Below are 55815 nucleotides of genomic sequence, written 5' to 3' on the forward strand. Positions count from 1 at the left end.
GGTCTCCTCGTCCTCCGCGGCCTCGTCGGGCCCGACGGCGTCGGTCGGCTCCTCCTCGGTTTCGGCGGGAGCGGCGGCCTTGGTCGTGGCGCGCGAGCGGGTGGTCTTGGCCGCGGTGGTCTTGGCCGCCGTGGTCTTGGCCGCGGGCTTGCGCGTCGCGGGCTTCTTCGTAGTCGTCGTCACGTCGTCGTCGACGGCGTCGAGCGTTGCGGTCTTGGTAGCTCTGGTGGCCATGGCGGCACCTCTCCATCCGTTGCGTCCCGGAGGCGGGCGGCGCCGGGAGGGCGTCGTCCGTCGGTGGGCATTACGAGGACCCATGTCAAGTCGAGGACGTCGCACGCGCGAGGCGGGCCTGGTGCTCCTCGACCCGAACGGGTCCTATTGACAATTATTGCACGTCTGAGTAGTGCAGCCGTGCGGTGCGGTGCGAGTGGGGCTCGATCCGACGGGATCCGGGCCGTTCCACGGGACATCGCGTCTGCAGAAGGGCGGATCGACGGGGGCGACCGTCAGCGCCCCGCGCGGCCGCGGCGCATCCGATCACTCAGTGCAACCCAGAGAGGGGCCACCGTTATTCCCTCGTCCTCGGCCAGGCGACGGCGGGTCCGGCGGCGCGCGACGACGAGTCCGACGACTCCGGCGCCGACCACCACGTACTGCACGCACCACGCCAGGCGGAAGTGCTCGAGCGAGTAGGTCTGCTCCGAGGAGGCGCCGGGACCGGCCAGCGCGTCGAGGATCAGGCCGATCGCGAACATCATCGTGAAGCTGGCCAGGAACCCGCCGACGTTGACCACTCCGTTGGCCGCGCCGAGGCTCCTCGAGGGGTTGAACGTGCGGGCGAAGTCGAATCCGATCATGGAGCCGGGGCCGCCCGCTCCGACGACGATCAGGAGCAGCACGACGAGCCAGTACGGCGGAACGCCGGGCCAGAGCAGCACGACGGTCCAGGCGACCGCCATCGCCGACACGATCCCGAGCACGAGGTTGCTGCGGCGCATGGGGTGGCGGGCGGTCAGGACGCCGAGCACCGGCCCGACGACGATTCCCGCGATCACGACGATCGTGAGGGTCGGCGCGGCGACGGTCGGCGGCAGGCCGATCGCGTAGACGAGGAAGGGGTAGCCCCAGAGCAGCGTGAAGACCGTGCCGGAGGACTGCGTGACGAAGTGCGACCAGAAGCCGAGCTGCGTCCCCGGCCGGCGCAGGCTCACTCCGAGCTGCGCGATCGTCGCCCGGAGCGTCGGCGGCACCACGGTGATCGGCTCGGTCCGCGGCGGGACGTCGGCGACCAGGAGGAGCACGCCGAGGAAGGACACCGCCCCGAGTCCGGCGGCGCTGAGGAACGCGGGCTCCCAGCCGAACGTGTGGAGGATCGCCGCGAACGGGAGCGCGGAGAGGATCTGGCCCACCTGGCCGATGTTGCCGATCCACTGCGAGAGCTGCGGAACGATCGGTCCGTTGAACCAGGTGACCGTGAGGCGGATCACGGAGGTGAAGATCGCGGCGTCCCCCGCTCCGAGCAGGATCCGTCCGACGATCGCGACGCCGATGCTCGGCGCGATCGCGACCACGATCTGGCCCGCCATCATCAGGGCCGTGCCCGAGAGGATCAGAGTCCGCGGGCCGAACCGGTCGATGAGGATCCCGACCGGGATCTGCATCCCGGCGTAGACGATCAGCTGGACGACGGCGAGCGAGGAGAGGACGGCGGCCGCCACTCCGAACCGCTCCGCGGCGTCCACTCCCGCGACGCCCAGCGTCGTGCGGTCCAGGACCGCCACGAGGTAGGCGAAAGCTCCGGCACCGAAGACGAACCAGGCTCGACGATCACGCACTCGTCCGATCCTACGGCCGGTCAGGAGGCGGTGGGCTCCTCGCCCGGGCGGCGGATCGCGAGGAACTTCTCGAGCTCGGCGGCGATCGCGTCGGCGCTGGGGACGAAGCCGTCCTCGTCGGTGAGCGGCGAGCGGAGGCTCGTCCCCTCCATGTAGGTGTCGTGACGGGCCTCGAGGGCCGCGACCAGCTTCTGCAGCTCGTCGTTGCCGCCGACCTGCTCGTCGACCTTGCCGAGGAACTCCCGCCCGCTCTCGCGCAGGCGGTCCGTGGGGAAGATGAGCCCGGTCGACGCGGAGATGCTCTCGAGTGCCGCGACAGCCGCCTGCGGGTACTCGGTGTCCGACAGGTAGTGGGGGATGAGCAGGGCGAAGCCGACCACGGTCAGGCCGCGCTCGTAGAGGCGCAGCTCGAGCAGGTGGAGGACGTTCGAGGGCACCTGCGTGTGCGGCTTCCAGACCGACATCGCCTCGATCAGGTCCTCGCGGTTGCCGCTCACGGTGACGCCGACCGGCCGGGTGTGCGGGACGGGCATCGGGATCGCCTGGACCCATGTGGTCGAGGCGACGTCGAGCCGCTCGAGGAGGGAGACCACCGCGCGGGTGAACCGCTCCCACTGGAAGTCGGGCTCGAAGCCGGTGAGCAGGAGGAACGGCTGGTGCAGCTCGTCGTGCGCGAGCGAGAGCCGGAGCATCGCCGGGCGGTAGTCCGTCAGGTGGTCCTGGTCGAACGTGATGACGGGGCGGCGGGCCCGGTAGTCGAGCAGCTGGTCCTGGTCGAAGACCGCGACCTCGCGGTGCTCGAGGGTCTCGAAGAGGTACTCGCCCAGCTGCCCGACGGCTCCCCCGGCGTCCGCCGAGCCGGTCAGGCCCGCGACGAGGTGCAGCCCCCGCGGGATCTCGGAGAGGTCGCCCTCGATCTCGAACAGGTCTTCCGGATCCAGCATGCTTCCAGTGTAAACGGGGGTCCCGGCGCCCCGGCCGGGTCCGCTGAGCCCTCAGCGAACAGCGCCTAGCATTGCCGCCATGCCCCTCTCCTCTCTCGAGTACTCGACCGTTCCCGCCTCCGACATCGACACCGACGCCCTCGTCCTCGGCGTCGCCCCGGGACCCGACGGTCCCCGGCTCGTCGGCGCGGAGGGCTTCGAGGAGCTGGCCCCCTCGCTGAGCGCGCTCGGCGCGACCGGTGCGGCCGAGACGCTGGTGCGCGTGCCGTCCTCGGTCCGAGCCGGAGTGATCGTCCTCGTCGGCCTCGGCTCCGCGGAGCCCGACGACGCCGCGCTGCGGAACGCGGCGGGCGCCGCCGTCCGCCTGCTCGCCGGGTCCGCCTCCGTCGCCCTCTCCCTCCCCGCCGGCTCCGACGGCACGCTCGCCGCGGTCGCCGAGGGCGCCGCGCTCGGCTCCTACTCCTTCACCGCCTTCCGCGGGAGCACCGCCGCCTCCGCGAAGGCGCCCGTCGAGCACGTCGTCCTGCTGGGCGGCGGAGAGTCGGCCGACCCCGCCGTCCTGGACCGCGCCCTCGTGCTCGGCCGCGCGGTCGGCGCGGTGAAGGACCTCGTCAACACTCCCCCGTCGCACCTCTACCCGCAGACGCTGGCCGAGGCCGTGCAGACCGGCGCCGAGGGACTGCCCCTCGAGGTCACCGTCTGGGACGAGAAGGCCCTCGCGGAGGAGGGGTTCGGCGGCATCCTCGGAGTCGGCAGCGGCTCCTCGCGCCCGCCCCGCCTCGTGAAGGTCGCCTACGCGCCCGAGGGCGCGAGCACCCACCTCGCACTGGTCGGCAAGGGCATCACCTTCGACAGCGGCGGACTCTCGCTCAAGCCGCCGGCCTCGATGATCGGGATGAAGACCGACATGGCGGGCGCGGCGACCGTCTACGCGGTGGTGCGCGCCATCGCCGAGCTGGGTCTCCCGCTCCGCGCGACCGCCTGGCTCTGCATCGCCGAGAACCTCCCCTCCGGGACCGCGATCCGCCCCGACGACGTGCTGACCGTGCGCGGCGGGACCACGGTGGAGGTGCTGAACACCGACGCCGAGGGCCGGCTGGTGCTCGCCGACGGCCTCGTCGCCGCCAGCGAGGAGCAGCCCGACGCGATCATCGACGTCGCGACGCTGACCGGCGCCTCCGTGGTCGCCCTGGGCAACCGGACCGTCGGCGCCCTGGGCGACGACCAGCTGGTCTCGCGCGTCCTCGACGCCGCCCGCACGGCGGGAGAGCCCTTCTGGCAGATGCCCCTCCCCGCGGAGCTGCGGCCGCTGCTCAACTCGGACATCGCCGACATCGCGAACGTCAAGCCGGGCAACACCGCCGGCGGCATGCTCCTCGCCGCCCACTTCCTGCGCGAGTTCGTCGGGAAGCGCGGCGAGGGCGAGGACGCGACCACGATCCCGTGGGCGCACCTCGACATCGCCGGTCCCTCGAGCAACGGCGGCAGCGGCTACGGCTTCACCGGAGCGGGCGCCACGGGCGTCTCGGTGCGCGCACTGATCGCCCTGGCCGAGGGCTTCGCGAGCGCGTAGTAGGGTCGACGGGGCGGGAGATCCCGCCTCGTCCCCCCTCCCGATCCGCTCGGCGCTCAGCGCCGGAGCCGGTCGGCCGGGAAGCGGGACCGCACGTCGCGAGGGAGTCACTGGGTGTCGGAAGAGCGCTACGACCTGGTCGTGCTCGGAGGTGGCAGCGGCGGGTACGCGGCGGCCCTCCGGGCGACGCAGCTCGGGATGAGCGTCGCGCTCGTGGAGCGCGACAAGCTCGGCGGCACCTGCCTGCACCGCGGATGCGTGCCCACCAAGGCCCTCCTGCACGCCGCCGAGCTGGCGGACGGCGCCCGCGAGGGCGAGAAGTACGGTGTGCTCTCGAGCTTCACCGGGATCGACATGGCCGGCGTCACGCGCTACCGCGAAGGCGTCGTCGCGGGCAAGTACAAGGGGCTCCAGAGCCTCGTGTCCTCGCGCGGCATCACGGTCGTCACGGGCGAGGGCCGCCTCACCGCGCCCGGCACCGTGACGGTCGGCGAGCACGTGCTCCACGGCGCATCGGTCGTCGTCGCCACCGGGTCCGCCTCGCGCACTCTTCCCGGGATCGAGATCGGCGGCCGCATCCTGACGAGCGACCAGGCGCTCGAGCTCGACCACGTGCCCGCCAGCGTCGTCGTCCTCGGCGGCGGAGTGATCGGCGTCGAGTTCGCGAGCGTCTGGCGCTCGTTCGGCGCCGAGGTCACGATCGTCGAGGCCCTCCCCCACCTCGTCCCCAACGAGGACGAGAGCGTCAGCAAGCAGCTGGAGCGCGCCTTCCGCAAGCGGGGCATCGCCTTCCAGCTGGGATCCCGCGTCGCATCGGTCTCGCAGAGCGAGGGCGGCGTGTCCGTGTCGCTGGAGAGCGGCGCCACGGTGGAGGGCGAGCTCCTGCTGGTCGCCGTCGGCCGCGGCCCGGTGACCGCGGGCATCGGCCTCGAGGAGGCCGGGGTCCGACTCGACCGCGGCTTCGTGCTGACCGACGAGCGCCTGCAGACCTCCGTCCCCGGCGTGTACGCCGTGGGTGACATCGTGCCGGGGCTCCAGCTCGCGCACCGGAGCTTCCAGCAGGGGATCTTCGTCGCGGAGGAGATCGCCGGCCTGGGGCCGCAGGCCGTCTCGGACGTCAACGTCCCGAAGGTGACCTACAGCGACCCGGAAGTGGCCTCCGTCGGCCTCGGCGAGGCCCGCGCGATCGCCGAGTACGGCGCCGAGCGCGTCGCCGTGTACGACTACGGTCTCGGCGGCAACGCCCGGAGCACGATCATCGGGACCACCGGCTCCGTGAAGGTCGTGCGCCTGGTCGACGGTCCCGTCGTCGGCGTGCACATGATCGGAGCCCGCGTCGGCGAGCTGATCGGCGAGGCTCAGCTCATCGTGAACTGGGAGGCGCACCCCGAGGACGTCGCGCCCTTCGTGCACGCGCACCCCACTCAGAACGAGGCGCTCGGCGAGGCGCACCTCGCTCTGGCCGGGAAGCCGCTGCACGCCCTGTAGAACCACTGCGGTGCGGCGACCCGCCGCTTCCGCATCAGTAAGCTGGACATCGAAACACAAGCGTCTTAAGGAGACAGGCTCATGAGCGAATCCGTCAGCCTCCCGGCACTCGGAGAGAGTGTCACGGAAGGAACGGTCACCCGCTGGCTGAAGAACGTCGGGGACCGCGTCGAGGTGGACGAGCCCCTGCTCGAGGTCTCGACCGACAAGGTCGACACCGAGATCCCGTCCCCCGTCGCGGGCGTGATCGAGGAGATCCTCGTCCAGGAGGACGAGACCGTCGAGGTCGGCGCCGAGCTGGTGCGCATCGGCGACGGCTCCGGAGCCGCGTCGGCGTCCGAGCCCGAGGCTCCCGCCGAGGAGGCCCCCGAGGTCCAGGCCGCCGAGACCGAGGCCACCGACGAGGCGACCCCGTCGGTCGACGCCGAGAGCGACGCCGAGGCTCCCGCCCCGGCCGAGCCCGAGCCCGCCCCGGCTGCCGAGAAGCCCGCCGCCCCCGAGGCCGCGGCCCCCGCTCCGTCGGCTCCCGCCCCGGCCGCCGCCGCCCCGGCCCCCGCTGCCGCCGCGCCCGCCGCCTCCCCGGAGCCCACCGACTCCAACCCCGGCTACGTCACCCCGCTCGTGCGCAAGCTCGCTGGCGAGAACGGCATCGACCTCTCCACCCTCACGGGCACCGGAGTCGGCGGCCGCATCCGCAAGCAGGACGTCCTCGACGCGGTCGAGGCCGCCAAGTCGGCTCCGGCCGCCCCTGTCTCGGCGCCCGCCGCCGCAGCCGCCAAGGCCGCGCGGACCCCGCTCGAGACCTCGCCCCTCCGCGGCACCACGCAGCCGATGTCGCGCCTGCGCAAGGTCCTCGCGCAGCGCGCTGTCGAGTCGATGCAGACGAGCGCCCAGCTCACCTCGGTCATCGAGGTCGACGTCACGGCGGTCGCCCGCTTCCGCGACTCGGTCAAGAAGAGCTTCCAGGAGAAGACCGGCGCCAAGCTGTCCTTCCTCCCGTTCTTCGCCCTCGCGGCGGCCGAGGCGCTCAAGGCCTACCCGGTGATCAACTCGACCCTCGACGGCGAGTCGATCGTCTACCCGGACCACGAGAACATCAGCATCGCCGTCGACACCGAGCGCGGCCTGCTGACCCCGGTCCTCAAGAACGCGTCCGAGCTGAACCTCGCGCAGATCGCCTCCACCATCGGCGACCTGGCCGAGCGCACCCGCAACAACAAGCTGAAGCCCGACGAGCTCGCCGGCGGCACCTTCACGCTGACCAACACCGGTTCGCGCGGAGCCCTCTTCGACACGCCCGTCGTGTTCCTGCCGCAGACCGCGATCCTCGGCACCGGCATCGTCACCAAGAAGCCGGCTGTTGTGCAGGTGGACGGCGCGGACGCCATCGCGATCCGCTCGACCGTCTTCCTCGCGCTGTCGTACGACCACCGCACGGTCGACGGAGCCGACGCGGCGCGCTTCCTGGTCGCGATCAAGGAGCGCCTCGAGGAGGGCTCGTTCGAGAACGACCTCGGCATCTGACACGCTCCCCCTGAGCGCGCCTCTCACGAGGCCGCTCCGGCGTAGACGTCGCGGATGAGCCAGCCGGCCTCCGTCCTGATGATCAGGACGGAGGCCGCTGTCGTTCCCGGGGCCGTCCGGAGGTGCACGACGGCCGACGCGCCGTTCACGTCGACGAGGACCGCCGACACCTCCCCCGTCGCCGGGACGGCGGACGCGGGGCCGTCCGCCGTGACTCCGAGCGGCGAGTCCGCCGTGACCAGTTCGCGGGCGCATTCCCCGTCCCCGCATCCGCGCGCCGCGTCGATCAGAACCTTCGCCGCCTGCTCGGCGTCGAGCGAGGGCGCCGCGACGAGAGCCGTCGGTGCTGCGGTCGTCGCCACCGCCGACGGAGTCGACCGCGTCGGGACGGGTCGGGCTCCGGTGGACGCCTCCGCATCCTGCCCCTGCCGACCGGGCCCGCCCGCGAGCGAACCGGCGAGCACCGCTCCCAGCACGATCGCCGTCCCGACGGACAGCGGTCCCCGACGCCGGACGACGAACGCCCGGAGGTGGTGCTGCCAGCCGTCGAGCGGATGGACCCGCCGGTGCCGGGCAGCCGGGACCGGCGCCGCCTCCCGTCCCCGTCCATCCGCCGCGGACGTCGGCAGGGCCCGCACTGCTCCTCCGATCCCCTGCGGATCCGCGAGTCCGTAGAGGCCGCCCTCCAGCGCCAGCAGGTCGCGGTGCCGCGCGAGTGCGGCGACCGGCAGCTCCGGACAGAGCATCCCGAGGCGCTCCAGGACCCGCTGCAGCGCGTCGCGCGCCGCACGCGGGGTGTCGACGGCGGGCGTCGTCAGCAGCAGCAGGGGCCGGCCCTCCTCCGTCAGGCCGATGTCGTCCGTCGTCGGACCCAGCCAGGCTCCCTCGAGTGCGGCCGAGCGGACGGCTCCGACCACGGGGGCTAGCAGGGTGACCGCCGCGCCGAGTCCGATCCCCCGCTCGACCCGCAGGAACCTCTCGAGCGTGGCGACGACGACAGGAGCGGTCGAGACGACGCACCTCCTCGGAGACGACTCCACCCGGACGATGCGCTCACGGTGGCGGTGCTCGGCGAGCCGAGCCACCGGCGAGGCCTGCAGCGCCACGGCGTCCCGGGGCCGCATCGTCCTCTCGACCGGCGGTGCGGCGTCCGGCGCAGGCGTCCGCCGCCTCCCCGCCCGCACTCCGCCGATCCTCCGGCCCTGGACCGTCCCGCTGCTCGTCATGAGGGGAGCCTGGCCGCAGACAGCGGCGGAGGAGGCCCGCCGATCCCGATCGGTGGAGGGATCGGCGCACGCGTCCTCTGTGGAGGGGCCGGATCCGCCTCCGGGGTCCGCCGCCGCGCTCCCGCTCGGTATCCTTGACGTCATGGCACGCAGCACGGAACCGTCGACGAAGGCGGTCAAGGAACCCGGACGTCTCAAGCAGATGTGGCAGGTGTTCCAGATGACCCGCCGCTACGACAGCAGCGCCGTCTGGATCATCCTCCTCGCGCTCCTGCTCCCGATCCTGCTCGGCGTGCTCCTCGGCATCCTGCTCGGCAACGGCAACGGCTTCGTGATCGCGCTGTGGATCATCGTGGGCGTGATGGCCGGCCTCGTCGCCGGACTCGCCGTGCTCTCGCGTCGCGCCGAGCGCGCCGCCTACGGTCAGATCGCCGGGCAGCCCGGGGCGGTCGGCGCCGTCCTGCGCAGCGGCCTGCGCGGCACCTGGACCGGCGGTGAGATGCCCGTCGCCGTCAACGGCAAGACCCAGGACGCCGTCTACCGCGCGGTCGGGCGTGGCGGCGTCGTGCTGATCGCGGAGGGCCCCGCCTCCCGCACCAAGCGCATGCTCGAGGACGAGCGGCGCAAGGTGTCGCGGATCCTGCCGAACGTCCCCGTCACCTTCGTGCACGTCGGCTCCGACGCCGACGCGACTCCGCTGCACAAGGTGCCGAGCCGCCTCTCGAAGACGAAGAAGGTCCTCACCAAGGCCGAGGTGCTCGCGGTGAAGAACCGCCTCTCCTCGCTCAACACGTCGCTGCCCATCCCGAAGGGCGTCGACCCCTTCAAGGTGCGCCCGCAGCGCTCGCGCTGACGCACGACACGGCAGGCCGGTCGGGATCCCTCCCGGCCGGCTTGCTCCGTCTGCGGCACCCGTCAGTAGCGGACGAGCACCGTCCCGGCCACCTTGTCGTGGAAGCCGCGCTGATCCGAGTCCCAGACGAGCGCCGGCACCAGCACGGCCAGCAGCACCGAGCGCACGATCGGGCGCCACACGCCGACCCAGCCCCCGCCGAGCCGGATGACGCGCATCCCGAGCATGCGGTGACCGATGCTGCCGCCGATGGTGGGGATGAAGACGACCTGCAGCAGGACGAACAGCAGCAGGCTCGCCCACCGGTCGTAGTCGAAGAATGCGAGCGACAGCAGCGCGGCGACGGCGAAGTCGACGGCCAGGGCGGCGATGCGGCGGCCGGAGCGTCCGATCGAGAGACGGCCCTCTCGGGGGAGGCCGAGGCGCTCCCCCGGGTACGAGCTCGGGGCGGCGTCGGCGAAGGTCCTGCGGTCGGCGGCTGGCATCCTCCGATCCTATCCGCGGCGTCTCGGCGCGGCCCGAGGGCGGGTGGTCCGGCCCGCGACGTGGAGCCCGACCCCGGACGGGCCCCGTAACATGTCGGAAACAACAGGGACACGGTGGGGAAACCCCCTGTCACTACCCTGGAACGGCTGCGCTCTGCAGCACCCCGTTACGCCATTGGAGACCTTTGCATGTTTAAAGATTCTTCCGAGGTGCTCACGTTCATCAAGGACACGGACGTCAAGTTCCTCGACATCCGGTTCACCGATCTCCCCGGTGTCCAGCAGCACTTCAACATCCCCGCCTCGACGGTCGACGAGGAGTTCTTCTCCGTCGGCCAGCTCTTCGACGGGTCCTCGATCCGCGGATTCGCGAACATCCACGAATCGGACATGCAGCTGATCCCTGACGTGACCACCGCCTACGTGGACCCGTTCCGCGTCGAGCGCACGCTGATCCTCGTCTTCGACATCTACAACCCGCGCAACGGCGAGATCTACTCCAAGGACCCGCGCCAGGTCGCGAAGAAGGCCGAGAAGTACCTCGCGTCGACCGGCATCGCCGACACCGCGTTCTTCGCCCCCGAGGCGGAGTTCTACATCTTCGACGACGTCCGCTACGAGGTCACGCAGAACGCCGCGTTCCACTCCGTCGACTCGGTCGAGGGCGCCTGGAACTCGGGACGCGTCGAGGAGGGCGGCAACCTCGGCAACAAGACGCCCTACAAGGGCGGCTACTTCCCCGTCAGCCCGGTCGACAAGCAGGCCGACCTCCGCGACGACATCTGCCTCAAGCTGATCGACGCCGGCCTCATCCTCGAGCGCTCGCACCACGAGGTGGGCACCGGCGGCCAGGCCGAGATCAACTACCGCTTCGACACGATGGTCCACGCGGCGGACGACATCCTGAAGTTCAAGTACATCGTCAAGAACACGGCCGAGCAGTGGGGCAAGACCGCCACGTTCATGCCGAAGCCGCTCTTCGGCGACAACGGCTCGGGCATGCACACCCACCAGTCGCTGTGGAACGACGGCACGCCGCTGTTCTACGACGAGAACGGCTACGGCGGTCTCTCGGACGTCGCGCGCTGGTACATCGGCGGCCTGCTCAAGCACGCCCCCGCCGTCCTCGCGTTCACGAACCCGACGGTCAACTCGTACCACCGCCTGATCCCGGGCTTCGAGGCGCCGGTCAACCTGGTCTACTCGGCCGGCAACCGCTCCGCGTCCATCCGCATCCCGATCACGGGCACCAACCCGAAGGCCAAGCGCATCGAGTTCCGCGCGCCCGACGCCTCCGGCAACCCGTACCTCGCGTTCGCCGCCCAGCTGATGGCGGGCCTCGACGGCATCAAGAACCGCATCGAGCCGCACGAGCCGGTCGACAAGGACCTCTACGAGCTGCCCCCCGAGGAGGCGAAGCTCATCCCGCAGGTCCCCGCGACCCTCGGCGAGGCGCTCGACGCCCTCGAGGCCGACCACGACTTCCTCCTCCAGGGCGGCGTGTTCACTCAGGAGCTCATCGACACCTGGATCGAGTACAAGCGCGAGAAGGAGATCAAGCCGCTCGCGCAGCGTCCTCACCCGTTCGAGTTCGAGCTGTACTACGGGGTCTGATCCCGCAGCACTGCCGAAGGGCCGTTCCTCCTCGGAGGGGCGGCCCTTCGCCGTTCCCGGCTCCCGGCGTCAGCGGTAGGAGGGGGCGTCCTCCGGGGCCGGCCCGTAGAACAGCCGCTCGAAGACCGCACGGGAGCGGCGGGTCACGCCGAGGTAGTCGTCCTCGAGCGCCGTCGCGGATCCTGCCGGGTACTCCAGCAGGCGCGCGACGCCCTCGAGCTGACGGCGGTCGGTCGGGAGGACGTCGCTGGTGCGGTTGCCCCAGAGCGTGGTGCCCGAGCGGACGCGCGACGCGAGGATCCACGCGGCGCGCAGCCGCTCCGCGTCCTGCGAGCCGACCATGCCCTCCTCCTCCGCGACCGCGAGGGCCGTGAGGGTCGAGGTCGTCCGGAGCGCCGGGGTCCGCCGTGCGTGCTGCAGCTGGAGGAGCTGCACCAGCCACTCGACGTCGCTGAGCGATCCGCGGCCGAGCTTCAGGTGACGGCGGGGGTCGGCGCCCTGCGGCAGGCGCTCGCTCTCGACCCGTGCCTTGATCCGCTTCACCTCGCGGATGTCGCGGTCGGAGACCGCTCCCGGGTAGCGGACCCCGTCGGCCAGCTCCTCGAAGTCCTCGATGAGCGCCGGGTCCCCCGCCACTCCCCGCGCCCGGAGCAGCGCCTGCGCCTCCCAGGTCAGGGACCAGCGGGCGTAGTAGGCGCGGTACGAGTCGAGGGATCGCACGAGGGGCCCGTTCTTGCCCTCGGGCCGCAGGTCGGCGTCGAGATCGAGCGGCAAGCGGGAGTCCTCGGTGAGCCGGACCAGCTCGGCGACGACGAACTGCGAGTAGAGCTGGGCCTGATGCGGCTCGGCCGTGCCGGGGCGCTGGACGTACATCACGTCGGCGTCGGAGCCGAAGCCCAGCTCTGCTCCCCCGTACCGGCCCATGCCGATGATCGCGAACTCCGCGTCGGCGCCGGGCCGGGTCGCGCTGCCGCGCCGGATCGCGGCGAGCACTCCGCCCAGCAGCGCGCTGATGATGTCGGTGAGGCTGGTCGCGATCTCCTCGATCGAGCTGAGGCCGAGCACGCCCCCCATGGCGGTCCGCAGCACCTCGCGCCGGCGCATCGAGCGGAGGACCGAGGCGACCGCGTCGGGCGTCTCGTGCCGGGCGAGCACGGCGCGCACCTCCTCGGCGAGCTGGGCGGCGCTGCGGGGCCGGAGGGCGCCGTCGTCCTCGAGCCAGGCCGCCGACTCCGGGATGCGGTCGAGCAGCTCGCCCACGAAGCGCGACCCGGAGAGCACCGTGGTCAGACGCTTCGCCGCTCCCGACGAGTCGCGCAGCATCCGGAGGAACCAGGGCGTCCCGCCCAGCGCGTCGCTGAGCCGCCGGAACGCGAGCAGGCCGTAGTCGGGGTCAGGGCCGTCGGCGAACCACTGCAGCATCACCGGCACGAGGTGGCGCTGGATGCTCGCGCGGCGCGAGACGCCGGAGGTCATCGCGGCGATGTGGCCGAGCGCCCCGCGGGCGTCCGCGAAGCCGATGGCGGCGAGGCGCGCCTCCGCCTGACCGGTGGACAGCTCGGCGCCGCCGTCGGAGAGCGCGGCGACCGCGGAGAGCAGCGGACGGTAGAACAGGCGCTCGTGCAGGCCCCGGACGCGGTGCTTGATGCCGTTCCAGACGGTCAGCAGCTCCTCCGCGGTGCGGGCGAGGCCGCTGGAGCGGGCGAGGGTCCGCAGCTCGTGCTCGTCCCGCGGCATGAGGTGCGTGCGTCGCAGACGCCGCAGCTGGAGGCGGTGCTCGAGCAGCCGGAGGGCTCGGTAGTCCTGTGCGAACTCCTCGGCGGCGGAGCGGCCGATGTACCCGCGGTCGGCGAGGGCGCCGAGGGCGAGGAGGGTCCCGGGCATGCGGATCTCGTCGTCGGTCTGCCCGTGGACGAGCTGGAGCAGCTGCACCGTGAACTCGATGTCGCGCAGGCCGCCGGGCCCCAGCTTGATCTGGTAATGGACGTCGTTCTGCGGGATGTTCTCGGTGACCCGCTCCCGCATCCGCTGCACCGACTCGACGAAGTTCTCGCGGGAGGCGCTCGACCAGACCTTGGGCGCGACCGCGTCGACGTACGCCCGCCCCAGCTCCTGGTCGCCGGCGAGCGGGCGCGCCTTCAGCAGCGCCTGGAACTCCCAGCTCTTCGCCCACCTGTCGTAGTAGGTGATGTGCGATTCGAGGGTTCGCACGAGCGCGCCCTGCTTGCCCTCCGGGCGGAGGTTCGGGTCGACCTCCCAGAGCTCCGGCTCCATCGCCAGCGCGGACGTCCCGCGCATGAGGAGCACGGCGAGCCGGGTGGCGACGTCGATCGCGCGGGCGTTCGACAGCTCCTTCTCCGGGTCGCCCTCGGCGACGAAGATCACGTCGACGTCGCTGACGTAGTTCAGCTCGGACGCCCCCGCCTTGCCCATGCCGATGACGGCGAAACGGGTGGCGGCGACCTCGTCCCGGCCGAAGCGGCCAGGGCCCGTGCCCTCGACCAGCTCGGTCCGCGCCACGGCGAGGGACGCCTCCAGCGCAGCTCCGGCGAGGTCGGCCAGCGCCCTCGTCACCCGGTCGATCGCCGCGACGGGGTCGGCCTGGCTCAGGTCGTGGACGACGATCCTGGTGAGGAGGCGGCGGTACCGCACGCGCAGGGCCGTCCAGCCCGCCTCCTCCCGGAGCGACGAGAAGCCGTCGACGGCGCCGACCGACTCGAGCAGCTCGGCCTTCATCTCGGCGCGCCCCGGGAGGGTGCGCACGGGCTCGAGGACGCTGGCCAGCTCGTCGGGCCGGCGCTGGAGGAAGTCGGCGAGGCCGGAGGAGGCCCCGACCACCAGCAGCAGCCGCGTCAGAGCCTCGTCGTCGGCGAGGACCGCGTCCATCCGGTCGCGGTGCCGCCGCAGCAGGTCGATCAGAGCGAGCAGTGCCTCGTCCGGATCCGCCACCCGGGCGAAGGAGGGCAGCACCGATTCGAGCTGCCGCCCGGCCAGCGCCTCCGCCTCGGCCAGCCGCTCCCCGGTCTCGCCGAGCGCGGCGAAGCCGAGGCGTGCGACATCGCGGAGGGAGCGTTCGCGGGGCATGGCCGAGGGGTCAGAGCATCTCGAGGTTGCTGCGCAGCTCGTACGGCGTGACCTGGGCGCGGTACTCGGCCCAGTCCTTCCGCTTGTTGAGCAGCACGAAGTTGAACACCTGCTCGCCCAGCGTCTCGGCGACGAGCTCCGACTCCTCCATCAGCGAGATGGCGCGGTCGAGGCTGGCGGGCAGCGCGCCGTAGCCGAGTGCCCGGCGCTCCGCGTCCGACAGGGCCCACACGTTGTCCTCGGCCTCGGCGGGGAGCTCGTAGCCCTCCTCGATGCCCTTGAGCCCGGCCGCCAGGAGCAGCGAGTACGCCAGGTAGGGGTTCGCCGCGGAGTCCAGCGCCCGGTACTCGATGCGCGAGGACTGCCCCTTGTTCGGCTTGTAGAGCGGAACGCGCACGAGCGCGGAGCGGTTGTTGTGGCCCCACGAGACGTAGCTGGGCGCTTCGTCGCCGCCCCAGAGGCGCTTGTACGAGTTGACGAACTGGTTCGTCACCGCGGTGATCTCGGGGGCGTGCTTCAGCAGGCCTGCGATGAACTGGCGGCCGAGCTTCGAGAGCTGGTACTGGGCGCCCTGCTCGTAGAACACGTTGACGTCGCCCTCGAAGAGCGAGAGGTGCGTGTGCATGCCCGAGCCGGGGTGCCCGGAGAGCGGCTTCGGCATGAAGGTCGCGTAGACGCCCTGCTCGATCGCCACCTCCTTGATCACCGTGCGGAAGGTCATGATGTTGTCGGCGGTGGTGAGCGCGTCCGCGTAGCGGAGGTCGATCTCGTTCTGGCCGGGGCCCGCCTCGTGATGGCTGAACTCCACCGAGATGCCCAGGTCCTCCAGCATGCGCACGGAGCGGCGGCGGAAGTCGTGCGCCGTGCCTCCGGGGACGTTGTCGAAGTACCCCGCGGAGTCGACCGGCTCCGGGCCCTCGGCGCCGAAGGACGACGACTTGAGGAGGTAGAACTCGATCTCGGGGTGCGTGTAGAAGGTGAACCCGCGCTCGGCCGCCTTCGCCAGCGTGCGCTTGAGCACGTTGCGCGGGTCGGCGACGGCGGGCTGGCCGTCCGGCGTGGTGATGTCGCAGAACATCCGTGCCGTCGGGTCGATCTCTCCGCGCCACGGGAGGATCTGGAAGGTCGACGGATCCGGATGCGCGAGGACGTCGGCCTCGAAGGATCGGGTGAGGCCCTCGATGGCGGAGCCGTCGAAGCCGAGCCCCTCCGCGAACGCGCCCTCCACCTCGGCAGGCGCGATGGCGACGGACTTCAGCGTGCCGACGACGTCGGTGAACCAGAGGCGAACGAATTTGATCCCTCGCTCTTCAATGGTGCGAAGAACGAAGTCCCGTTGCTTGTCCATCCAGACCCTCCTGTTTCGACCCTCAGGCTACTGCCTCCGACCGGGGCCCGCAGGGCGCCCGAGGCGCGCCGTAGACTGGCGCCCATGTCAGCGCAGCCCGTGAAACGCGTTCGAACCCGCCACTTCCAGAACGCGAAGGACTCCGGTGTCCGCATCACCGGGCTGACCAGCTACGACCAGCTGACGGCGAAGATCTTCGACGACGCCGGGATCGACTTCCTCCTCGTGGGCGACTCGGCCGGCAACACGGTGCTCGGCTACGACACCACTCTGCCCGTCACCGTCGACGAGCTCATCCCGCTGGCGCGCGCCGTCGCCGGAGCCGTCGAGCGGGCCTTCGTCGTCGCCGACATGCCCTTCGGCTCCTACGAGTCGGGCCCCGACGACGCGCTGCACACGGCGTTCCGCTTCATGAAGGAGACGCACGCGCACGCGGTGAAGCTCGAGGGCGGGGTCCGCTCCTCCGAGCAGATCCGGCGCATCGTCGAGGCGGGCATCCCCGTGATGGCGCACATCGGCTTCACGCCGCAGAGCGAGCACGGGCTCGGCGGCCACATGGTCCAGGGGCGCGGCGAGGGCATCGAGCAGCTGCTCGCCGACGCGCACGCCGTCCAGGAGGCCGGCGCGTTCGCCGTCGTCCTCGAGATGGTGCCCGCCGACGCGGCGCGTCAGGTGACGGAGGAGCTGCGCATCCCCACGATCGGAGTCGGAGCGGGACCGCACGTCGACGGACAGCTGCTCGTGTGGACGGACTTCGCCGGGTTCACCACCGGCCGCATCCCCCGCTTCGTGAAGCAGTACGCCGATCTGCGCGGCGTGCTCACCGGAGCGGTCACCGCGTACCGGGACGACGTGGAGTCCGGCGCCTACCCCGGCGCCGAGCACAGCTACGAGTAGCCGCGGTCAGCGGTCCTCGGCGGCGTCCTCCTCGGCCCACTTGCGGCTGTTCTCGTGCAGCCGCTCGAGGGCGTGCTCCGCCTCCTCGCGCGAGGAGAAGGGCCCCACCCGGTCGACGGAGGGGGACACGAAGCCCTGCTCCACCGTGCCGGCCTTGAGGTTGTACCACCAGGAGTTCGCGTCGCCGTCAGCCATGCCGCGATCCTACGCCGCAGCCCGCGTCGGTCCGCACCCCCCGCCCTTCGCTAGCATGGCCGCTATGACTGCTGCGGCGACCGCCATCGGGATCGACATCGGGGGAACGGGCATCAAGGGGGCCTCGGTGGACCTCGCCGCGGGCACTCTGCTCAGCGACCGGATGAAGCTCGCCACTCCCCCGGGCGGCACGCCGAAGGACATCGTCGCCACCGTCCAGCAGATCCTCGAGAAGATCCCGGACCTGCCCTCGGACACCCCGGTCGGCATCTGCTTCCCCGCCGTCGTCGTCCACGGACGCACGATGTCGGCGGCGAACGTATCGGACGAGTGGATCGGCCTCGAGGCCGAGAAGCTGTTCGAGGACGCGATCGGCCGGAACATCTTCTTCGTCAACGACGCCGACGCGGCGGGCTACGCCGAGTCGCGCTTCGGAGCGGCGAAGGACAAGAAGGGCCTGGTCATCATGACCACGCTCGGCACCGGCATCGGGACGGCGCAGATCCACGACGGGATCCTCATCCCCAACGCCGAGCTCGGCCACCTCGAGATCCACGGCGGCGACTACGAGAAGAAGGCCTCGTTCGCCGCCAAGGAGCGCGACGACCTCGACTACAAGCACTGGGCGAAGCGCCTGCAGCGCTACTACTCCCACCTCGAGGCGCTGCTCTGGCCCGACCTCTTCATCGTCGGCGGCGGCATCTCCAAGCACCACGACGAGTTCCTCCCGCTGCTCGACCTGCGCACCCCGATCGTCCCGGCCGCGCTCCGCAACAACGCCGGCATCCTCGGCGCGGCCGCGCTCGCAGGACGGGGCTGAACCCTTTCCCGCGGCGGTCACCGCCCGCCACGGCGCGGTCGGCTGAGGCGGGCGGCGGGTTCCGGGGAGCGGGGTGCGGACGGCTACGGCGAAACGCTGGGACGCGTTTCACCGGTTCGCCTTGCGAGCGGCGCGGCGGTGGACGGACGTGGGCGGCCTGTACAGGCTCAGCGGTCGTGTCTCAGTGATGAGCGACGACGGAGTGCGGCGCGGCACGTCCGGGCGGTGCTGGTCGACTGGCCGGACAGCGGACCGGGGGACCCCTCCGCCGGATCGGCGCCTGCCGGACGCCGGTGGAGGAGTCGCTGCGTCCGCCCGTGCAGGGCGGGACGTGGGCCGCGTCGTGCTGGTCGAGGAGCCGCGGAGCGGCGTGTCGAGACCCCGGAGCCGCCGCGCCCGGCCGTCGTGCTGCCAGCGCGGACGGTCGCGCGAGGACTGCGGCAGGCGGAGACGCGAGATGCCCCGCCGGGGCGGGGCATCTCGTGGCGAAGGGGTCGGCTGATACGCCGGGTTCTGTTCACGCCGCGCCTCTCGGCGGGCGCTGGACGGCCATCTCTCTCGGAGCCACGTCGCCGTGACCCTCCAGCGGTCTACCCGAGGACCCGACGAGCAGCCGCATCGTCCTCTGTCTGACCTTGCTCCGGGCGAGGTTTACCGAGCGGACCGGATCACTCCGGCCCCTGGTGGTCTCTTACACCACCGTTTCACCCTTACCGCCGGCCGGAGCCGACGGCGGTCTGTTCTCTGTGGCACTGTCTCGCGGGTCGCCCCGGGTGGGTGTTGCCCACCGCCCTGCTCTGCGGAGCCCGGACGTTCCTCGGCACCACGGCTCTCGCCGTGGTGACGCGACCGTCTTGCCGGCCCGTTCGCCCGTCCAGTGTACGGCTCAGGCGAGCGTCGACTCCTCGCCGCGGACCAGGATGCAGCCGCTGTCGGGGCAGAGGACGACCTCGTCGGGAGCGGAGGCGCGGATCCAGGAGAGGTCCGACTCGGTGAGGGCCACGCCGCTCCCCTCCGACACCTTCCCGCGGAGGAGGGCCGCGCCGACCCCGTAGCGGGCGCGCTGCTTCTCGTACAGCTCGACCAGGTCCTCCGGAAGCGTCGTGACCAGGTCCGCGCGGTCCCGGGCGAGAGCCTCCTGCTTGTCGCGGAGCTTCTCGGCCTGCGCGTCGCGCTCCTCGGCGAGGGTCCCGAGCGACGCGACGACCTCGTCGCGCTCGGCCTGTGCCGCAGCGACCTCGGAATCGATGCCCTCGATCCGCTCCATCAGGGTCAGCTCGATGTCCTCGAGGTCTCCCCGGCGCTTCACGAGGGAGGTGATCTCGCTCTCGAGCGCAGCGATGTCCTTGGCCGCGGACGCGGTCTGCAGACGGTCGCGATCGCGGGTGAGGCGCTTCTCGACCACGCTGACGTCGGACTCGATGCGGCCGAGCTCGGTGCGCACGTCCTCGAGGCGCCCGGTGCGCTCGGCGAGGGAGCGGCGGGTCTCGTTGTCGCGGGCCTGCATCGCCTGGATCCGCGCGATCTGCGGAAGCGTCGCGAGGGCGTGGCGCAGCTGCGCGCCCCTCGTGTCCAGACTCGCCAGAGTCAGGAGTTCGCGCTGGTGTGCGGGGCTGGCTTTCACGTGGCGGTCCTCGTTCCCGGCGCGCAGTACAGGCGCGCCGCGTCCATTCTCCCGTGCCCGCGGCGGGTCAGTGCACGATCGCGAAATCCCACGGGTCGGTGCGGGTCTCGCTCACCTCGACGGTGACCCTGGGCAGGGCTTCCCGCAGTGCGGTCGCGGCGACGTCGAGCCACAGCCACTCGCTCGCCCAGTGCGAGACGTCGATGAGGGCGGGCCCGGTGCCGTGCAGGGCCTTCTCACGCGCCTCGGACGCCGGATGGTGCCGGAGGTCGGCGGTGATGAAGACGTCGCTCGTGCGGACGGCGGGCGCGTCCAGGAGCGAGTCCCCCGCTCCCCCGCAGAGCGACACGCGGCGCACGGGCGTCTCGTAGCCGCCCGCGGCCCGCACTCCCCCTGCGGTGGCCGGCAGGAGCTCGGCCACGGCCCCGGCCAGGCGTCCGAGCGTCACCTCCTCGGGCAGGTCGCCCACCCGGCCGAGCCCGACCGAGGGGTCGGCGCCCGGGACGAGCGGAGTCGTGCCGGTCAGGCCGAGGCGGGCGGCGATCACGTCCGAGACCCCGTCGGCCACGATGTCGGCGTTCGTGTGGGCCGAGATCAGTGCGCAACCGCTCCGGATCAGGTCCGCGAGCAGGCGGCCCTTGTAGCCGTCCTCGGCGATCGAGGTGACGCCGCGCAGCAGCAGCGGGTGGTGCGCGACCAGAAGCTGGTATCCGCCCTCGACGGCCTCCGCCACGGTGTCGGAGACCACGTCGACCGTGAGCAGGATCCGCTCCACAGCGGAGTCGGGGTCGCCAGTGACCAGGCCGGGCGCGTCCCAGCTCTCGGCGGCCGCCTCGGGCCAGAGGCGGTCGATGACGGCGTGGACGTCGCGCAGTGTGGGCATGCGTCCAGGGTAGGGCCGCTCACCGCGGATGGTCGGTCTCCACGGCGCGGATCGCGGCGTCGGCGTCGGCCGCAACGTCCAGGTCTGCTCGCAGGAAGTCGTCCGAATCGGGCAGGCGGACGGCGATGACGTCGTCGGGCGCGAGGACGGCCACGGTGCCGTCCCCTCGCAGGAGCCGGTGCACGCCGTCGAGGGTCACGAGCTCGCCGTCCCTGTGGTCGCCGCGGCCGAGGCCGGGATCGCCGTGCGCGTCCACCTCGCGGCGGGTCAGGACTCCGTCGAAGAGTCCCGCGAGCAGCGCGTCGACGATCGAGAACGGGGTGATGAGACCGCGCGGGGCGGAGGGAGTCGGCACGCGGCCGACCTGCCGGACCGGCGCGATCGGGAGCCGTCGCGGCGCACGGTCGGTGGTCCGTGCTTGCCTGGGGACCATGAACGAGTACCTGCCCTGGGCCGTCGCGGCCGTCCTGCTCCTGGCCCTCCTGATCACGGTCCTCACCGGCCGCCGGCTGCGCAGTGCAGCGAGAGCGGCGGCGGAGCAGGCCGCGGACGAGGCCGCGGAAGAGCACGAGCGGTCGATCGCCCAGCGCGACCGGAGCCATGAGGAGGCGCTGGGGGCCCTGACGCGCACGCACGACGCCGAGCTCGTCGTCGGCCGGACCGAGCTCGAGACGGCGCAGGAGGAGGCCGAGCAGACCCGTTCCGCGCTCGCCAGGACCTGGAGGAGCGAGGCCGTTTCGCACACTCTGATCCGGGAGGCGTGCGCCTCGGCGGGACTGTCCGGCCTCCTCGCCACGAACGTCGTGTTCGTGCCGGTCGAGGCGCGCACGACGCGCCGCTTCCTCGCTCAGATCGACCATCTGCTGCTCACCCGGCACGGAGCGCTGATCATCGAGGCCAAGTACTGGCAGGGGGTCGTCTTCGACGGCGTCCGGCCCGGCACCGTCCACCCCTCCTACGGCGTCCTCGTCGACGAGGACGCCCTGCCCGAGGCCTTCGCGGTTCAGATCGCACCGGAGACGGCGTCGCGGTGGACGGTCCGCACTCACACCGAGCAGCGCGTCCCCGCCCTGCAGGTCCGGATCCAGGCGGCCAGGCTCAAGGAGCACCTCGCCCTGCAGGGGCTGCCGACGCCGTGGTTCGAGACGGCCGTGCTCTACAGCCACCCCGACGTCCGGACGTACGCGCCGGGATGGCAGGGGACGGGACCGGCCCGCACGAGGATCGTGACGGGAGCGGAGGAGCTGACGGACGCCCTGGCCGAACTCGCACGGCGCCCGAGCACCACGATCGGGGAGGACGCGTGGGATGAGCTCGCCGGCTTCCTCGCCGGGTGCGGGGGCCACGTGGAGCCGGTCGGGCCGAACCACCGCTGACGGCGGCGTGCGGCGACCTGACCGGTCCGGTCATGGCTGAGCCGGCCGGACAGGGCTTCTCCGGTCAACGCCTCTCCGGACAGCGCTCGACCGGAAACGACGAAGGTCCGCACTCCCGGAGGAGTGCGGACCTGTTCGGTGGATCCGAGGGGATTCGAACCCCTGACCCCCTGCATGCCATGCAGGTGCGCTACCAGCTGCGCCACGGACCCTTGCGTTGTTCTGTCGTGCTTCGTGCTGTCTTGCGCTGTCTCCGCCCGGCGGAAGCAACTCGAATAAACTACAACACGAACCGCGTGAAGTGAAATCGAGCGCCGACGCCGGGCGTGTTCGTCAGTTCGAGGACGTCGACGAGTCGACGGCGACGGGCTGGTCGAGGGTGAACGGCACCGTCGGGCAGTCCTTCCAGAGGCGCTCGAGCGAGTAGTACATGCGGTCCTCCTCGTGGAAGACGTGCACGACGAGGTCGCCGAAGTCGAGGAGGATCCAGCGGCCCTCCGCGCGGCCCTCGCGGCGCAGCAGCTTGGCGCCGGAGTCGTTCAGACGGTCCTCCACCTCGTTCGCGATCGCGACCACGTTGCGCTCGGAGCGGCCGGTGGCGAGGAGGAAGATGTCGACCAGCGGCAGCGGCCCCGAGACGTCGAGGGCCACGAGGTCCTCACCGCCTTTGGAGTCGGCGGCGGTGGCCGCGAGCTGGAGCAGGGCGCGGGCGGAATCGGTCGCAGTCATGAAGCCTTCAGTGTCGGTGGTGGAGATCAGAAGATGTTGAGCACGAAGCCGCCGATGAACAGCGCGATCGCGCCGACCAGCAGGACGGCCGCGGTGATCGCGAGGACCACCGGGACGCTGACGCCGGCGCGCTTCTGCGGCGCGATCATCGAGGTGCCCGCGGCATGGGTGGAGACCGCGCTGGACGCCCGGACCGGCTCGGACTCGCCGGCGGGCTGCTCGCGGTCGATGCGGTCGACGTAGCGGTCCACATCGGGCGAGTCGTAGAGGTTCGGGTGCTGGCCTGTGGAGCCGAGGCTGCGCGGGAGGTCGAACGAGCCGGTGACGAGGATCTCCCCCGTCTCGGTGCCGACGGTCGCACCGGGGCCCGTGGTCGGCAGGATCAGCGCGTTGGTGGTGGTGGCGGCTCCGGTCGCGGCGACTCCGCTCGCGATGAGGGAGTCGAACGAGGCGTCCACCTCCTCCTTCGACTTGCTGTCGAGCTCCTCGGTGATGGCGAGGTGCTCGATCGGCGGCTCGAAGCTCCCGGTGATCTCGGTGGCCTTCTCGTCGACGATGTCGAGGGATCCGCCCACCGACGCGAAGAGAGCGGTGTTCAAGTGCGGCTGCTCGGGCTGCTCGTCGGCTGCCGGCTGCTCGTCGTCCGCGTTCCGCTCGTCCTCCGCGGTCCGCTCGTCCGAGGCGTCCGTGTGCGGCGCCTCGTCGTCGGAGGAAGAACTCTCGATCTCGGCCTCGTGCACCTCGGACTCGTCGACGTCCGTGGTCGCGCCGGATGCGGACTCGTCCGCGTCCTGCGCAGACGCCTCAGGAGCGTCCCCGGTGGCGACGTCCTCGTCCGCCTCCGGCTCCTGCTCCACTGCGCCCTCGGGCACCGGCTCCGCATCGCGCGACTCATCGGCCGCCTCGATCACGGGGACCGCCCCGGTCGGCGGGAGCGCCGATGCGCGCTCGAGAGCGCCCTCGACGTCGGAGCGCTCGTCGTCGGACCGCTCCTCGTCCGCAGGCGGCTCAGCCTCCGGGGCGGCGGCGACCTTCTCCGCCTGCTGCTGCGCCAGCAGCGCGCGCAGCTCCCGACGGGTCAGCTGGCGGCCCGTGGCGTTCTCGGTGGCGACGATCTCCATCGAGGAGGTGCGCAGGTCGGGCTCGCTCGCCGGGCTGGGCTCGACGGGGGTGATCCGCAGGGCCTGGGTGGGGGTCAGCACGGGCATGTCGCCGGCGGTGGTGACGGTCGCGGTGGCAGCTCGGCGGGACGTCGTCGGAACGGCGGCGGTCGGGGCCGCACCGGCCTCGCGCCTCTCGCGCTCGCGGATCTCGCGCCGGGTGAGCGGCTTCTCCTCGGGCTGAACTGTCATGACGTGCTCCGATACAGGTGGTGCTTCGAGATGTACTGGACGACACCGTCGGGAACCAGGTACCAGACCGGATGACCCCGGTTGACGCGGCTCCGACAGTCGGTCGAGGAGATCGCCAGTGCCGGAATCTCCAACAAGGATACGTCCTGGGCCGGCAATCCCGAAACGTTGAGGACGTGCCCCGGCCGGCTGACGGCGACGAAGTGGGCCAGCTCCCACAGCTCGTCGTAGTCCTTCCAGCTCAGGATCTGGGCGACGGCGTCCGCGCCGGTGATGAAGAACAGCTCGGCGTCGGGGTGCGCGGCGTGGATGTCGCGCAGGGTGTCGATCGTGTAGGTCGTCCCGATGCGGTCGACGTCGACGCGGCTGACGGTGAAGCGCGGGTTCGACGCCGTCGCGATCACCGTCATCAGGTACCGGTGCTCGGCGGAGGTCACCGTCTTCTTGTGCCAGGGCTGGCCGGTGGGCACGAAGACGACCTCGTCCAGGTCGAACGACTGGGCCACCTCGGAGGCGGCGACCAGGTGACCGTGGTGGATCGGGTCGAAGGTGCCGCCCATCACGCCGATGCGGGGACGCCGCGGGCCTCCGCTCGCGGCGGACGTCACGATCGCTGGGCTCCCCGCCTAGTGGCCGTGACCGTGCTGGTCGTGGGAGCCGGCGCCGGTCTTGTGGGAGTGGCGGTTCGCCACGTCGCGGTAGCTCCAGGTGACGAAGCCGAGGGCCGTGAAGGCGACGGCGGCGATCAGGCCGAAGACGATCGGGGGGAACGGCAGCTCCGTGTGGGCCGCTGCTTCGGCGAGGACGGTCGTCGCGAGGGACATGCAGTGCTCCTTGGAGGTCGTGGTCGCCCCGGCGGGGCTCCGACGAGTCTACCCGGACGCCGCTCGACGCCGGATCGCCGGTCCGGGCGCTAGGCGCGGACCTGTCCCGCACCGCGCAGCAGCCACTTCGTGCTGGTCAGCTCGGGCAGGCCCATGGGTCCCCGGGCGTGCAGCTTCTGCGTCGAGATGCCGACCTCGGCGCCGAACCCGAACTCCCCGCCGTCGGTGAAGCGCGTAGAGGCGTTGACCATCACGACCGCCGAGTCGACCTCGGCGAGGAAGCGCTCGGCGCTCCGGAGGTCGTTCGTCACGATCGACTCGGTGTGGTGGGTGGAGTACCGGTCGATGTGGGCCATCGCGGCGTCGAGGTCGTCGACGATCGCGACGGCGACGTCGAGCGAGTAGTACTCGGCGGACCAGTCCTCGTCGGTGGCGGGCACCGCGTCGGGCCAGAGCGCCGCGACGCGCTCGTCGCCGTGCACGGTCACTCCCGCTTCCGCGAGCCGGCCGAGGACGGGCGGGAGGAGGCGCTCGGCGGCGTCGCGGTGCACCAAGAGGGTCTCGAGGGCGTTGCAGGTGCTCGGGCGCTGCACCTTGGCGTTGTGGACGATGTCCACGGCCCACTGCTCGTCGGCACTGGCGTCGAGGAAGACGTGGACGACACCGGCGCCCGTCTCGATGACGGGGACCGTCGACTCCGTCACGACCGACTCGATGAGGCCCGCGCTCCCCCGCGGCACCAGGACGTCGACGTAGCCGCGCGCGCGCATCAGGGCCTTCGCGCCCTCGCGGCCGTGGTCGTCGACCGTCTGCACCAGCTCGGCGGGCAGGCCGACGGACGCTACGGCCTCCTGCAGCAGCTCCACCAGGACCCGGTTCGTGTTCTCCGCGGCCGTGCCTCCGCGCAGGATCACGGCGTTCCCGCTCTTGAGGGCGAGCGCGGCGATGTCGATGGTCACGTTCGGGCGCGCCTCGTAGATCGCTCCGACCACGCCGAACGGGACCCGCACCTGGGTGAGCGAGGCGCCGTTGGGCAGGTTCGAGCCCCGCACCGTCTGCCCGACCGGATCGGTGAGCCCGACGACCGCGACGACGGCGTCGGCGAGGGAGCCCAGGCGCGCCGCGTCGAGGCGGAGGCGGTCCTGCAGGCCCGCGCTCATCCCGCTCCCGCGACCCCGCTGGAGGTCGAGCTCGTTCGCCGGGACGACGCGCTCGGCGCTCGAGCGCACCGCGTCGGCGATGGCGAGCAGAGCCCGGTTCTTGAGGTCGGTCGTCGCACTGCGGAGGGAGCGCGACGCGGTGCGGGAGGCGGCGAACCGCTCGGTCAGCGCACTGCTGTCGGGGGTCGTCTGCGGCATCCGGCCAGTGTAGAGGCAGACGACCCCGGCGGCGGGAGTCAGCTCTCCCCGCCGGCCTCCGTGCCGTCGCCCTCGTCGGCGACGCGCCAGACGCCGCCCTGGCGCTCGCGCTCGAGCTCTGCGCGGGCCTCGGCCTTGGCGTCCATCCGCTCGAAGTAGTCCTCGCGACGCTCGTTGCGGGTCTTGCGCCGGTTGTCCTCGAGGCGGAGGTCCGTTCCGCGGGGCGCGGTGATGAGCTCGGCCGTCGAGGTGAGGGTCGGCTCCCAGTCGAAGACGACGCCGTCGCCGGGGCCGATGACCACGGTGGAGCCGGCGACCGCTCCGGCCGAGAACAGGCCGTTCTCGACGCCGAGCTTCGCCAGGCGGTCGGCGAGGAAGCCGACGGCCTCGTCGTTCGTGAAGTCGGTCTGCGCGACCCAGCGCACGGGCTTGGTGCCCAGGACCCGGTAGACGTTGCCGTACGAGCCGCCCTCGACCCGGATCTCGAAGTCCTTCTCGTCCACGGCGCGCGGGCGGATGGTGATGCGCTCCACCCGCGGCACGGCGGCGAGCTCGAGGCGGTGCTTCTCGACGATCTCGGCGAGGGCGAAGGTCAGCTGGCGGAGTCCGGAGTGGCTGACCGTCGAGATCTCGAAGACGCGGTAGCCGCGGCCCTCGAGGTCGGCCCGGACGAAGTCGGCCAGCTCCTGGGCCTCGGGCACGTCGACCTTGTTGAGGGCGATCAGCTGCGGCCGCTCGATCAGCGGCACCTGCCCGTCGCCGACGGGGTACGCCGCCAGCTCCCCGAGGATGATGTCGAGGTCGGTCAGCGGGTCGCGGCCGGGCTCGAGCGTGGCGCAGTCGAGCACGTGGACGAGCGCGGTGCAGCGCTCGACGTGGCGGAGGAACTCCAGGCCCAGCCCCTTGCCCTCGCTCGCACCCTCGATGAGACCGGGGACGTCGGCGACGGTGAACCGCGACTCCCCCGCCTGCACGACGCCGAGGTTGGGCGCGAGGGTCGTGAACGGGTAGTCCGCGATCTTCGGCTTGGCCGCCGAGATCGCGGCGACGAGGCTCGACTTGCCCGCCGAGGGGAACCCGACGAGCGCGACGTCGGCGACGGTCTTCAGCTCGAGGACGACGTCGCCCTCCCAGCCCGGCGTGCCGAGCAGCGCGAAGCCGGGCGCCTTGCGCTTCGTGGTGGCCAGCGACGCGTTGCCGAGCCCGCCCTGTCCGCCCGGAGCGATGACGAACCGCAGGCCCGGCTCGTCCATGTCGATCAGCTGGTCGCCGTCGGGCGACTTGACGACCGTGCCGACCGGAACGGGCAGCTCCATCAGCTCGCCGTTGCCGCCCGCACGGTGGTCGCCCATGCCGGGGCCGCCGTTGTCGGAGCTCCGGTGCGGGTGGCGGTGGTAGGCGAGCAGGGTCGTCGTCTGCGGGTCGGCGACGAGGACGATGTCGCCTCCGTGCCCTCCGTTGCCCCCGTCGGGGCCGGCGAGCGGCTTGAACTTCTCGCGACGGACGGAGACGCAGCCGTTGCCGCCGTGGCCGGCACGCAGATGCAGCGTGACGTTGTCGACGAAGGTGACCATGGTGTGAATCCGTCCGTGAGTGCGTGCGGCGCCGGGATGCCGGCGCCGGGGGGCTGTGCCCCGGTAAACGCGCAAGGGGCGAGCCGAAGCCCGCCCCTTGCGTCCTGTGCCTGTGCGGCCGAGGAGGTCGACCCTACTGGGCGGCCGCCACGATGTTGACGACCTTGCGGCCGCCCTTGCTGCCGAACTCGACAGCGCCCGCCGAGAGGGCGAACAGGGTGTCGTCGCCACCGCGACCGACGTTCGCGCCGGGGTGGAAGTGCGTGCCGCGCTGGCGGACGATGATCTCGCCCGCGTTCACGACCTGGCCGCCGAAGCGCTTGACGCCGAGACGCTGCGCGTTCGAGTCGCGACCGTTGCGAGTGGAGCTCGCGCCCTTCTTGTGTGCCATTTCTCATCTCCTCGAGACCGGGGGGCCGCAGCCCCGTGCTGTTGCCCTGCAGGGCGATGGCTCGCTCCGCAGGTCAGCTCAATTCCTTTGCAGGACTACTTGATGCCAGTGACCTTGACGCGCGTGAGGTCCTGACGGTGCCCCTGGCGCTTCTTGTAACCGGTCTTGTTCTTGAACTTCTGGATGATGATCTTCGGACCGCGGAGGTCCTCGAGCACCTCGGCGGTGACGGTGACGCCCGCGAGGGTCGCCGCGTCCGAGGTGATCGACTCACCGTCGACGAGCAGCACGGCAGGAAGCTGCACGGTGCCGTTCTCGTCGGCCTTGACGCGGTCCATCGTCACGATGGTGCCGACCTCGACCTTCTCCTGCCGACCGCCGGCGCGCACAACTGCGTAAACCACTTCTCGTACCTGTTTCTCGTCTGGACGGAGCGGAGGCCTCGTCCGGGGCTTGTAGGGACGGGGCTGAGCCCCGGTCTTCCGGTTCGTACCCGTCTCCTCACGACACGAGGGAACCGGCACCGCGGCCCGCGCCCCGTGAGGGGCGGAGCGACAACGGAAATCTGCGTGAGCACATGGATCGCGCCACACCAACGGTCAAGAGTACGGGATCCGTGCTCCACGGTCAAACGGACACGGCTGCGAAGCCGTGTCCGCCCGACCGGCGACCCCGTCACGATAGTCGAGCAGGGGGCGCGTGGACGGACGGCGCGCCGCCTACGATCGGGGAATGGCCATCCTCGTCGACGCCGCGCGCTGGCCGGCGCACGGCCGGCTGTGGGCGCACCTCGTGAGCGACGTCTCGCTCGAGGAGCTCCACGACTTCGCGCGCCGCCTCGGCGTGCCCGAGCGCGGCTTCGACCTGGACCACTACGACGTGCCCGAGGAGCGGATCGACGAGCTCGTCGCCGCGGGCGCGGTCCCCGTCGGCGCGCGGGAGCTGGTCGAGCGGCTGAGGCGGAGCGGGCTGCGCGTCCGCGGTCGCGACCGGGACGCCGAGAGGGCCCGGCGCCGGCTCTCGCCGGGCACCGGGCCCTCCTGACACCGGGTCGCGCTACTGGTCGGCGCGGCGCGGCGTCTGCTCGGGGATGACCGCGACTCCGGTGAGCGCGGCCGTCGTGACGCGGCGGCTCTTCGCGCGGCCCTGACCGGGCTGCTTCGGGGCCGGCAGGGCGTCGAGCACGGAGTCGAGCAGGTGCTCGGCGACCTCGCTGCGGACGCGGCGCGGAGGCGTGACCGGCGCGATCGGGATGTCGAGGATCGGCGCGGCGGCAGCGGCCGGCTCGGCCTCCTTCTCGGCCGGGCTCTCGACGGGTGCCGACTCGACCGGCGCCGTCTCGGCGGCCTCCTGACGCGGCTCGCGGTCGCGGCTGCGACGGCGGCGCTCGCCCCGTGCGGGACGCTCGCCGCGACGGCTCGGCTCGGACGGCTGCTCCTCGGATGCCGCGGCGGCCTCCTCCGGCGCCTGGGCCTCGACGGCCTCGGCGGCGTCCTCGACGAGCGCGGCCGCCTCCTCCGCCGCCTGGCGCACGGCCTGGGGGTGGATGGTGCTGGCCGCGATCTGCGCGAGCGCGTTCTTCGCGTCGTCGGTGATGGCGTGGGTGCTGATCGGCTTGGCCGCCTGCGCACCCTGGCCGTTCTGGCCTCCGTTTGATCGGCCGGAGGCGGCGGGCTGCTGCTCGCCGCCCTTGCCCCGGCGGCGCTGCTCCTGCTGCGGGGCCGCGGTGGAGCGGTGCTTGAGCACGGGGTCGTGGTGGACGATGACGCCGCGACCGGCGCAGACCTCGCAGTTCTCGCTGAAGGTCTCGAGCAGGCCCAGGCCCAGCTTCTTGCGGGTCATCTGCACGAGGCCGAGCGAGGTGACCTCGGCGACCTGGTGCTTCGTCCGGTCGCGGCTGAGGCACTCCACCAGGCGGCGGAGCACGAGGTCGCGGTTGGACTCGAGCACCATGTCGATGAAGTCGACGACGATGATGCCGCCGATGTCGCGCAGGCGCAGCTGGCGGACGATCTCCTCGGCCGCCTCCAGGTTGTTCTTCGTGACCGTCTCCTCGAGGTTGCCCCCCGAGCCGACGAACTTGCCGGTGTTGACGTCGACCACGGTCATCGCCTCGGTGCGGTCGATCACGAGCGAGCCGCCGCTGGGCAGCCAGACCTTGCGCTCCAGCGCCTTCTCGATCTGCTCCGTGATGCGGAACTCGTCGAACGCGTCCTTCTCTCCGGTGTAGACCTCGACGCGCTCGAGCAGATCGGGGGCGACCTGGCTGAGGTAGAGCTCGATCGTCTCGCGGGCGTCGTCGCCGGCGATGACCATCTTCTCGAAGTCCTCGTTGAAGACGTCGCGGACGATCTTGATCAGCAGGTCCGGCTCGCTGTGCAGGAGAGCGGGAGCCTGTCCGGTCGCGGCCTTCGCGCTGAGAGCCGTCCACTGCGCGGTGAGCCGCTCCACGTCGACGGTCAGCTGCTCCTCCGTGGCGCCCTCGGCCGCGGTGCGGACGATGACGCCCACGTTCTCGGGCAGCACCTCCTTGAGGATCTTCTTCAGGCGCGCGCGCTCGGTGTCCGGGAGCTTGCGCGAGATCCCGTTCATCGAGCCGTTGGGCACGTAGACGAGGTAGCGGCCGGGGAGCGAGATCTGGCTCGTGAGCCGGGCGCCCTTGTGGCCGACGGGGTCCTTCGTGACCTGGACGAGGACCCGGTCGCCGGGCTTGAGCGCGAGCTCGATCCGGCGGGGGCCGCCGGCGTTGTTCGCGGCGTCCCAGTCCACCTCGCCGGAGTAGAGCACGGCGTTGCGACCGCGTCCGATGTCGACGAAGGCGGCCTCCATGCTCGGGAGGACGTTCTGCACGCGGCCGAGGTAGACGTTGCCGATGAGCGACGCCTCCTGCGAGCGGGCGACGTAGTGCTCGGCGAGCACGCCGTCCTCCAGCACGCCGATGCGGATGCTGTCCTCCTTCGAGCGGACGACCATGACGCGGTCGACGGCCTCCCGGCGGGCGAGGAACTCGGACTCGGTGACGACGGTGCGGCGCCGGCCGGCGTCGCGGCCGTCGCGGCGGCGCTGCTTCTTGGCCTCGAGGCGGGTGGAGCCCTTGATGCGCTGCGGCTCGGTGATGAGCTCGGGCTCGCGGGGCTCGCGCTGCTCGCGCGGCTGGCGGACCCGGACGACGGTGTTCTCGGGGTCGTCGGAGCCGGACCTCTCGCTCTCGCCGCTGCGGCGGCGCGAGCGGCGGCGGACGGAGCCCTGCTCCTCGGCCGGGCTCTCGCGCTCCTCCTGGACGCCCAGCGGCGCACCGCGGGGAGGCAGCGGAGCCAGCTCGACGTAGTCGGGCAGGATCGGCGCCTGGAACAGCAGCGACGGGCTCGGCAGCGCGGGCCGTCGCGGCTCCTCCTGCTCGGCGCCCGGGGTCTGCGGGAGGGCGTTGAAGAACACCGCGCCCGTCGACGTCGACGGCTCGGCCGCCTCCGCGGCACTCCCGTTCTCAGGCAGCTCCGCGCCCTCGGCGCCTGTCTGGTCGGTCTCGTTGCTGTCGATGATGGTCTCCCCTGTCGCTGGCGCGCTCGACTCGGTCCGCCGGGTCGCCCGGCGGCCACCGAAGAGGCGGCTGATCTTCCTGGCCCCGCTGCGGGGCTCGTCGCGGTCCGGATCGGATCCGCTCGTACTGTTGTCTTCCACCATTCCTGGTGCACTCCTCGGCCGGGTCGTCCGCCGCGTCGTCTTCCCGGATGCTTCTCTCGTGCGAGGGGCCTCGGCCCGACGCGAATCCTTCCGCTCCCCCGGTCCCGTCGCGCTCGTGGCGCGGGACTCCGGTTGCAGCTGCACTCTCGGAACTGACTATCCGACACGCGCTCCCCCGCGGTGCGACCTGCGGTCGACTCCCGGCGGAGCGGAGATCCGGCGCGTCCATTCGCGGAACGCTGTCGATCTCCTGTGGCCCGGTACTCGCCCGGTAAACCTTCTTCGCGTCGATGCGGGATCCCCCGGACCGACGGCTCTGATTATCGCACGCATTCCCAGAGGCGCCGATCCGGCGCGTGCCATAATCCCCCGGTGTCCAGCGATCCCGGGGTGCGCGACGCCCCCACTCAGCAGCGCCCCGTCCTCTTCGCCGTCCTGCTGATCGTCCTCGGCGTGATCGGCTGGACCGCCGCCTTCGCTCTCACGAACGACAAGTTCGCCGCTCTCGAGAACCCCGATGCGGGTCTCGGCTGCGACTTCAGCCTGCTGGTGCAGTGCAGTGCGAACCTGAACTCGGCGCAGGGGGCCGTCTTCGGCTTCCCGAACCCGCTCATCGGCCTCGCGGCGTGGATCGCGCCGATCGTGGTGGGGCTGGGCCTGCTCGCGGGCGCCCGCTTCGACCGCTGGTTCTGGGCGGCCTTCAACATCGGATTCCTGCTCGCCCTCGTGTTCGTGGGCTGGCTCATCGCGACGAGCGTCTTCGCGCTCGGGACGCTCTGCCCGTGGTGCATGCTCACCTGGGCCGTTGTCATCCCAGGATTCTGGCTGGTGACGCTCCGCAACCTCCGCGAGGGCGTCCTCCCCGTGCCCGCCGGGGTGCGCCGCTTCGCCGGCGCCGCCTACGGCTGGGTCCCGTTCATCACGCTGCTCTGCTACCTGCTGATCGCGGTGATCGCGCAGGTGAGGCTGAACGTGCTCGCCTACCTCTGACGGACGGCGTCAGAGGCAGGCGGCCGTGCGGCTCAGGCGAACCAGAGGCTGAGCTCGCGCGCGGCCGACTCCTCGGAGTCGGAGCCGTGCACGAGGTTCTGCTGGACCTTGAGGCCCCAGTCGCGGCCGAGGTCGCCGCGGATGGTGCCAGGAGCGGCCGTGGTCGGGTCGGTGGTGCCGGCGAGGGCGCGGAAGCCCTCGATCACGCGGTCGCCCGCGATGCGCAGGGCGACGATCGGGCCGCTCTCCATGAATTCGACGAGCGGCTCGTAGAAGGGCTTGCCCTCGTGCTCGGCGTAGTGGGCGGCGAGCAGCTCGCGGTCGGCCTCGACGAGCTTCACGTCGACGAGGGAGTAGCCCTTCGCCTCGATGCGGCGGAGGATCTCGCCGGTGAGGTTGCGGGCGACGCCGTCGGGCTTGACGAGGACGAGGGTCTCCTGAGTGGCCATGGTTCAGCGGTCTCCTTCGGTGGGGTCGGTGGGCCCCGCCGCCCGGCGCGTCTGAGCGTCGAGGCGGGTGCCGGTCACCATGCAGTACGTCCACAGCGCCACGAACGCGGCGCCGATGACGTACATGATCGGGACCAGCAGGCCCGAGGCCACGATAACGAACTGGAGCACCCAGCCGATGCGGAAGCCGACCGACCGGTTCAGCAGGCCGAGAGTGGCGACGAGTGCGAGGCAGACCACCGCTCCCCCGACCAGCACGACCACGGGGTCGGCCGCCTTCAGCCCGAAGGCGACCAGCGTGGCGAGGAAGACGATGACCGCCTCGAAGCCGAGCACGATCGAGCCGAGGCTCTCCCGGACGGTCCGCGAGCGGCGGGGGCGTCCGGCCCTCACGCGCCCAGCCAGTTCTCGTCGCGGGCCGCGGTGATCGTGCGGCCGACGAGGGTGATCGAGCCCGTGACCAGCAGAGCGCCCTTGTCGGTGCGCGCGGCGAGGACGCGACCGGCCGTGAGAGCACCCAGCGGATCCTCGGCGACGCGGACCGCCTCCTCCGGGAACACGGTGCGGGCGAGCGCGGCGAGCTCCTCGGCGGGCATCGCCCGATCGCTCGGCGCCGTGGTCACGATCAGCTCGTCCACCACGGGACGGAGCTCCCGGAGGATCCCCTCGGCGTCCTTCTCGGCCAGCACGCCGAGGACGGCCGTCACGCGGTCGAAGTCGAAGTAGCGGCCGAGCGCGGCGGCGAGGGACGCGGCGCCGTGCGGGTTGTGCGCCGCGTCGACGATCGTGCGCGGAGCCAGTCCGACGAGCTGCAGGCGGCCCGGGGAGGTCGCAGCGGCGAAGCCCTCGTCGAGGACGTCGCCGGTGAGCTCCTGCGTCCCGCCGCCGAGGAAGGTCTCAACCGCGGCGACGGCCACGGCGGCGTTCTCGGCCTGGTGATCGCCGAAGAACGGCAGCAGCAGCTGCTCGTAGGTGGTGACGAGGCCCCGGACGGTGACGACCTGGCCGCCGACGGCGACGGTCGTCGACTCGACGTCGAACTCCGCCCCCTCGACGACGATCGTCGACTCCGTGGCTTCGGCCGCGTGCCGCAGCGCCGCCTCCGCCTCCGGGACCTGCTTCGCGGAGACCACCGAGGCGAGCGGCTTGACGATGCCCGACTTGGTGCGCGCGATCTCCTCGATCGTCGAGCCGAGGCGGTCGGTGTGGTCGAGGGCGATCGGCGTGAAGACGGCGACCTGCGCGTCGGCGACGTTCGTCGAGTCCCACTCGCCGCCCATCCCCACCTCGACGACGGCCACGTCGACCGGCGCGTCGGCGAAGGCCGCGTAGGCCAGGACGGTGATCGCCTCGAAGAAGGACAGCGGCGCCTCGCCCTGCTCGGCCAGCTCGGCGTCGGTCATCCGCAGGTACGGCTCGACGTCCTGCCAGTTGTCGGCGAGGCTCCGGTCCGAGATCGGCTCCCCGTCGATGACGATCCGCTCGTTGAAGCGCTCGAGGTGCGGACTGGTGAACAGGCCCACGCGCAGCCCGTGGGCGCGCAGCAGGCTCTCGATCATGCGGCTGGTCGAGGTCTTGCCGTTGGTCCCGGCGATCTGGATCACCGGATAGGCGCGCTGCGGGTCGCCGAGGATCTCGACGGCGCGCCGGGTCGGAGCGAGGCGCGGGCGAATGCTCGCCTCGCCCAGGCGCTCCAGCAGCGCCGCGTAGACGGCGTCGGCGGCCGCGCGGTCGGCGTCGTCCGGCTCGAACGGATCAGACATCGGCGGCCTCGACCTTCTCGACGCGGATGATGGCGGTGCCGGCGGGGCCGACGGCGATCGCGCCCTCGCCGCCCTCGAGCGCCGTGGTGAGCGGAGTGAACGCGCAGCCGGTCGCGAGGGTCTCCTCCGCGATCCAGACCGCGTGCGGCTCGAGCGCCTGCAGGCTCGGCTCGTCGAGCACGACCTCCAGGACGATCCGGTCGCTGACCTCGAGGCCGGCGGCCTTCCGGGCGTCCTGCACCGCGCGGATGAGGTCGCGGGCGAGCCCCTCCGCCTCGAGCTCGGGGGTGGTCGCCGTGTCGAGGAGCACGAAGCCCCCGCGCGGGAGCAGGGCGATGGCGCGGTCGTCTCCGGCCGAGCCGCCGACCTCGAGCGTGAGCTCGTACTCGCCCTCGACCAGCTCGACTCCGCCTGCGGTGACGACGCCGTCGGTCTCGCTCCAGTCGCCGGCCTTGGCGGCCCTGATCACGGTCTGCACGCCCTTGCCGAGGCGGGGGCCCGCCGCGCGCGCGTTGACCGCGAGACGGGAAGTGACGCCGTAGTCGGCGGCGCTGGAGTCGACGAGCGGCACCAGCGACACCTCCTTCACGTTCAGCTCGTCGCGGAGGATCGCCTCGAACGGCGCGAGCTCGTCGGCGTCCGCGACCACCACGGTCAGACGCGCGAGCGGCAGGCGGACGCGGAGCCCCGCCTGCTTGCGGAGGGAGAGCGCGGTGGACGAGATGCCGCGGACCGCGTCCATCGCGTGCACGAGCGCCGGGTCGGCGGGGAACTCGTCCGCCTCCGGCCAGTCGGTGAGGTGGACGCTGCGGCCGCCGGTCAGGCCCTGCCAGATCTGCTCCGTGACGAGCGGCAGGAGCGGGGCGGCGACGCGGCACACGGTCTCGAGGACCGTGTAGAGCGTGTCGAAAGCCTCCGATCCGCGGCCGTCCTCGCCGACACCCTGCCAGAAGCGGTCGCGGGAGCGGCGCACGTACCAGTTGGTGAGCACGTCGGAGAAGTCGCGGAGCGCGGCGGCCGCGAGCGTGGAGTCCAGCGCCTCGAGGCGGCCGGTCACGGTCTCGACCAGATCGCGGGTCTTGGCGAGCAGGTAGCGGTCGAGGACGTCCTCGGAGCCGGTGCGCCTGGTCGCCTCGTAGCCGCCGCCCGCCGAGGCGTTGGCGTAGAGGGAGAAGAAGTACCAGGTGCTCCAGAGCGGCAGCAGCACCTGGCGGACGCCCTCGCGGATGCCCTCCTCCGTCACGACGAGGTTGCCGCCCCGGAGGACCGGGCTCGACATCAGGAACCAGCGCATGGCGTCGGAGCCGTCGCGGTCGAAGACCTCGGCCACGTCCGGGTAGTTGCGCAGCGACTTGGACATCTTCTGCCCGTCGTTGCCCAGAACGATGCCGTGGCTGACCACGTTGCGGAAGGCCGGGCGGTCGAACAGCGCGGTCGAGAGCACGTGCAGCGTGTAGAACCAGCCGCGCGTCTGCCCGATGTACTCGACGATGAAGTCAGCGGGGTTGTGGGTGTCGAACCAGTCCGCGTTCTCGAACGGGTAGTGCACCTGGGCGAAGGGCATCGATCCGGAGTCGAACCAGACGTCGAGGACGTCGCTGATCCGGCGCATCGTCGAGCGCCCGGTCGGGTCGTCGGGGTTCGGGCGGGTCAGCTCGTCGATGAAAGGCCGGTGCAGGTCGTCCGGGCGCACGCCGAAGTCGCGCTCCAGCTCGTCCAGCGAGCCGTAGACGTCGATCCGCGGGTACTCCGGGTCGTCGCTCTTCCACACCGGGATCGGCGAGCCGAAGTAGCGGTTGCGGCTGATGGACCAGTCGCGCGCGCCCGAGAGCCACTTGCCGAACTGGCCGTCCTTGACGTTCTCGGGGACCCAGGTGATCTCCTGGTTGAGCTCCTCCATGCGGTCGCGGATCGCAGTGACGCGGACGAACCAGCTCGAGACCGCCTTGTAGATCAGCGGGTTGCGGCAGCGCCAGCAGTGCGGGTACGAGTGCTCGTAGCTCGCCTGGCGGAGCAGGCGGTGGCTCGCGCGCAGGAGCTGCGTGAGGGGCTTGTTCGCATCGAAGACCTGGAGGCCGGCGACCTCGCTGATCTGCGGCAGGAAGCGGCCGCCGTCGTCGACCGAGATGATGACGGGGATGCCCGCCGCCTCGCAGACCTTCTGGTCGTCCTCGCCGTAGGCGGGCGCCTGGTGCACGATGCCGGTGCCCTCGCTGGTGGTCACGTAGTCGGCGACGAGGATCCGCCACGCGTTCTGCGTGCCCCAGGCCTCGGTGTCCGCGTAGTGGTCCCAGAGGCGGTCGTAGCTGATCCCCTCGAGCTCGGAGCCGCGGTGCGTGCGCGAGACGGCGGCCAGCGCCGACTCCGCATCCGGGTAGCCGAGGTCCTTCGCGTAGGCGCCGACCTGGTCGATGGCGAGCAGGTACTCCGCCGAGAGCTCGCGCTCCTCGGGCTCGCCCTTGCCGTCGGCCGCGCCGTTCGGGCCGGCGGGGACGACCGCGTACTCGATGTCGGGCCCGACCGCGAGTGCGAGGTTGGTCGGCAGCGTCCAGGGCGTCGTCGTCCACGCGAGAGCGCGGACCGCCGTCAGCTGGAGCGCCTCCGCCGTCTCGCCGACCAGCGGGAAGGTGACGGTGACCGTCTGGTCCTGGCGCATCTTGTAGACGTCGTCGTCCATCCGCAGCTCGTGGTTCGAGAGCGGGGTCTGGTCGCGCCAGCAGTACGGCAGCACCCGGTGGCCCTCGTAGGCGAGGCCTTTGTCGTAGAGCTGCTTGAACGCCCAGATCACGGACTCCATGAAGGTGGGGTCGAGCGTCTTGTAGTCGTCGTCGAAGTCGACCCAGCGCGCCTGGCGGGTGACGTAGTCCTGCCACTCCCCGGTGTAGCGCAGCACCGACTCCTTCGCGGCGGCGTTGAAGGCCGCGACGCCCATCTCCTCGATCTGGGACTTGTCGGTGATGCCGAGCTGCCGCTCCGCCTCGAGCTCGGCGGGCAGGCCGTGGGTGTCCCAGCCGAAGCGGCGGTGCACCTGCCGTCCGCGCATCGTCTCGAAGCGGGGGAAGACGTCCTTGGCGTAGCCGGTGAGGAGGTGCCCGTAGTGCGGCAGGCCGTTGGCGAACGGCGGGCCGTCGTAGAAGACCCACTCCGGCGCGCCCTCGCGCTGACGGATCGACTCCTGGAAGGTGTCGTCCGCCTTCCAGTACGCGAGCACGCGCTCCTCGATCTCGGGGAAGCGCGGCGACGGGGTCACGCCCCGGCCGAACGCGGAGCCCTCGGCGGGCTCGGCTCCGTGCGGGGTGGGCGGGGTCAGGGGGTAGGTCACGTGCGGTCTCCTGGCAGTGCTGCTGGTCTGCACGAGGACGGCCCGCCCGGATCTCAGACCCCGGGCCGGGTCGCGGTACCACCTCGCTTGGACCGGTCGGCCGGACGCTCCCGGAGGAGTGCCCGCTGACGCGTTCCCACTCGATCGGCTGTCACGGGCCGCACCCGTCCGGGTCTACTGGGCACAGGCCGGAGCCGGCGCCGTTCTTCCGGAGACTCACCGGTGATGGCCGGGTCGAAGTCGTCCGGCGCTATCCTAGCGCGTCGGAGGAAGCGGAGCAGGAGCGGGTCATGGTGCGAGGAGTGCAGCGCGGACGGCCCCGCGCGTCGTCGCGCTCCATGCTCGAGGACGCCGCACTGGACCTCTTCGTCGAGCAGAGCTACGCGGGCACGACGATCGAGCAGATCGCCCAGCGGGCGGGCGTCTCGCGCAACACGTTCTTCAACTACTTCGAGTCCAAGAGCGACGTCTTCTGGGTCCTGGTCGACGACCGGCTGGCCGAGCTCCCGGAGGCGCTGGCCGAGACGGCGGCCGGGGCGCCGGTGATGGACGCGCTCGGCGACGCGCTGCTCGCGATCGGCTCCGGCTTCGGACCCGCGACGGTGCCGTGGGTGCTCACCCAGTCCGAGATGATCGGCAGCGTCCACGAGCTGCAGGCGTCGGCCCTCGGCCGTCTCGCCCGGCAGGCGGCCGTGATCGCCCGCTTCGTGGAGGAGCGGAGCGCGCGCCCGCTGCCCTCGCACCTCTCCCGCGCGATCGCCTACGCGAGCGTGGGAGCCGCGGTGGCGGCCGTGCAGGCCTGGGCCGCGGCGGGTCCCACCCGCGGCGAGCTCGTGCCCTACCTCGACGAGGCGCTCGCGCCCGTCCGGGCGGGCTTCGCCCCCGTCGTCGACTGACCCGGCTCCCGCGGCTCCCGTAGAATCGACGCGGCCGGCGGGCGACTCGCCCCGGAGCCCCCATCCAGGCACCATCACCACCGACACGGTGCCGCCCATAGCGAACCGGAGCATCATGACCCTCGCCGACCGCCTCCCCGCGAAGCCCGCCCTCGAGGGCCTGGAGGGCACGTGGGGCCTCCGCTGGCAGACCGACGGGACCTATCGGTTCGACCGCACCGGCCTGACCCGCGCCGACGTCTACTCGATCGACACCCCGCCGCCCACCGCGTCCGGGTCGCTGCACATCGGGCACGTCTTCTCCTACACGCACACCGACGTCGTCGCGCGATTCCAGCGGATGCATGGCAAGAGCGTCTTCTACCCGATGGGCTGGGACGACAACGGCCTGCCGACCGAGCGCCGCGTGCAGAACTACTACGGGGTTCGCTGCGACCCGACGCTCCCCTACGAGCCCGGCTTCACCCCTCCGTTCGAGGGCGGCGACAACAAGAGCAGCAAGGCCGCCGACCAGAAGCCGATCTCGCGCCGCAACTTCGTCGAGCTGTGCGAGCGCCTCACCGTCGAGGACGAGAAGCAGTTCGAGGACGTGTGGCGGGCGCTGGGCCTGTCCGTCGACTGGTCGCAGAGCTACCGCACCATCGGCGACGAGTCGCAGGCCGCCTCGCAGCGCGCCTTCCTCCGCAACCTCGCCCGCGGCGAGGCGTACCAGGCGCAGGCCCCGACCCTCTGGGACATCACCTTCCGGACCGCCGTCGCCCAGGCGGAGCTCGAGGACAAGGACCAGCCCGGCGCCTACCACCGCCTCGGCTTCCACCGCGACGGCGGCGAGGACGTCTTCATCGAGACGACCCGTCCCGAGCTGCTGCCGGCCTGCGTCGCCCTCGTCGCGCACCCCGACGACGAGCGCTACCAGGCGCTGTTCGGCTCCACCGTTCGCACGCCGCTCTTCGACGTCGAGGTCCCGGTGCTCGCGCACCACCTGGCGCAGAAGGACAAGGGCTCGGGCATCGCGATGATCTGCACCTTCGGCGACATCACGGACGTGGTCTGGTGGCGCGAGCTCGACCTGCCCAACCGCGCGATCATCGGCTTCGACGGCCGCCTGATCTCGGACGCGCCCGCCGCGATCACGAGCGACGCGGGCCGCACCGCGTACGAGCAGCTCGCCGGCAAGACCGTCTTCTCGGCGAAGCAGGCCGTCGTGGCGCTGCTGAAGGAGTCCGGCGAGATGATCGGCGACCCGCGCCCCATCACGCACCAGGTCAAGTTCTTCGAGAAGGGCGACAAGCCGCTCGAGATCGTGTCGACGCGCCAGTGGTACATCGGCAACGGCGCTCGCGACGCGGTGCTCAAGGAGCGCCTGCTGGAGCTCGGCCGCGACGTGCGCTTCGTGCCGGAGTTCATGCGCGTCCGCTACGAGAACTGGGTGAACGGCCTCTCCGGCGACTGGCTGATCTCGCGTCAGCGCTTCTTCGGCGTGCCGATCCCGGTCTGGTACCCGCTCGACGGCGACGGCAACCCCGTCTTCGACTCCCCGATCGTGCCCGACGAGGCGGCGCTGCCGGTGGACCCCTCCAGCGACCCCGCCCCCGGCTACTCGGAGGACCAGCGCGGAGCGGCGGGCGGCTTCCAGGGCGAGCTCGACGTGATGGACACCTGGGCGACCTCCTCGCTGACCCCGCAGCTCGCGGGCGGCTGGGAGCGGGACGACGAGCTCTGGCAGCTGGTCGCTCCCTACGACCTGCGCCCGCAGGGCCAGGACATCATCCGCACCTGGCTCTTCTCGACCCTCCTGCGCTCCCAGCTCGAGGACGGCCGCGCCCCGTGGAGCACGGCGACCGTCTCCGGCTTCATCGTCGACCCCGACCGCAAGAAGATGTCCAAGTCGAAGGGCAACGTGGTCACTCCGGCCGCGATGCTCGAGCAGCACGGCTCGGACGCGGTCCGCTACTGGGCCGCCTCCTCGCGCCTGGGCACCGACGCGGCCTTCGACCCGCAGAACCCGACGCAGATCAAGATCGGCCGCCGACTGGCGATCAAGATCCTCAACGCGGCGAAGTTCATCCACGGCTTCCCGCTCGCCGAGGGCGCCGAGGTCACCGACCCGCTCGACCTCAGCATGCTGGCCACCCTCGACACCGTGGTCGCCGACGCGACGACGGCGCTCGAGAACTACGACCACGCCCGCGCCCTCGAGACGACGGAGGCGTTCTTCTGGACGTTCTGCGACGACTACCTGGAGCTGGTGAAGGAGCGCGTGTACAGCGAGGACGGAGCATCCGCCGCGGCCGCGCTGCACCGGGCGCTCGACGTCCTCCAGCGCCTCTTCGCGCCGTTCCTGCCGTTCGCGACGGAGGAGACCTGGTCGTGGTCGCACGACGACTCGGTGCACCTGCGCCCCTGGCCGGCCGTCGAGGGCCTGGGCGGCGACCCCGCGGTCCTGTCCGCGGCGAGCTCCGTCCTCACGGCGATCCGGCGCGCGAAGACCGACGCGAAGGCGTCGCAGAAGACGCCGGCCCGCTCCGCCGTGGTGACGGCGCCCGCCGAGCTCGCCGCGTCGCTCCGGCTCGCCGCGGGCGACCTCGCGGCCGTCGGCAGGATCGCGGCGCTCGACTTCGCCGAGGGCGACGCCCTCGCCGTGAGCATCGAGCTCGAGACCGAGGCGTAGAGCCGCTCCCGGGAGGCGGGAACCGTCCCGCCTCCCTCCCCACCGTCGAGAGGACCCCTCCCATGCAGCTCGGAACCCGCTGGGCGGTCGGCCAGGTGCCGCCGCAGACCCTCCCCGAGATCGTCGTGACCGCGATCGGCGACGTCGAGGGCGAGCTCGCCGCGACCGGCACGGCGACCGCGGACTGGCGCTGGACGCTCACCTGGCTGGAGGGGAAGCCCGTCCTCGAGCTCGACGACGGCACCACGATCACCTACCGTCCCGACGAGGACGCCGCCTACATCACACAGCCGCAGGGCCGGGTGGAGGGCGAGGACGACGACGACTGGGGCTGACGCCCCTCACGCGGCGCAGTCGCCGAGCCCGGTGATCCAGGAGCGCGGTGCGCGTCCCGCGATCCTGAGCCGTAACCCTCTCCCCCGCCCGCGCTTTAGGCTCGCAGGATGAGCGCTCCCGATCCCGTCGCCGTCCTGCTCGAGCCGAGCGGACTCCCCCACGGGCTCCCCGACTTCGCCGCCGTCGATCCCCGGGCCTACCGCCCGGCCTTCTTCGAGGCCCTCCGCCGGCACCGCGCCGAGATCGACGCGATCGCCGGCGCCTCCGAGCCGCCGACCGTCGAGAACACCCTCGTCGCCCTCGAGCGGGCGGGCCGCGAGCTGCGCCGGGTGAGCGCCGTCTTCTTCACCGTCGCCGCCTCCGACCGCACTCCGCTCACCGACGCTCTCGAGGCCGAGCTCGCTCCGCTGCTCTCCGCCCACAGCGACGCGATCAGCCTCGACCCGCGCCTGTTCGCCCGGCTCCGCACCCTCGCCGAGCAGTCGACGGAGCTCGACCTCGACGCCGAGACGGCCTACCTCCTCGAGCGGAGGATCACCGGGTTCGAGCGCTCCGGTGCGCTCCTCGACGACGCGGGGAAGGCTCGGCTCGGCGAGCTGAACGAGCAGCTCTCGACGCTGACCACGCGCTTCGAGAAGGACCTGCTCGCCGAGTCGAACGACCGGGCCGTCCTCCTCGACGACGTCGCCGCCCTCGACGGGCTCGACGAGTCCGACGTCTCGGCCGCCGCGCGCGCCGCCGCCGACCGCGGCGTCGACGGCTGGCTGATCACCCTGCCCCTCTACTCCGGCCACCCCTGGCTCGCGCGTCTGCGCGACCGCGGCGTCCGCGAGCGCGTGCTGCGCGCGTCCACCGGCCGCGGTGCGGAGGGCGGAGCGCACGACACCACCGCGACCCTGCAGGAGATCGTCGCGCTGAGGGCCGAGCGCGCAGCCCTGCTGGGTGCAGCCACGCACGCCGAGTTCGTGATCTCGGGTCAGACAGCGGGCTCGCCGGAGCGCGTCCTGTCGCTGCTGCACGAGCTCGCCGCTCCGGCCGCCCGGAACGCGAGGATCGAGGTCGAGCGGATGCAGGCCTCCGCCGACGCCGAGCAGGACGCCGCCGGATCACCGCGCTTCACGATCGAGGCGTGGGACCGCGCCTACTACGAGGAGCGCGTGCGGTCGGAGAGCTACTCCGTCGACTCCAGCGCTCTCCGTCCCTACTTCGAGCTGGAGCGGGTGCTCCGGTACGGCGTCTTCGCCGCCGCCACCGGTCTCTACGGCGTCCGCTTCTCGGAGCGGAGCGACCTGGCCGGCTACAGCGAGCACGTGCGCGTGTTCGAGGTGCAGGAGGAGGACGGGACGCCGCTGGGCCTGTTCCTGCTCGACCCCTTCACCCGCGACTCGAAGCGCGGCGGGGCGTGGATGAACTCCCTCTCCAGCCGCACCTCGCTGCTCGGCGACTCCGCCGTCGTCGTGAACAACTTGAACCTCTCGGTTCCGGGCCCGGGTGAGCCCGCCCTTCTCAGCCTCGACGAGGTGGAGACGCTCTTCCACGAGTTCGGGCACGCCCTGCACGGCCTGTTCGCGAGCACGCGCTACCCGCGCTTCGCCGGAACCGCGGTGTTCCGCGACTTCGTCGAGTTCCCGAGCCAGGTGAACGAGACATGGGTCCGCCGCCCCGAGCTCCTCGCCGACTACGCCCGCCACGTCGAGACCGGCGAGGCCCTGCCCGCGGGGACCGTCGAGCGCCTCGAGGCGTCCGCGCTGTGGGGCGAGGGCTTCGCGACCAGCGAGTACCTGGCGTCCGCCCTGCTCGACCTCGCCTGGCACTCCCTACCGGCTCCGGTCGAGCCGCGCGACGCGGCCGCCTTCGAGCGCGACGCTCTCGACGCCGCAGGTCTTCTCCTCCCCGCCGTGCCGCCCCGCTACCGCAGCACGTACTTCGCGCACGTCTTCTCCGGCGGCTACTCCGCCGGCTACTACTCCTACATCTGGAGCGAGATCCTCGACGCGGACACGGTCGAGTGGTTCGAGGAGAACGGCGGCCTCGACCGCTCTGCGGGCGAGCGCTTCCGCCGCGGGGTGCTCGAGCTCGGCGGCTCCCGCGATCCGCTCGACGCCTACCGCGCGTTCCGCGGGCGGGATGCGCGGACCGAGCCGCTGCTCGCGCGCCGCGGCCTCCTCTAGCGGCGCCGGGGGACGAGCCAGGCGAGGAGGACGAGCCCCACGACCAGGCCCCAGAAGGCCGAGCCGATCCCTGCGATGGTCGTGCCGGAGGCGGTGACCAGGAGCGTCGCCGCCGCCGGCAGTCGCAGCCGCGCGTCCTCCACGGCGGCCTGCACAGCCGAGACGAACACGCCCAGCAGCGCCAGCCCGGCGACCGCCTCGATCAGCAGCGGGCTCGCGGAGGACACCAGTGCGGCGGCCGCCCCGGCGAACACGCCCAGCACGAGGTAGGAGGCGCCCGCCGAGACAGAGGCGATCCAGCGCTGCTCCGGCCGCGGCGAGGCCTCGGGACCCGCGGTCAGCGCGGCGCTGAGCGCGGCGTAGTTGATCGGCACTCCGCCGAAGACCGCGGAGATCCCGGAGAGAGCACCCGTCGAGACGATCCCGGGACGCGAGTGCGCCGCGAAGCCGAAGCTCGACAGCACCGCGATGCCCGGGATGTTCTGCCCCGCCATTGTCACGACGTAGAGCGGCAGGCCGATCCCGACCATCGCTCCGATCTCGAACACGGGCGCGACGACCTGCGGCACGGGGAGCAGCGGAGCACCGGCGAGTGCCGCGCCGTCCGTCACGACCAGCAGCACGATCGCCAGGGCGATCGCGGCCGGCACCGCCCAGCGGGGCAGGAGCCGCAGGAGCAGCAGCCAGAGCAGGATCACCGGCAGCGCGAGCGCGGGGATCTCGACGGCCGCGCGCACCGGCGCCAGGACGAGCGGGAACAGGATGCCCGCGAGCATGGCGTTCGCGAGCGGCCGCGGGATGCGCGCGACGAGCCTCCCGAGCGCCGGCCACAGCCCGGTGACCACCAGCAGAGCGGAGGCGACCAGGAACGCCCCGACCGCGCGGTCGAAGCCGCCGGGGAGCGTCGCGGTCGCGGCCAGCAGGGCTGCGCCCGGCGTGCTCCAGGCGAAGGTCATCGGCACGCGGTAGCGGATGCTCAGCGCGATGCAGAGGACGCCCTGCAACACGCAGACCGCGAGGAGGCCCGAGGCGGCCTGCGCGTCCGTGGCGCCCACCGCGACCACTCCGGCGAGCACGATCGCGAACGAGCTCGAGAAGCCGGTGAGGGCGGCGACGATCCCGGCGAGCAGCGGCTGGACGATGGCGGAGCCTCCCGGAGGATCGACCGGCGCCCGAGGCGGCCGGACGCACCGTCGGCGCGCTCGGCCAGGTTAGGGAAGCCGGAGCGGCTCACCCGACGAACCAACGGGCCAATCCCGGTGAACTGGCGCGGCGGACGGGGAGCGCCTAAGCGCTCTTCTCCTGGCGACGGGGGGCGTGGGGCACGATCGTCGGGGCCGCGTTGTCGAGCACCGCCGCCCGGGTGACGACGACGCGCGCCACCTCGTCCGAGGAGGGCACCTCGAACATGATCGGGCCGAGCACCTCCTCGAGGATCGCGCGCAGTCCGCGGGCACCGGTCTGACGCAGGACCGCCAGGTCCGCGATGGCCTCGAGAGCGCCCCGGTCGAACTCGAGCTCGACGCCGTCGATCTCGAACATCCGCTGGTACTGCTTCACGAGAGCGTTGCGCGGCTCGGTGAGGATCTGCATGAGCGCGTGCTGGTCGAGCTGCGTGACCGTCGTGACGACGGGGAGGCGCCCGATGAACTCGGGGATCAGCCCGAACTTGTGCAGGTCCTCGGGGAGGACCTCGCTGAAGATGTTGATCTCGTCTTCCTTGTTGTGCAGCGGGGCGCCGAAGCCGATGCCGCGCTTGCCCGCTCGCGACGAGATGATGTCCTCGAGTCCGGCGAAGGCGCCGGCGACGATGAAGAGGACGTTCGTCGTGTCGATCTGGATGAACTCCTGGTGCGGGTGCTTCCGCCCGCCCTGCGGCGGCACGGAGGCGACGGTGCCCTCGAGGATCTTGAGCAGCGCCTGCTGCACTCCCTCGCCCGAGACGTCGCGCGTGATCGAGGGGTTCTCGGCCTTCCGCGCGATCTTGTCGACCTCGTCGATGTAGATGATGCCGGTCTCGGCCCGCTTGACGTCGTAGTCGGCGGCCTGGATCAGCTTGAGCAGGATGTTCTCCACGTCCTCGCCGACGTAGCCCGCCTCGGTGAGGGCGGTGGCGTCCGCGACCGCGAAGGGCACGTTGAGGCGCTTCGCGAGGGTCTGGGCGAGGTAGGTCTTCCCGCAGCCGGTGGGGCCGATGAGCAGGATGTTGCTCTTGGCGATCTCGACCTCGTCGTGGATCGCGTCGGCGGCGGTGATGGTGTTGCGGGCGCGCACGCGCTTGTAGTGGTTGTACACGGCGACGGCGAGGGCCTTCTTGGCCTGCTCCTGCCCGATCACGTACTCCTCGAGGAAGCCGAAGATCTCCTTCGGCTTCGGGAGGTCGAACTCGTGGCTCGTCTCCTCGCTCGACTCGGAGAGGCGCTCCTCGATGATCTCGTTGCAGAGCTCGACGCACTCGTCGCAGATGTAGACGCCCGGTCCCGCGATGAGCTGCTGGACCTGCTTCTGGCTCTTGCCGCAGAAGGAGCACTTCAGCAGGTCGGCGCTTTCGCCAATACGTGCCACGGGGATGCCCCACTTCCTTGTCGTGCGTCTGTCGTGCGTCGGTCGGGTCGTGCTCCGGAGCCCGGGGGTCCGGCGAGTGCGAGCGGGACGAGCCCCCTGGCACTGCTCCGAGCCTAGCCGCTGAGCCGCGGGGGCTCGGCAGGCGGGCCGGATTCGCCGTGCCTTGCGCCTCGTGTGGCGCTTTGCTACGGCGACGGAGGACGCGGAAAGGGGCCGGGCGGCGGATCGCTCCGCCGCCCGGCCCCTCCTGGGCGCCCTACGCCGTGAGAGCCGGGAGGCTCTTGCGGCTGGTGAGCACCTGGTCGATCAGCCCGTACTCGAGCGCGTCGCTCGCGCCGAGGATCTTGTCGCGGTCGATGTCCTTCTTGACCTGCTCGATCGAGCGGTTCGAGTGGTGCGACAGCGTCTCCTCGAGCCACTCGCGCATGCGCATGATCTCGGCGGCCTGGATCTCGATGTCCGAGGCCTGGCCTCCGCCCTGCTGCACGGCGGGCTGGTGGATGAGGATGCGCGCGTTCGGCAGCGCGAGGCGCTTGCCGGGCGTTCCCGCGGCGGTGAGCACGGCGGCGGCCGAGGCGGCCTGGCCGAGCACGACCGTCTGGATGTGCGGGCGGATGTACTGCATCGTGTCGTAGATCGCCGTCATCGCGGTGAAGGATCCACCGGGCGAGTTGATGTACATGACGATGTCGCGGTCCGGGTCCTGGCTCTCGAGCACGAGGAGCTGGGCCATGATGTCGTCCGCGGAGGCGTCGTCGACCTGGACTCCGAGGAAGATGATGCGGTCCTCGAAGAGCTTGGCGTACGGGTCCTGGCGCTTGTAGCCGTAGGCCGTGCGCTCCTCGAAGGTGGGGAGGATGTAGCGCGAGGACGGTGCGGCTCCGGAGCCGAACGCCGTTCCGCCGAAGGTGGGTGTGGTCATTGTCTGTTCCTGATCTCTCGGCGCGTTCGCTGGACTACTCGTCGATGGCGGTTCCGCCACCGCCGGCCACGTCGGTCGCCGACGAGCGGATGTGGTCGACGAAGCCGTAGGCCAGGGCCTCCTCGGCGCTGAACCAGCGGTCGCGGTCGCCGTCCTCGTTGACCTGCTCGACGGTCTTGCCGGTCGCCTTGGCGGTGATCTCGGCGAGGCGCTTCTTCATGTCGAGGATGAGCTGCGCCTGGGTCTGGATGTCGGAGGCCGTGCCGCCGAAGCCGCCGTGCGGCTGGTGGAGGAGCACCCGCGCGTTCGGGGTGATGTAGCGCTTGCCCTGGGTTCCGGCGGTGAGGAGCAGCTGGCCCATGGAGGCCGCCATCCCGATGCCCACGGTCACGATGTCGTTCGGGACGAACTGCATCGTGTCGTAGATCGCCATGCCCGCGGTGATGGAGCCGCCGGGCGAGTTGATGTAGAGGTAGATGTCCCGCTCGGAGTCCTCGGCTGCCAGGAGCAGGAGCTTCGCGGCGATCTCGTTCGCGTTCTCGTCGCGCACCTCGGAACCGAGCCAGATGATCCGGTCCTTGAGCAGGCGGTCGAAAACACTGTTGGGCATAACCATGTCGGCCATGTATTGCTCCGTTTCAGTTGTCGCTTCGGAGGCGAATCTATCGGACGCCGCCGGGCCGATCCGGCCGTGTTCGCCCGGGGCGGAGCGGGAGTCCCCCGTGTTCGCCCGGGGCGGACCGGAGCCCTGCAACGACAGGAGCCGCCCTCCGACGGATCGGGGGGCGGCTCCTGACGTGCTCGCGGTGACTACTCCGCGGCGGGGGTCTCCTCGGCGGGAGCGGCGGCCTTCTTCTTGGCCGGCGCGCGCTTCTTCTTGGGGGCCGGGGCGGGCTCCTCCTCGGCGGCGGGCTCCTCGGCGGCGGACTCCGCGGAGACCTCGGCGTCGGCGGCGGCCCGGGCCTCCTCCGCGACCTCGGTCTCGTCCGAGGCGACGGCCTCGTCGGAGGCCTCGACGGCCTCGTCGTCACCGGGGACCGCGGTGAACGCGGTCAGGTCGACGGCGTTGCCCTCGGTGTCGGTGACCTTCGCCTTGCCCAGGACGATCGCGAGCGCCTTGTTGCGGGCGACCTCGCCGACCATCTGGCCGATCTGGTTGTTCTCGGACAGGATCTTGATGAACTCGTTCGGCTCCATGCCGTACTGCGCCGCACCCTGGATGAGGTACTGCGTGAGCTCGTCCTGGCTGACCTGGACCTTCTCCTGCTCGACGACGTGGTCGAGGAGGATCTGGGTCTTGAAGGTCTTCTCGCTGGCCTCCTTGACCTCGGCGCGGTGCTCGTCGTCCTCGAGGCGGTTCTCGCCCTCGAGGTGGCGGTGCACCTCGTCCTCGACGAGACCGGCGGGCACGGGGACCTCGACGAGGGCGAGCAGCGCCTCGACGAGCTTCTCGCGGGCCTCGCCGCCCTGGCCGAAGGTCTTCTGCTGAGCGGCCTGCTCCTTGAGCGACTCGCGCAGCTCGGCGATGGTGTCGAACTCGCTGGCGATCTGCGCGAAGTCGTCGTCGGCGTCGGGGAGCTCGCGCTCCTTGACGGCGGTGAGGGCGACGGCGATCTCGGCCTGCTCGCCGGCGTGGTCGCCGCCGAGAAGCGGAGCGGTGAACGTGGTGCTCTCGCCCGCGGTGAGCGAGTCCAGCGCCTCGTCGATGCCCTCGATCAGCTCGCCCGAGCCCAGCTCGTAGGAGATGGCGTTGGCGGTGTCGACCTCGACGCCGTCGATGGAGGCGACGAGGTCGATCTGCGCGAAGTCGCCGGTCTTCGCCGGGCGGTCCACGGTGACCAGGGTGCCGAAGCGGCTGCGGAGCTTGTCCAGCTCGGCCTCGACGTCGGCGTCGGTGACCTCGGCCGCCTCGACGGTGAGCTCGATGCCGTCGTAGTCCGGGACGGTGATCTCGGGGCGCACGTCGACCTCGATGGCGAGCTCGAGGTCGCCGGTGAAGTCCTTGTCGCTCGGCCAGGCGACGATGTCGGCCTGCGGGCGGCCCAGGGGGCGCACCTCGGTCTCGCGGACGGCCTCGCGGTAGAAGCCGTCGAGGCCCTCGTTGACCGCGTGCTCGAGCACCGCGGCCTTGCCGACGCGCTGGTCGACGATGGCGGGCGGGACCTTGCCCTTGCGGAAGCCGGGGACGTTGATCTGCTCGGCGATGTGGCCGTACGCGTGCGTGATGCTGGGGCCGAGCTCGTCCGGGGTGACCGAAATCGCGAGCTTCACGCGGGTCGGGCTCAGCTGTTCTACCGTGGTCTTCACGTGAGGGGATCTCCTGTGCTGGTTGGTGTCGGCGCCGGATGACGGTCGTCACGGGTCGATGTCGTCACGATGAGTACTCGTGGTCGGGGCGACAGGATTCGAACCTGCGACCTCCCGCTCCCAAAGCGGGCGCTCTAGCCAAGCTGAGCTACGCCCCGGATGCGCGGGCCTGGGCACCGTGCGTGAGACTCTCGTCGAGCCGTCCCCGCACGTGCGCTTGCGCGACACGCCGAAATGGCCTTCGCAAGTGTACTGCACCGCGGCAGCGACGACCGGAACCGCGCGGCGGGGGCCGACCGGGGTGTCCACGGTGCTCGCGCGATGTACTACGCTGTCCTGGTGCCCGGTCGACAGACCCGGCATCACCGGTTCGCAGCCGTCAGGCAGCCGATCCGGGGCTGTAGCTTAGTGGTAAAGCCTCTGTCTTCCAAACAGATGATGCGAGTTCGATTCTCGTCAGCCCCTCTCCTTCTCGAAGAGCCCCGGATGTCCGGGGCTCTTCGTCGTTCCGGGACGTTCCCCGGCGTGCTCAGCCGACCGCGCCGCGATGCTCCTCCGTCAGGGCGAGGTACGAGGCGGCGTTGCGGCGGATGCCCTCGCGCTCCTCCTCCGTCAGCTCCCGCCGGACCCTCCCGGGGACGCCGGCCACCAGCGAGCCCGGCGGGACGACCGTCCCCTCGAGGACGACGGCGCCCGCAGCGACGAGCGAGCCGGTGCCGATCACGGCCCCGTTCAGGACGGTCGCGCTCATGCCGACCAGCACGTCGTCCTCGAGAGTGCAGCCGTGCAGCACGGCGTTGTGGCCGACCGAGACGCGGGCGCCGATGACGGCGTCGTAGTCGGCGTCGACGTGGACGACGACGCCGTCCTGGAGGTTGCTGCCGGCACCGAGCTCGATCCGCGCGTGCTCGGCGCGCAGGACGGCGCCGTACCAGACGCTGGCCCGCTCCCCCACTCTCACGGAGCCGACCACGGTGGCGCCCGGAGCGACCCAGGCGGTGTCGGCGATCTCCGGGGCGCGTCCCCCGGTCAGGGCGAGGACGCGGGCGCCCTCCGCAGGACTCGACGGCATCGGGTGCTCCTCTTCTCCGGTGGTCAGCGCCCGGCGCGCAGGAAGGCGAGCACGGCCAGCACCCGCCGGTGATCGGAGCCCGAGTCCTCGAGCCCGAGCTTCTGGAAGATCGCGGTCACGTTCTTCTCCACGGCGCCCACCCCGACGAAGAGAGCAGAGGCGATGCCCGCGTTGGTGCGCCCCTGGGCCATCTGCTCCAGCACCTCACGCTCCCGCGGGGTCAGCGAGGCGAGCGGGTCGCGGTTGCGCTGCAGGAGCGAGGCGACGACCTGCGGGTCGAGGACGGTGCCGCCCGCCGCGACGCGCTCGACGGCGTCGCGCAGCTCCTCCACGGAGGCGACCCTGTCCTTCAGCAGGTAGCCGAGTCCTCCGTCGCCGGAGCCGAGCAGCTCCTGCGCGTAGGTGACCTCGACGTACTGGCTGAGCAGAAGGACCGAGACGCGCGGGTGGCGGCGGCGGATGTCCAGCGCCGCGCGGACCCCCTCGTCGCGGAAGGTCGGCGGCATCCGGACGTCGAGCACAGCGACGTCGACCGCGGCGGGGTCCCGCGCCAGATCGGCGAGCAGGGAGTCCGCGTCCCCGAAGGCTCCGACGGAGGCGAACCCGGCGTCCTCGAAGAGGCGGACCAGGCCCTCGCGCAGGAGGACCGAGTCCTCGGCGATGGCGACGCGGATCACGGGCACGCCCTCAGGATAGGACGGCCGGGCGGTACGGGACGTGCACCCCGACCGTGGTCGGCCCGCCGATCGGCGACTCCACGCTCAGGATCCCGCGCAGGCCCCGGACGCGGCCGCCCACCCCCTCGAGACCGTGACCGGCGACCGGCGATGCTCCGCCGACTCCGTCGTCGACCACCCAGGCGTCGAGCCAGCGCTCCCCCGGAGTGCCGGAGTCGCGGGTGTCGAGGTGCACCCGCACCGATCGGGCGCGGGAGTGCTTGGAGGCGTTGGCGAGCAGCTCGGCGACGACGAAGTAGACGCTGCGCTCGACCTCGGGCGGGACGTCCGCCACGGGGTGCTCGGTGAGGACCTCGACCGGCACGGGGCTGAGCTCGGCGAGCGAGTGCACCGCCGCCTCGAAGCCCCGGTCCTGCAGGATCGGCGGCGCCACTCCGCGGGAGAGGGCTCGCAGCTCGTCGAGTGCGGCCCGGACGTGCTCGCGCGCCTCGTCCACCAGTCGGGCGGCGGACTCGGGGTCGGCGTCGAGCCGGTTGCGCGCCGAGGCGAGGTCCATCTGGACCCGGATCAGGCGCTGCTGCGGGCCGTCGTGGATGTCGCGCTCGAGCCGGCGCAGCGCGCGGTCCTCGGCGGCGACGGCCGCGCCGCGGGAGGCGCTCAGCTCGGCGACCTCGCGCTGGAGCGCCTCCGACTCCCACGGGCCGAGCAGGAGCCGGTCGACCAGCCAGTGGAGGAGGGAGAGACCGCGGGTGGCGAACGGCAGGGTCGAGACGAAGAGGACCGTCGTGGCGACCGTCGCCGCGGCGACCAGTCCCGCCGGCGGCTGCGGGGCGCCCACTAGAGCGGCTCCGTTCTCGGCCAGGAGCCGGGCCGGACCGGGGGCGCCCGTGAGCGCGGCGGCCACCGTGCCCGGGCCCGCCCAGGTCCACAGCGCGAGGAGCAGGCCGGACAGCACCGCGAGCACCGGAGCCACGACGAGCGTGTGCAGGAGAGCGAGCCAGTAGTGGCCGTCGATCACCGGACCGTAGAGGGCGAAGGTCGCTGGAGTGACGGAGGAGGGCGGTCGCCGCCACTGCGGCCGGGGGACGGCGGGGCGTCCGGCCAGCACGTCGAGGCCGACGGCCGCCCGAGAGAAGAAGCGCGCCGTGTAGAGAGCGGCGGGAAGGAACACCAGGCCGATCAGGACTCCGACGAGCCCGAGCCCGACGGCCAGCGCGACGCCGGAGCAGAAGGCGCCGAGGAGCGCGACCGGGATCGCGGCCACCAGCGCGAGCACCTCCCGGGGCAGTCCGCACCAGAGCCGGAGGTAGGCGCGCGAGGCCTCGCCGAGGGCCGTCGATGCTCCGCTCATCCGCGCCTCCCGTCCGCTCCCGCCGCCGCGGCGACCGGGTCGAGCGTACCGGCGGCACGGCTCCGGGCACCCGGGGGGAAGCCCCCGTGACAGCACTCCGCGACCGAGGTGAGCCTGTCCTTCGCCCGATTGAGCCGAGCCTGCGCTTCCTTGCGACGCCGCGGGATCTGCGTACTGTTGACGATCAGTCACCCCCTCTCGAAAGGACCAGACGATGTCCACCACGTCCGTCACGTCGCTCACCTCGTCGAACCCGGATGTCGCATCCGGAGTCGCCCAGTTCCTCAGCCCCGTCGTCGTCGAGATGACCGCGCTCGCCGTCAACGGCAAGCAGGCGCACTGGCACGTCCGCGGCGCCAACTTCATCGGCGTCCACGAGCTCCTCGACGCGATCGTCGGCCGCGCCATCGAGTGGGCGGACCTCGCCGCGGAGCGCGTCGTCGCCCTCGGCCTCCCGGTCGACGCCCGCATCCAGACCGTCGCCTCGGCGACGCTGTCCGAGCCCCTCACCCCCGGCTTCCAGCGCTCCGAGAACGCGATCGTCGAGATCATCCGCCAGATGGACGTCGCCATCGCGACCGTCAACACGGCGATCGCGGAGCTCGCCGAGATCGACGCGAGCAGCCAGGACGTCGCGATCGAGATCGGCCGCGGCCTCGAGAAGGACCGCTGGTTCCTCTTCGCCCACGTCAGCGAGAGCTGAGCACCACGCCTCGACCGGCCCGCGGATCCTCGGACCCGCGGGCCGTCGTCGTCGCCAAACCCGTCCGCGCGATCAGGAGCATCCTGCGCGACGGGCGCCGGTCAGCCGCCGTGCGTGAAGCGGCCCGCCAGGAGGGTCGCGGCGACGGGCATGGACCGGAGGGCTCCCGCATCGGCGGTGAGCGGATCGCGGTCGACCACCACGAGATCGGCGGGATCGCCTGCCGCGGGCGCGAGACGGCGCACCCGGGTCGAGGCCACGATCGCCTCCTCGACGCTCACCCGCTGCTCCGGGTGCCAGGGCTCGTCGCCCGGCAGCGCCCGCGCGACCGCGGCCGAGATCGCGATCCACGGGTCGAGCGGAGCGACCGGGGCGTCCGAGCCGAGCACCACGCGGGCTCCGGAGTCGAGCAGCGAGCGCAGTGGGAACGCCCGGCCGGTGCGTCCCGGCCAGTACCGCTCCGCCACCTCGCGGTCGTCGAGCGCGTGCGCGGGCTGCACTCCGGCCTCCACGCCGAGCGCGGCGAACCGCGGCAGGTCGGCCTCCGCGAGCAGCTGAGCGTGCTCGATCCGGCCTCCGCCGACCCGGCCGAGCGCGTCCAGAGCCAGAGTCGCCGCGGCGTCGCCGATCGCGTGCACAGTGGAGCGGATGCCCCCGGCGGCCGCGCGGGCGAGCAGGTCGTCGAGCTCGGCCGGCTCCACGGTGAGGACGCCGTAGCCGTCGTGGTCGGCGTAGGGGTGGGCGCAGTACGCGGTCCTCGTGTTGAGGGAGCCGTCGATCAGGACCTTGAGCGGGCCCATCCGCAGCAGTCCGTCGCCGCCGTCGAGCTCGTCGCCCGTGCGCAGTCCCTCTGCGAGGGCGCGGTCGAGGTGGTCGCGGTAGACGCCGGTGTCGACGCGGAGGGAGCGCGTCCCGCGGGCGACCCGACGCGGCCAGTCCCCCGCGTTCCAGCGCATCTCGAGGTCGACGACCCCGACCACTCCGCGGGACGCCGCCTGCCGGGCCGCCGCGTCGGCGAGTGCGTCGAGCTCGTCGTCGCCGAGGGCGCCGAGGGCGGTGACCAGCTCGAAGCAGGCGTCCTCGCGCAGCAGCTCGGGCTCCGGAGCGACGGCGTAGCGCCGGTACGCCGCGGAGTTCAGCCAGGCGCAGTGCAGGTCGCCGCTGATCAGCACGACGGGCCGCTCGGGAGACACCTCGTCCAGGAGCGCTGTCGTCGGCGCCTCGGGCCAGAGCCCGTCCCGGAAGCCGAAGCCGATCAGCGTGCCGGTGCCGGGCTCCTCCGTCAGGCGCCGTCGGACCGCGTCCGCCGTTCCGCGGGCCGACTCCTCCGACGAGACGTCCAGGCGCGGAGCCGTCATCGCCCACTGCGAGAAGTGGACGTGCTCGTCCCAGAGGCCGGGGAGCACCCAGCGCCCGTCGAGGTCGCGCACCTCGTCGCCCGGGGCGGCCGCAGCCTCCGGCCCGACCGCTTCCACTCGGCCGTCGCGCAGGAGCACGGCACCGGGACGGGGCGAGCCGAGGAGACGGGCGCCGCGGAGCAGGAGACCGCCGGTCATCGGACGGCCTCGCGGAGCGCGGCATGGACGGCTCGGCGGGCGCGGGCCGGGGGCAGTGCCTCTCCTCCGGCGCTCACGACTGGCACACCGGGCACCAGTAGAGCTTGCGCGCGCCGATCTCCTCGAGCAGCACGTTCGTGCCGCAGACCCGGCAGGGCAGGCCCTCGCGCTTGTAGACGTAGTTGCGCTCGGCTCGGCTGCGGACGGCCTTCGACCGCTCCGTCTTCGTCAGGCCCCGGCGCGTGATCATCATCCCGGTCCGGATGCCGTCCTCGAGCAGGTCCGCCCAGTCCCGCCACAGCTCCTGCGCGAGCTCCAGCGGCACCTGCTTGCCGGGAGTGTGCGGGTCGAGACCGGCGCGGTAGAGCAGCTCCGCCCGGTAG

General features: G+C 72.0%; 49 protein-coding genes, 3 tRNA genes and 1 other RNA gene (2 of these 53 only partly in view). 16 read left to right on the forward strand and 37 right to left on the reverse strand.

Annotated elements, in window-relative coordinates; all coding sequences use genetic code 11:
- The 3 genes from GSU45_RS08305 to GSU45_RS08315 form a co-directional block, all read right to left on the reverse strand.
- Positions 1 to 234, reverse strand: the beginning of a protein-coding gene (locus GSU45_RS08305; protein WP_159914184.1) for an RNA polymerase sigma factor. It extends 1083 nt beyond the left edge of the window; only the first 234 of its 1317 coding nucleotides appear in the window; the start codon lies at positions 232 to 234; its stop codon lies beyond the left edge, outside the window.
- Between the two features lie 275 nt (positions 235 to 509).
- Positions 510 to 1838 (reverse strand): MFS transporter, encoded by a 1329-nt coding sequence (locus tag GSU45_RS08310; protein ID WP_159914186.1) that lies wholly within the window; start codon positions 1836 to 1838, stop codon positions 510 to 512.
- Between the two features lie 20 nt (positions 1839 to 1858).
- A complete protein-coding gene (locus GSU45_RS08315) occupies positions 1859 to 2782 on the reverse strand; it encodes a PAC2 family protein (protein ID WP_159914188.1) in 924 nt (307 codons plus the stop codon).
- Positions 2783 to 2861: 79 nt separating this feature from the next.
- On the opposite strand from GSU45_RS08315, the gene GSU45_RS08320 reads away from it, so the two are divergent.
- The 3 genes from GSU45_RS08320 to sucB all read left to right on the forward strand — a co-directional run bounded on the left by GSU45_RS08320 (position 2862) and on the right by sucB (position 7367).
- On the forward strand, positions 2862 to 4355 hold the full coding sequence (locus GSU45_RS08320) for a leucyl aminopeptidase (RefSeq protein WP_159914190.1): 1494 nt from the start codon (positions 2862 to 2864) through the stop codon (positions 4353 to 4355).
- A gap of 114 nt (positions 4356 to 4469) precedes the next feature.
- Complete coding sequence (gene lpdA / locus GSU45_RS08325) at positions 4470 to 5843, forward strand: dihydrolipoyl dehydrogenase (RefSeq protein WP_159914192.1); 1374 nt, start codon at positions 4470 to 4472, stop codon at positions 5841 to 5843.
- 81 nt (positions 5844 to 5924) lie between these two features.
- On the forward strand, positions 5925 to 7367 hold the full coding sequence (sucB, locus tag GSU45_RS08330; RefSeq protein ID WP_104325722.1) for a 2-oxoglutarate dehydrogenase, E2 component, dihydrolipoamide succinyltransferase: 1443 nt from the start codon (positions 5925 to 5927) through the stop codon (positions 7365 to 7367).
- 23 nt (positions 7368 to 7390) lie between these two features.
- On the opposite strand, the gene GSU45_RS08335 is transcribed toward sucB, so the two are convergent.
- Positions 7391 to 8593 carry a hypothetical protein gene (locus tag GSU45_RS08335; protein ID WP_159914194.1) on the reverse strand — a complete coding sequence of 401 codons (1203 nt, stop codon included), beginning with the start codon at positions 8591 to 8593 and terminating at the stop codon, positions 7391 to 7393.
- A 142-nt stretch (positions 8594 to 8735) separates the two neighbouring features.
- Here GSU45_RS08335 and GSU45_RS08340 point away from each other — a divergent pair, with 142 nt between their 5' ends.
- Positions 8736 to 9446, forward strand: coding sequence for a DUF4191 domain-containing protein (locus tag GSU45_RS08340; RefSeq protein WP_104223728.1), 711 nt, complete (start codon positions 8736 to 8738; stop codon positions 9444 to 9446).
- Between the two features lie 62 nt (positions 9447 to 9508).
- Here GSU45_RS08340 and GSU45_RS08345 read toward each other — a convergent pair whose 3' ends face one another.
- Positions 9509 to 9931 carry an RDD family protein gene (locus GSU45_RS08345; RefSeq protein ID WP_159914196.1) on the reverse strand — a complete coding sequence of 141 codons (423 nt, stop codon included), beginning with the start codon at positions 9929 to 9931 and terminating at the stop codon, positions 9509 to 9511.
- Positions 9932 to 10120: 189 nt separating this feature from the next.
- On the opposite strand from GSU45_RS08345, the gene glnA reads away from it, so the two are divergent.
- Positions 10121 to 11545: a type I glutamate--ammonia ligase gene (gene glnA / locus GSU45_RS08350; protein ID WP_068253230.1), complete on the forward strand. Its 1425-nt coding sequence runs from the start codon at positions 10121 to 10123 to the stop codon at positions 11543 to 11545.
- Between the two features lie 69 nt (positions 11546 to 11614).
- Here glnA and GSU45_RS08355 read toward each other — a convergent pair whose 3' ends face one another.
- Together GSU45_RS08355 and GSU45_RS08360 are read right to left on the reverse strand one after the other, a co-directional pair.
- Positions 11615 to 14629: a bifunctional [glutamine synthetase] adenylyltransferase/[glutamine synthetase]-adenylyl-L-tyrosine phosphorylase gene (locus tag GSU45_RS08355; RefSeq protein WP_159914198.1), complete on the reverse strand. Its 3015-nt coding sequence runs from the start codon at positions 14627 to 14629 to the stop codon at positions 11615 to 11617.
- 10 nt (positions 14630 to 14639) lie between these two features.
- Positions 14640 to 15977: a glutamine synthetase family protein gene (locus GSU45_RS08360; RefSeq protein ID WP_068253236.1), complete on the reverse strand. Its 1338-nt coding sequence runs from the start codon at positions 15975 to 15977 to the stop codon at positions 14640 to 14642.
- A gap of 84 nt (positions 15978 to 16061) precedes the next feature.
- On the opposite strand from GSU45_RS08360, the gene panB reads away from it, so the two are divergent.
- Positions 16062 to 16874 carry a 3-methyl-2-oxobutanoate hydroxymethyltransferase gene (gene panB, locus GSU45_RS08365; RefSeq protein WP_159914200.1) on the forward strand — a complete coding sequence of 271 codons (813 nt, stop codon included), beginning with the start codon at positions 16062 to 16064 and terminating at the stop codon, positions 16872 to 16874.
- Between the two features lie 6 nt (positions 16875 to 16880).
- Here the strand turns inward: panB and GSU45_RS08370 are convergent, their stop codons facing one another.
- Complete coding sequence (locus GSU45_RS08370; protein WP_104223671.1) at positions 16881 to 17069, reverse strand: SPOR domain-containing protein; 189 nt, start codon at positions 17067 to 17069, stop codon at positions 16881 to 16883.
- Between the two features lie 64 nt (positions 17070 to 17133).
- Between GSU45_RS08370 and ppgK the strand changes: the two genes are divergently transcribed.
- Complete coding sequence (ppgK, locus tag GSU45_RS08375) at positions 17134 to 17889, forward strand: polyphosphate--glucose phosphotransferase (protein ID WP_159914202.1); 756 nt, start codon at positions 17134 to 17136, stop codon at positions 17887 to 17889.
- A 486-nt stretch (positions 17890 to 18375) separates the two neighbouring features.
- Here the strand turns inward: ppgK and rnpB are convergent.
- From rnpB to GSU45_RS08395, 4 genes are all read right to left on the reverse strand, one after another.
- Positions 18376 to 18754, reverse strand: an RNA gene (gene rnpB / locus GSU45_RS08380) — RNase P RNA component class A.
- A gap of 21 nt (positions 18755 to 18775) precedes the next feature.
- Positions 18776 to 19513, reverse strand: coding sequence for a hypothetical protein (locus GSU45_RS08385; protein ID WP_159914204.1), 738 nt, complete (start codon positions 19511 to 19513; stop codon positions 18776 to 18778).
- 67 nt (positions 19514 to 19580) lie between these two features.
- Positions 19581 to 20396 carry a Nif3-like dinuclear metal center hexameric protein gene (locus GSU45_RS08390; RefSeq protein ID WP_159914206.1) on the reverse strand — a complete coding sequence of 272 codons (816 nt, stop codon included), beginning with the start codon at positions 20394 to 20396 and terminating at the stop codon, positions 19581 to 19583.
- 19 nt (positions 20397 to 20415) lie between these two features.
- Positions 20416 to 20751, reverse strand: a complete 336-nt coding sequence (locus GSU45_RS08395; protein ID WP_159914207.1) for an acetolactate decarboxylase — start codon at positions 20749 to 20751, stop codon at positions 20416 to 20418.
- Positions 20752 to 20827: 76 nt separating this feature from the next.
- On the opposite strand from GSU45_RS08395, the gene GSU45_RS08400 reads away from it, so the two are divergent.
- A complete protein-coding gene (locus tag GSU45_RS08400) occupies positions 20828 to 21772 on the forward strand; it encodes a nuclease-related domain-containing protein (protein ID WP_159914209.1) in 945 nt (314 codons plus the stop codon).
- A 139-nt stretch (positions 21773 to 21911) separates the two neighbouring features.
- Here GSU45_RS08400 and GSU45_RS08405 read toward each other — a convergent pair.
- From GSU45_RS08405 to rplU, 9 genes are all read right to left on the reverse strand, one after another.
- Positions 21912 to 21984 (reverse strand) — tRNA-Ala (locus GSU45_RS08405).
- A 121-nt stretch (positions 21985 to 22105) separates the two neighbouring features.
- Positions 22106 to 22501 carry a ribosome silencing factor gene (gene rsfS / locus GSU45_RS08410; RefSeq protein ID WP_159914211.1) on the reverse strand — a complete coding sequence of 132 codons (396 nt, stop codon included), beginning with the start codon at positions 22499 to 22501 and terminating at the stop codon, positions 22106 to 22108.
- Between the two features lie 26 nt (positions 22502 to 22527).
- A complete protein-coding gene (locus GSU45_RS08415) occupies positions 22528 to 23853 on the reverse strand; it encodes a hypothetical protein (protein WP_159914213.1) in 1326 nt (441 codons plus the stop codon).
- Positions 23850 to 24461: a nicotinate-nucleotide adenylyltransferase gene (gene nadD / locus GSU45_RS08420; protein WP_104223678.1), complete on the reverse strand. Its 612-nt coding sequence runs from the start codon at positions 24459 to 24461 to the stop codon at positions 23850 to 23852. The genes GSU45_RS08415 and nadD overlap by 4 nt, the downstream gene beginning before the upstream one ends.
- Before the next feature lie 18 nt (positions 24462 to 24479).
- Complete coding sequence (locus tag GSU45_RS08425) at positions 24480 to 24677, reverse strand: hypothetical protein (RefSeq protein ID WP_104223679.1); 198 nt, start codon at positions 24675 to 24677, stop codon at positions 24480 to 24482.
- 89 nt (positions 24678 to 24766) lie between these two features.
- Positions 24767 to 26035: a glutamate-5-semialdehyde dehydrogenase gene (locus tag GSU45_RS08430; RefSeq protein WP_159914215.1), complete on the reverse strand. Its 1269-nt coding sequence runs from the start codon at positions 26033 to 26035 to the stop codon at positions 24767 to 24769.
- Positions 26036 to 26073: 38 nt separating this feature from the next.
- Complete coding sequence (gene obgE / locus GSU45_RS08435) at positions 26074 to 27609, reverse strand: GTPase ObgE (RefSeq protein ID WP_159914217.1); 1536 nt, start codon at positions 27607 to 27609, stop codon at positions 26074 to 26076.
- 133 nt (positions 27610 to 27742) lie between these two features.
- Positions 27743 to 28000: a 50S ribosomal protein L27 gene (gene rpmA / locus GSU45_RS08440; RefSeq protein ID WP_068209107.1), complete on the reverse strand. Its 258-nt coding sequence runs from the start codon at positions 27998 to 28000 to the stop codon at positions 27743 to 27745.
- A gap of 95 nt (positions 28001 to 28095) precedes the next feature.
- A complete protein-coding gene (rplU, locus tag GSU45_RS08445) occupies positions 28096 to 28404 on the reverse strand; it encodes a 50S ribosomal protein L21 (protein WP_104223682.1) in 309 nt (102 codons plus the stop codon).
- Between the two features lie 328 nt (positions 28405 to 28732).
- Here rplU and GSU45_RS08450 point away from each other — a divergent pair, with 328 nt between their 5' ends.
- Positions 28733 to 29044 (forward strand): DUF4031 domain-containing protein, encoded by a 312-nt coding sequence (locus GSU45_RS08450; protein WP_104226718.1) that lies wholly within the window; start codon positions 28733 to 28735, stop codon positions 29042 to 29044.
- A 12-nt stretch (positions 29045 to 29056) separates the two neighbouring features.
- On the opposite strand, the gene GSU45_RS08455 is transcribed toward GSU45_RS08450, so the two are convergent.
- The gene (locus GSU45_RS08455) at positions 29057 to 31681 is read right to left on the reverse strand and encodes an Rne/Rng family ribonuclease (RefSeq protein ID WP_159914219.1); all 2625 of its coding nucleotides are present in this window, start codon (positions 31679 to 31681) and stop codon (positions 29057 to 29059) included.
- Positions 31682 to 32053: 372 nt separating this feature from the next.
- Between GSU45_RS08455 and GSU45_RS08460 the strand changes: the two genes are divergently transcribed.
- Complete coding sequence (locus tag GSU45_RS08460; protein ID WP_244248063.1) at positions 32054 to 32671, forward strand: vitamin K epoxide reductase family protein; 618 nt, start codon at positions 32054 to 32056, stop codon at positions 32669 to 32671.
- A 32-nt stretch (positions 32672 to 32703) separates the two neighbouring features.
- Here the strand turns inward: GSU45_RS08460 and ndk are convergent, their stop codons facing one another.
- From ndk to ileS, 4 genes are read right to left on the reverse strand one after another with little or no spacing between them, the layout of a single operon-like run.
- Entirely contained in the window at positions 32704 to 33120 is a 417-nt protein-coding gene (gene ndk, locus GSU45_RS08465) for a nucleoside-diphosphate kinase (RefSeq protein ID WP_159914221.1), read from the reverse strand.
- A gap of 3 nt (positions 33121 to 33123) precedes the next feature.
- Complete coding sequence (locus tag GSU45_RS08470; protein WP_244248064.1) at positions 33124 to 33513, reverse strand: DUF4233 domain-containing protein; 390 nt, start codon at positions 33511 to 33513, stop codon at positions 33124 to 33126.
- Positions 33510 to 34883, reverse strand: coding sequence for a folylpolyglutamate synthase/dihydrofolate synthase family protein (locus GSU45_RS08475; RefSeq protein WP_159914223.1), 1374 nt, complete (start codon positions 34881 to 34883; stop codon positions 33510 to 33512). The genes GSU45_RS08470 and GSU45_RS08475 overlap by 4 nt, the downstream gene beginning before the upstream one ends.
- On the reverse strand, positions 34876 to 38133 hold the full coding sequence (gene ileS / locus GSU45_RS08480) for an isoleucine--tRNA ligase (protein WP_279631116.1): 3258 nt from the start codon (positions 38131 to 38133) through the stop codon (positions 34876 to 34878). The genes GSU45_RS08475 and ileS overlap by 8 nt, the downstream gene beginning before the upstream one ends.
- Positions 38134 to 38495: 362 nt before the next feature.
- Here ileS and GSU45_RS08485 point away from each other — a divergent pair, with 362 nt between their 5' ends.
- From GSU45_RS08485 to GSU45_RS08500, 4 genes are all read left to right on the forward strand, one after another.
- Complete coding sequence (locus GSU45_RS08485; protein ID WP_104239720.1) at positions 38496 to 39101, forward strand: TetR/AcrR family transcriptional regulator; 606 nt, start codon at positions 38496 to 38498, stop codon at positions 39099 to 39101.
- Between the two features lie 115 nt (positions 39102 to 39216).
- Positions 39217 to 41772 carry a valine--tRNA ligase gene (valS, locus tag GSU45_RS08490; RefSeq protein WP_159914225.1) on the forward strand — a complete coding sequence of 852 codons (2556 nt, stop codon included), beginning with the start codon at positions 39217 to 39219 and terminating at the stop codon, positions 41770 to 41772.
- Between the two features lie 62 nt (positions 41773 to 41834).
- Entirely contained in the window at positions 41835 to 42107 is a 273-nt protein-coding gene (locus GSU45_RS08495; RefSeq protein WP_159914227.1) for a hypothetical protein, read from the forward strand.
- A 108-nt stretch (positions 42108 to 42215) separates the two neighbouring features.
- Positions 42216 to 44279 carry a M3 family metallopeptidase gene (locus GSU45_RS08500; RefSeq protein ID WP_159914229.1) on the forward strand — a complete coding sequence of 688 codons (2064 nt, stop codon included), beginning with the start codon at positions 42216 to 42218 and terminating at the stop codon, positions 44277 to 44279.
- Here the strand turns inward: GSU45_RS08500 and GSU45_RS08505 are convergent.
- From GSU45_RS08505 to GSU45_RS08530, 6 genes are all read right to left on the reverse strand, one after another.
- Positions 44276 to 45421: a benzoate/H(+) symporter BenE family transporter gene (locus GSU45_RS08505; protein WP_159916983.1), complete on the reverse strand. Its 1146-nt coding sequence runs from the start codon at positions 45419 to 45421 to the stop codon at positions 44276 to 44278. The two genes, GSU45_RS08500 and GSU45_RS08505, sit on opposite strands and share 4 nt — an antisense overlap.
- A 145-nt stretch (positions 45422 to 45566) precedes the next feature.
- Positions 45567 to 46844, reverse strand: coding sequence for an ATP-dependent Clp protease ATP-binding subunit ClpX (gene clpX, locus GSU45_RS08510; protein WP_159914231.1), 1278 nt, complete (start codon positions 46842 to 46844; stop codon positions 45567 to 45569).
- 256 nt (positions 46845 to 47100) lie between these two features.
- Positions 47101 to 47766, reverse strand: a complete 666-nt coding sequence (locus tag GSU45_RS08515; protein ID WP_068253282.1) for an ATP-dependent Clp protease proteolytic subunit — start codon at positions 47764 to 47766, stop codon at positions 47101 to 47103.
- Positions 47767 to 47800: 34 nt separating this feature from the next.
- On the reverse strand, positions 47801 to 48391 hold the full coding sequence (locus GSU45_RS08520) for an ATP-dependent Clp protease proteolytic subunit (protein WP_097165884.1): 591 nt from the start codon (positions 48389 to 48391) through the stop codon (positions 47801 to 47803).
- Between the two features lie 185 nt (positions 48392 to 48576).
- Positions 48577 to 50073, reverse strand: a complete 1497-nt coding sequence (gene tig, locus GSU45_RS08525; protein ID WP_159914233.1) for a trigger factor — start codon at positions 50071 to 50073, stop codon at positions 48577 to 48579.
- Positions 50074 to 50153: 80 nt separating this feature from the next.
- Positions 50154 to 50231: transfer RNA gene (locus GSU45_RS08530), tRNA-Pro, on the reverse strand.
- A gap of 236 nt (positions 50232 to 50467) precedes the next feature.
- On the opposite strand from GSU45_RS08530, the gene GSU45_RS08535 reads away from it, so the two are divergent.
- Positions 50468 to 50538 (forward strand) — tRNA-Gly (locus tag GSU45_RS08535).
- 64 nt (positions 50539 to 50602) lie between these two features.
- On the opposite strand, the gene GSU45_RS08540 is transcribed toward GSU45_RS08535, so the two are convergent.
- From GSU45_RS08540 to GSU45_RS08550, 3 genes are read right to left on the reverse strand one after another with little or no spacing between them, the layout of a single operon-like run.
- Entirely contained in the window at positions 50603 to 51145 is a 543-nt protein-coding gene (locus GSU45_RS08540) for a gamma carbonic anhydrase family protein (RefSeq protein WP_159914235.1), read from the reverse strand.
- A gap of 23 nt (positions 51146 to 51168) precedes the next feature.
- On the reverse strand, positions 51169 to 51828 hold the full coding sequence (locus tag GSU45_RS08545) for a response regulator transcription factor (RefSeq protein ID WP_159914237.1): 660 nt from the start codon (positions 51826 to 51828) through the stop codon (positions 51169 to 51171).
- Between the two features lie 4 nt (positions 51829 to 51832).
- Positions 51833 to 53173, reverse strand: coding sequence for a histidine kinase (locus GSU45_RS08550; RefSeq protein ID WP_159914239.1), 1341 nt, complete (start codon positions 53171 to 53173; stop codon positions 51833 to 51835).
- Positions 53174 to 53387: 214 nt separating this feature from the next.
- On the opposite strand from GSU45_RS08550, the gene GSU45_RS08555 reads away from it, so the two are divergent.
- The gene (locus GSU45_RS08555) at positions 53388 to 53876 is read left to right on the forward strand and encodes a DNA starvation/stationary phase protection protein (protein ID WP_159914241.1); all 489 of its coding nucleotides are present in this window, start codon (positions 53388 to 53390) and stop codon (positions 53874 to 53876) included.
- 101 nt (positions 53877 to 53977) lie between these two features.
- Here the strand turns inward: GSU45_RS08555 and GSU45_RS08560 are convergent, their stop codons facing one another.
- Positions 53978 to 55432, reverse strand: a complete 1455-nt coding sequence (locus tag GSU45_RS08560; RefSeq protein WP_159914242.1) for an amidohydrolase family protein — start codon at positions 55430 to 55432, stop codon at positions 53978 to 53980.
- A 73-nt stretch (positions 55433 to 55505) separates the two neighbouring features.
- Positions 55506 to 55815: the final stretch of a DNA-formamidopyrimidine glycosylase family protein gene (locus GSU45_RS08565; RefSeq protein WP_159914243.1), read on the reverse strand. 608 nt of this gene lie beyond the right edge of the window; 310 of the gene's 918 nt are visible here — the last part of the coding sequence; its start codon lies beyond the right edge, outside the window; its stop codon occupies positions 55506 to 55508.

The organism is Rathayibacter sp. VKM Ac-2801 (assembly GCF_009834245.1).
GTDB lineage: Bacteria > Actinomycetota > Actinomycetes > Actinomycetales > Microbacteriaceae > Rathayibacter.

Bases quoted from the DNA above. Each gene is read 5' to 3' on its own strand.
- GSU45_RS08415 (WP_159914213.1), bottom strand. From the start codon at position 23,853: ATGACAGTTCAGCCCGAGGAGAAGCCGCTCACCCGGCGCGAGATCCGC.
- sucB (WP_104325722.1), top strand. From the start codon at position 5,925: ATGAGCGAATCCGTCAGCCTCCCGGCACTCGGAGAGAGTGTCACGGAA.
- GSU45_RS08455 (WP_159914219.1), bottom strand. From the start codon at position 31,681: ATGGTGGAAGACAACAGTACGAGCGGATCCGATCCGGACCGCGACGAG.
- GSU45_RS08485 (WP_104239720.1), top strand. From the start codon at position 38,496: ATGGTGCGAGGAGTGCAGCGCGGACGGCCCCGCGCGTCGTCGCGCTCC.
- GSU45_RS08355 (WP_159914198.1), bottom strand. From the start codon at position 14,629: ATGCCCCGCGAACGCTCCCTCCGCGATGTCGCACGCCTCGGCTTCGCC.
- GSU45_RS08430 (WP_159914215.1), bottom strand. From the start codon at position 26,035: ATGCCGCAGACGACCCCCGACAGCAGTGCGCTGACCGAGCGGTTCGCC.
- GSU45_RS08425 (WP_104223679.1), bottom strand. From the start codon at position 24,677: ATGTCCCTCGCGACGACCGTCCTCGCCGAAGCAGCGGCCCACACGGAG.
- GSU45_RS08315 (WP_159914188.1), bottom strand. From the start codon at position 2,782: ATGCTGGATCCGGAAGACCTGTTCGAGATCGAGGGCGACCTCTCCGAG.
- obgE (WP_159914217.1), bottom strand. From the start codon at position 27,609: ATGGTCACCTTCGTCGACAACGTCACGCTGCATCTGCGTGCCGGCCAC.
- GSU45_RS08560 (WP_159914242.1), bottom strand. From the start codon at position 55,432: ATGACCGGCGGTCTCCTGCTCCGCGGCGCCCGTCTCCTCGGCTCGCCC.
- GSU45_RS08550 (WP_159914239.1), bottom strand. From the start codon at position 53,173: ATGAGCGGAGCATCGACGGCCCTCGGCGAGGCCTCGCGCGCCTACCTC.
- GSU45_RS08320 (WP_159914190.1), top strand. From the start codon at position 2,862: ATGCCCCTCTCCTCTCTCGAGTACTCGACCGTTCCCGCCTCCGACATC.
- rpmA (WP_068209107.1), bottom strand. From the start codon at position 28,000: ATGGCACACAAGAAGGGCGCGAGCTCCACTCGCAACGGTCGCGACTCG.
- valS (WP_159914225.1), top strand. From the start codon at position 39,217: ATGACCCTCGCCGACCGCCTCCCCGCGAAGCCCGCCCTCGAGGGCCTG.
- GSU45_RS08360 (WP_068253236.1), bottom strand. From the start codon at position 15,977: ATGGACAAGCAACGGGACTTCGTTCTTCGCACCATTGAAGAGCGAGGG.
- ndk (WP_159914221.1), bottom strand. From the start codon at position 33,120: ATGGCCACTCAGGAGACCCTCGTCCTCGTCAAGCCCGACGGCGTCGCC.
- GSU45_RS08540 (WP_159914235.1), bottom strand. From the start codon at position 51,145: ATGCCGTCGAGTCCTGCGGAGGGCGCCCGCGTCCTCGCCCTGACCGGG.
- GSU45_RS08520 (WP_097165884.1), bottom strand. From the start codon at position 48,391: ATGGCCGACATGGTTATGCCCAACAGTGTTTTCGACCGCCTGCTCAAG.
- panB (WP_159914200.1), top strand. From the start codon at position 16,062: ATGTCAGCGCAGCCCGTGAAACGCGTTCGAACCCGCCACTTCCAGAAC.
- GSU45_RS08515 (WP_068253282.1), bottom strand. From the start codon at position 47,766: ATGACCACACCCACCTTCGGCGGAACGGCGTTCGGCTCCGGAGCCGCA.
- GSU45_RS08400 (WP_159914209.1), top strand. From the start codon at position 20,828: ATGAACGAGTACCTGCCCTGGGCCGTCGCGGCCGTCCTGCTCCTGGCC.
- GSU45_RS08500 (WP_159914229.1), top strand. From the start codon at position 42,216: ATGAGCGCTCCCGATCCCGTCGCCGTCCTGCTCGAGCCGAGCGGACTC.
- GSU45_RS08340 (WP_104223728.1), top strand. From the start codon at position 8,736: ATGGCACGCAGCACGGAACCGTCGACGAAGGCGGTCAAGGAACCCGGA.
- GSU45_RS08370 (WP_104223671.1), bottom strand. From the start codon at position 17,069: ATGGCTGACGGCGACGCGAACTCCTGGTGGTACAACCTCAAGGCCGGC.
- GSU45_RS08495 (WP_159914227.1), top strand. From the start codon at position 41,835: ATGCAGCTCGGAACCCGCTGGGCGGTCGGCCAGGTGCCGCCGCAGACC.
- GSU45_RS08450 (WP_104226718.1), top strand. From the start codon at position 28,733: ATGGCCATCCTCGTCGACGCCGCGCGCTGGCCGGCGCACGGCCGGCTG.
- glnA (WP_068253230.1), top strand. From the start codon at position 10,121: ATGTTTAAAGATTCTTCCGAGGTGCTCACGTTCATCAAGGACACGGAC.
- GSU45_RS08390 (WP_159914206.1), bottom strand. From the start codon at position 20,396: ATGCCCACACTGCGCGACGTCCACGCCGTCATCGACCGCCTCTGGCCC.
- rsfS (WP_159914211.1), bottom strand. From the start codon at position 22,501: ATGACTGCGACCGATTCCGCCCGCGCCCTGCTCCAGCTCGCGGCCACC.
- GSU45_RS08345 (WP_159914196.1), bottom strand. From the start codon at position 9,931: ATGCCAGCCGCCGACCGCAGGACCTTCGCCGACGCCGCCCCGAGCTCG.
- GSU45_RS08335 (WP_159914194.1), bottom strand. From the start codon at position 8,593: ATGACGAGCAGCGGGACGGTCCAGGGCCGGAGGATCGGCGGAGTGCGG.
- GSU45_RS08555 (WP_159914241.1), top strand. From the start codon at position 53,388: ATGTCCACCACGTCCGTCACGTCGCTCACCTCGTCGAACCCGGATGTC.
- ppgK (WP_159914202.1), top strand. From the start codon at position 17,134: ATGACTGCTGCGGCGACCGCCATCGGGATCGACATCGGGGGAACGGGC.
- GSU45_RS08475 (WP_159914223.1), bottom strand. From the start codon at position 34,883: ATGTCTGATCCGTTCGAGCCGGACGACGCCGACCGCGCGGCCGCCGAC.